Consider the following 57,671-nt stretch of genomic DNA (forward strand, 5'->3'; position numbering starts at 1 on the left):
CTACGTGCCGACGTTGCTGGGCCGCGTGACGATCCCTTCGGTGGATGTCACCACATCACACAATGAAGTGACGACGGTGGCCTATTCGGTCGCACGGGATAAAGCGGCGTTTAGTGAAGTCGCCCGCTTACCTGGATAAAAAGCCAGGATAAAAAGCCTGGATAATAAAAAGGCAGGGATAGTAAAAAAGAGAGGAGCAGGAAAGCAGGGAGAGCAGAACAGAAAGAAGATTGCCCCTGGAACAGGCCAGGGGCAGGGCGATTACAGCGCCATATCGTGTTGCGGGCTTTCGGCACGCTTCTCAGGCTGAGAAGGAGCGTCAGACGGCTTAGTATTGTTCATATCAATCACCGGTGGTTTCACCAGCTGCAGGGTCGCTGCGGTATCATCCCACACCTGCTGAGTCAGCGCGGTGTTGCCATTCAACTGCTGGCCATAGCTTGGAACGATAGTGCGGATCTTGCTCTGCCACTCGGGTGAGTTGAACTGCTCAGGGAACAGCTTTTTCATCACGTTCAGAGTGATAGGTGCTGCGGTGGAAGCACCCGGAGAAGCACCCAACAGGGCCGCCAGGGTTTTCTGCTGATCGGTCACAATTTCAGTACCGAGTTTCAGCACGCCGCCTTTATCTTCATCTTTCTTGATGATCTGCACGCGCTGACCGGCCTGAATCAGTTTCCAGTCTTCTTTACGCGCATTCGGGTAGTACTCTTTCAGCGCTTCAAAGCGGTCGTTGTCATCCAGCATCACCTGACCAATCAGGTATTTCACCAGGTCGAAGTTATCCATACCCACGTGCGTCATTGGCATAAAGTTGCTGGTGGTGGTGGTGCTTAACAGATCAAACAGCGAGCCATTTTTCAGGAACTTGGTAGAGAAGGTCGCGAACGGCCCAAACAGTACCACGCGCTTACCGTCAAGGTAGCGGGCATCCAGATGCGGTACAGACATCGGTGGTGCGCCTACTGACGCCTGGCCGTAGACTTTTTCAGTATGCTGTTTGGTAATCTCAGGGTTTTCGCTCACGAGGAACGAACCACCCACCGGGAAGCCTGCATAGTTATCCGCTTCCGGGATGCCGGTTTTCTGCAGCAGCTTCAACGCACCGCCGCCTGCACCGATAAAGACGTATTTCGCATCAACGCTGTGCTCTTCACCGCTTTTCACATCGGTGATGGTCACGTGCCAGGAGTTATCGGCATTACGTTTAAAATCGGTGGCTTCCGCTGAGGTTTCCAGCGTGAAGTTTTTATCTTTCTTCAGGCTGCCGATCAGCTGACGGGTGATTTCACCGTAGTTAACGTCAGTTCCGACCGGGGTCCAGGTGGCAGCGATTTTCTGATTAGGATCGCGGCCTTCAATGGTCAGGGGTGCCCACTGTTTAATTTGATTTGGATCGGTAGAGAATTTCATTCCCTGGAACAGCGTGGTCTGCTGTAACGCTTCATAGCGTTTGGTCAGGTAATTGACGTTGGTGTCACCCCAGACGAAACTCATATGTGGCGTGGAATTAATAAAGGAGTGCGGGTTATTTAAAATGCCGCGTTTCACCTGTGCGGTCCAGAACTGGCGGGAAATCATAAACTGTTCGTTAATTTCCAGCGCCTTGGACACATCAATGGAACCGTCTGGACGCTCTGGCGTATAGTTCAGCTCCATGTTTGCCGAGTGACCCGTACCGGCATTGTTCCAGCCGTTAGAGGATTCAAGGGCCACGCCGTCCAGCTTCTCTACCATCAGCTGTTTCCAGCCTGGCTGAAGTTCCTGTAACCAGGTGCCAAGGGAGGCGCTCATGATACCGCCACCGATCAGCAGTACGTCGGTTTTCTGCGTGGCAGGGGTTTCAGCCCAGGTACTGGTGCAAACCAGTAAAGCTGACAGAGAAAGCAGGGGAATCGTTTTTTTGGAGTTAGACATTTTAAATAACGCATCAATATAGGTTAACAAATTGAGGTGATATTTTAGCGCAATTTAACGAAAAGTTAATAACTATTTATTATGTTTAAATCAAATCGCGAAATTAATTTAATTACTTAACGTTTATTTTAATTACCTGTCAGGTTTATTTAGTTTTAAAAAAGGTTAATTTGCCGTTTTTTCCCCTCATTTTCCCCATTTGATGTGTTGTTCCGGGCGGTACAGCATGAAATGTTAACCGATGCGATTTAATGCATCCAGCACGTCGTGCGGCAATTCGAGCTGTGCGCTCGCCAGATTTTGCTCCAGGTGTTGGGTGAGCGTTGCAGCAGCCACGCCAGCGCCACCTGAAGCGGGGTGGCCTCACAGGCAACGGGATGCAGCGCTTCGGCGATCAGCTGGTTGGTGATGTGCGGGCCGTAAAAATCACTGGTATCGATATGATTAATCCCGCTTTCCACCACCGCCCGCAGCACGGCGATGGCGGCCTGGCGATCCCGCGGCGGCCCGAAAACATGGGGACCAGCCAGCTGCATCGCACCATAACCCATGCGGGTGACTACGCGGTCGCCAAGTACACAGGTTCATATGATGAACGACAACGCTAAGGGACTTGAAGTGCGCAAACAGCCGCGGCAGGCGCGATCGCAGGCCACCGTTGAGGTGATCCTCGAGGCGACTATTGAAACATATTGTCAGCGTGTTTATGCAGGTGAAAACCGAGAACCTGCACGAGTCGGCGGCGCTGTATGCTGTCGCCAGCGAACTGGATACGCGCAGCTATGTGCGCAGCGTGGAAGCGCGCAATCGCCTGGCGCTGGAAACGATGCTGGACAGTGCCAGCGACAGGCGGTTTGCCGATACGCCGGGGGTGACGTTTGTGTTTATGGGCGCACTGTTCGGGCCGATACGGCTGCTGCTGGAAGGCGACCCTGAGCAGCAGGATATTTTTGAGTGTATTCTGAAAGTATTATGGTTTTTTTCTTTGGTTTTCCAGGTTATCTTGCAATTTTACCTCATCCTTTTTTCATGTAGAATTTTTTAAGGCGACACCGAACCTGGTACGCTATGTGTCAAATGGAAAGCATATTAATTCGGTTCTACTTTCTTCATGTAAAGCAGGTGGCGAGCCGTTAGAATTTTTCAGAATAGCATTAAAGCAGGTCATGGTAACGGATGTAATATTAAACGGTGCATCAGAGCAGGATTTATTTATCGTTACCTATTGTTTTAGAGCGGCAGAAGTCAGTAACCATTATTTTGAGCAAACCCCGGAAGGTTCTCGCGGCGCTGAATTTTCTTCAGGTTGGAACATAAAAGAGAACAGAGAGATATAACTCTGCTCATCAGGTTTGCATCCGTCAGGATAAGCCTGCTGCTGGAAAGCGATTCCCAGCAGCAGGATATGGAGCGTCTTGCAGGCCAGCTCGAACTGTTATGCCTGAGCTATCTGGAGCACGTTTCGTTGCCACGCTGAGCGTGGCGCAGTTCCGGGCCTGTTGATACCGATATGATACTGGCGGCCTCTGATGAGGTGCATAATGGATTAACCGCCGCTATCCCGCCAGGCAGAATGGGTAAGCCGAAAGAGGTGGCAAACGCCGTGCTGTTTCTCGCCAGCGATTGAGAGCAGCTATATTGCCGGTGCCGAGACCTGCGTGGATGGCGGTTTGACACAGGTTTAACATGTAGCACCATTACTGTGCATGCAGTCCAACACAGAGAGGAAAGAAAAGGCCGAAATGTCGGGCTTCTTATTATTTTGAATTTATTATTTCCATCTCCCTGCACCATTATTGTGATAATCATCATATTAATCCCTCGCTAAGCACTATTTTTGTGCGTCACTTCAAAAGTCAGCATAAGAAAGTCATATATTCGCGTTGCTACGCATTTTTTTAATAAAACCCAACCTTTCTTCACAACGTGTCGTGCCGCACACCTTCCATTTTAGTTATTAAAAAACAGTATTTTATAAGTTTAACCCTGGGCGTGATTTCTGGTTAGTCTGTTTTTACCATAATTTAAAATATGAATATTCTGTTAAAAAAATGATTGTCATCGTATTTTTTAAAGTGATAAAAGATTCTCACTTGATACGGGTTTTTCATTTTAAAGGTTACCGATTATGTCGCTTGAAACTGCCGATGTGCGTATTTCTTCGTCCTGGGAACGCCCGGACAGAAAATGGCTTTCTGCCTTTGCCGCATTCCCTGTCGCCAATATTGGCGATGCGATGGAAAGACTGAGTATGTGTGATGCGGGCATCGTGCCTGTCAGCAGCAATACCGACTTCGTCGGCTTTGCTTTTCCTGTGCTGGTCACTGCCGGGGATAACGCCGCCGTCATTCTCTCTCTGGATCACATCCAGCCGGGTGACGTGATGATGATTAACGGACTGGGCCACACTGACCGTGCGCTGGTCGGGGAACAGCTTACCCAGCGCTTCCAGCATGCCGGGGCCGTTGCTCAGGTGATTGATGGTGCCGTCCGCGACCGCAAGGTGATTGAGTCAACGGGATTACCCACCTTCTGCCGTGGCACAACACCTGCCGGGCCGTATAAAAATGGCCCTGGCGTAATTGGTGAACCCGTAGCCATCGGCGGCGTGGTGTGCAGCGCTGGGGACATTGTGGTGGGTGATGCCGACGGCATTATCGTTATCCCTTTCTGGCGCGCCGAAGCGGTGCTGGTTGCCGTGCAGGAAGTGGCGCGCCGTGAAGCGGCCATGACGGCGGAAGTCACACAGAATTATCGGTAAATAAACGTCCCCGTTCAGGGGTAACAACCGGGTAAATACACAGACTGCCAGGGCAAAACAATGACGAAATCACATGCAATGACAATGGATTACGCTTTGCCAAAGGATGGGGAAACAAAAAACAATGTCGTGCGCCGCGCATCGCTTGCCGGTGGCGTTGGCTCCTTTGTGGAATGGTATGACTACGGCATCTATGGCCTGCTGGTCAGCTCGCTGGTGCTGGTTTTCTCCGCCAGTGATATGAACACTACGGATGCCGGACTGATGCTGACCTATGTCGGCTTTACGGTGAGTTTTATTGTTCGTCCCTTCGGTGGCGTGATCTGTGGCTATCTGGGCGACAGAATAGGGCGTCAGAAACTGCTGGCGATCCTGTTACTGATGATTTCCCTCGCGACAGCCGCCATTGGTTTACTGCCTGACTATAACAGCATCGGTTGGGCCGCTCCGGCGTTACTGATCCTGCTGCGTATTGTGCAGGGGTTCTCCGCCGGGGGAGAAGTCTCGGGTGCCGGTTCCTTTGTGGCGGAATATGCGGAAGACCATCGGCGTGCCGTGGTGATGTCACCGCTGGTGATGGGATCGTTTATTGCCTTGCTGTTTGGCAGCCTGCTGATCAGCGGACTGATCAATGTGTTTGGCATTGATGCGGTGAATAACGGACTGTGGCGCGTGCCGTTCCTGCTGGCTATCCCGATGGCCTTGATCGGTGTCTATATTCGTACCCGCATTGAAGATACACCTCACTTTCAGATGGTGAAGGCCAGCAAACGGGTGGTACGTAACCCGATCCGCGAGGTGCTGTCTTCTAAGCGCCATCTGAAAGCGATTGGGCTGGCGATCACGCTTCCGGCGGTGAACGGTCCCGGTTACTACATCCTGTTCGTCTATATGCCGACCTATCTCAACAAGGTGATGCATTTCACCCAGATCCAAAGCCTGATGGTCACCGCCTGCGGTCTGCTTACCATCGTTGGTGCCATTCCGTTAATGGCGTGGCTCTCTGACCGCCTCGGCCGTCGACCGCTGTTGATTGCTTCCGCCATTGCGATGGCTGTGCTGGCCTGGCCCTGTTTCTGGCTGTTGACGCTGGGGATGCTGCCGCTGGCCTGTATGGCGTCGATGTTGCTGGCGTTCGCCTTTGCCGGGCATGCCGGGGTGATTCAGGCCACGCTGGCTGAAATGTTCCCGACCAATGTGCGCTACAGCGCGTACAGCATCGGCTTCAACCTCTCCACCGTGATTTTTGGCGGGTCGGCACCGTTACTGATGACCTGGTTAATCGGCATGACCGGCATCGCCAGCATTCCGAGTTATATGGTGATCTTCACCGCCGCACTGACCCTGATCAGCGCACTCTATTTGAAAGAAACAGCAGGCCAGCCGCTCAGAGCTGAGTAAGCAGCACTAAGCCAACTCTCTGGATTTCGAGGTTAATAATGAAAAACGCATCCCCCTGGCGGATAGGGTTTGATATTGGTGGCACCTTCACCGATCTGGTGCTTCTGAATGATGTGACGGGTGATGCCCTGCGCCATAAAACCCTGACGACGCCGGAAGACCCTTCCGAAGGCGCTTACACCGGGCTGACTCAACTGGTGGAGATGGCGGGGTTACAGGCCGCTGATATACACGCCATCACCCACGGCACTACTCTGGCAATTAATGCGCTGCTGGAGCGCCGTGGCGCGAAAACCGCCCTGGTGGTGACGCGCGGCTTCCGCGATGTGCTGGTGCTGGGGCGGGAATACCGTTATGACATTTATGATCTCAATGGTGCACCGGCTCAGCCTCTGCTGCCGCGCTCTCAGGCGTATGAAATTACCGAGCGCGTTACGGCGCGGGGCGACGTCATCCTGCCGCTGAACGAAGCTGAAGTGGTGAGACTCGCGGGCGAACTGCGTGCGCAGCAGTACGAAGCAGTCGCGGTGCTCTGTATGCATGCCTATGCCTGGCCCGACCATGAAAACCGCATTGAGGCGATCCTCAGCCGTGAACTGCCGGGCGTCTCTATTTCGGTGTCACACAAAGTGTCCCGTGAAATCCGTGAATACGACCGTGGCGTTCTGACAGCAATGAATGCCTTTGTCCAGCCCAAAGCACGCCGCTATATGGCGCGGCTGGAAAACAAGCTGCGCGAAGGGGGCTTTATCTGCGACTGGCTGGTGATGGGATCGAATGGCGGTCTGATGGCGCCCCAGGTGGCAGCTGATTATCCGACGCGCATCATTGAGTCCGGCCCGGCCGGAGGCATTGTCGCCACGGCGGCGTTTGCCCGCAAGAATCAGGAAAACAGAGTGCTGGCCTTCGATATGGGTGGCACCACTGCCAAGGCCTGCGTGGTACGGCAGGGCGAACCCTCGATTACCACCGATTATGAAGTAGGCCGTGCCGACCGTTTGCTGAAAGGCAGCGGCTTGCCCGTCAAACTACCCGTGGTAGACATGATTGAGATCGGTGCCGGGGGCGGCAGCATTGCGCGTGTGGATTCACTCGGTTTGCTGGAGATCGGCCCGGAAAGCGCCAGTGCCTGGCCTGGCCCGGCCTGTTATGCACGCGGCGGCGAGCAGCCCACGGTGACGGATGCCAACCTGGTGCTGGGGCTGCTCGATCCTGATGCGTTTCTCGGGGGACGGATGCCTTTGAATGTTGAGGCGGCACGTCAGGCGATTCAGCGCATCGCCGATCCTCTGGGCCTGACGATTGAAGATGCGGCCTGGGGCATTCATGAAGTGGCGAACAGCAAAATGTCCGAAGCACTGCGCACGCACTGCGTGGAGAAGAACGTCAGCCCGTCACAGATGACGATGCTGGCCTTTGGCGGTGCCGGACCCAGCCATGCCTGGTCGCTGGCGAAGCAGCTGGATGTGAAACGGGTCTTTTTCCCCAACGGTGCAGGGGTTTATTCCGCCTTTGGCCTGCTGACCGCACCGCCGAGTGCCGACTTCGTTCGCAGTGACCGCTGTCGTCTGTTACCGGGCATGGATGTTGCCCGTATTCATGCAGTGTTTGCGGAAGGCTTCGATGAAGCCATGACCACGCTGGCCGCCGCCATCGCCGATCCGGCGAGTGCGCCCCTCCAGCGGAAAATGGCCGGGGTGCGTTATGTCGGCCAGGGATCTGAACTGACGGTAACGCTGCCCGATCGCTTCCTGCAACAGGGCGATGTCCAGGCGCTGATTGATGCGTTTGAAGCCGCACATCTGGCGCGTTTTGGCCGCACGCTGCCGGGACAGGGCGTCGAAGTGGTCAACTGGCGCGGTCATGTGCAGACCACGCCGCCAAAACTGAATACCAGCGATCGCGTCACCCATCCTGAACCGGATGCACGAGAAAAAAGCCTGCGGGTTTACCTTGGACGCAAACAGGGCTTCAGCGTTTGTCGCGTGATCCCCCGCAGCCTGCTGATCGCCGGAGTGAACATTGATGGGCCTGCGCTGCTGCAGGAAAAAGAGTGCGCCATTTATGTCGGGCCAGGGGCGTCTGCGCAGCTGGATGAACAAGGTAATATTTTGATGGAGCTGAACTGATGACGATAGCGACCCCCGATAACCTGCGTTTTCTCGATGATCCGATTAGCCTGAGGATCACCTGGGATCGTCTGGTCAGTATCTCTGAAGAGGCGGCGGCAACGCTGGTGAACATGGCGTTTTCCAGCATTATTCGTGAAGTCGGCGACTACTCCTGTCTGCTGATGGATGCCAGCGGCAGCTCTCTGGCACAACCGAAAACCAGCGTCCCGGTGTTTATCGGCACGCTGCCCGCCACAGTTCGCCATCTGCTGGCGAAATTCCCGGCGGAGACGTTAAAACCGGGTGACAGTCTGATCACCAACGATCCATGGCTGGGCACCGGGCACCTGAATGATGTCACTGTGGTAACCCCGGTGTTTCGTGGCGGCAGGCTGGTGGCCTTTACCGGCGCGGCCGCGCATATGTCCGATATTGGCGGCTCACTGAATATGGGGTCGTCGCGTGATATGTACGAAGAAGGATTCCTGATCCCACCGAGCAAACTGATGATCGAAGGTCAGGTCAACCAGCAGTTGCTGGACCTGTTCCTCGCCAATGTGCGCTCACCCGACCAGGTGGAAGGCGACCTGCACGCGATGCTGGCAGCGAACCAGATTGGGGCCAACGGGCTGCTTGGTCTGATGGACGACCTCCAGCTGGAGTCCGTCACCCCGCTGGCAGAGAAGATTCATGCCCTGACCGAAAATGCGATGCGCAAAGCGATTGAGGCGGTCCCCGACGGGCGCTATGAAGCCGCGGTCGACATCGGTGATTTCGAGGGTGATATTCACCTGAATGTGGCAGTGATCGTGGCGGGTAGCAATATCACCATTGATTATGCCGGCTCGTCGGCAGAATCGCTGTTCGGCAGCAACTGCCCGATGTCCTTTACTTACGCCTATAGCGTCTATCCTCTGAAATGTCTGCTTGAACCGCATCTGCCCAACAACGAGGGCTGCTTTAAGTCCATCACCGTTACCGCGCCGGAAGGCTCGATTGCCAATGCGCGTCCACCCTGTGCCGTTGAGATGCGCAACCGCGTCGGGCATATGGCACACGCGGCCATCTTTACGGCGCTCTCCGGGATTATGCCTGAGCGGGTGATGGGGCACTCCGGCAGCGCGCCGGTGACCTGTGACGTGTTCGCCGGGCAGTTTGACGATGGTCGTCGCTTTGTTGAAAGCCTGTGCGTCAATGGCGGCACCGGAGCGCGTCCCTCCGCCGACGGCATTGTCACCGGGTTCCCGGGCAACATGTCGTCCACGCCCGTTGAACTGATGGAGTCCACCACGCCGCTGCTGTTTATGCAAAAAGCCATTGTGCCGGATTCCGGCGGCGCCGGGCGCTATCGCGGCGGTGTGGCGCAGCGCATGGTGATCCGCAATACCAGCCAACATACGCTGACGCACAGCATGTTCTATTCGCGCCAGAAACACGCCGCAGAAGGGGTGCTGGGCGCCGCGGCAGGCGCATGCAATTACGTGGCGATTAACGGCGAATCGCTGGCAAAACCGGTGGGGCGGCATGACGTGTTACCGGGGGATGAAATTACTATTCAGATGCCCGGCGGCGGCGGAAAAATGCCGGTTCACCAGCGCGATAAACAGGCCATCCTGTGGGACTTGCAGGAAGGCTACATTACCCGGGCGGGCGCGATACGTGATTACGGCGTCAACCCTGATGAACTGAAGAGGGACTGAGCATGGATAATTTAGCAGGAAAAGTGGTGATCGTGACCGGTGCGGGCAGCGGTATCGGTGCAGCAACCGCCGCCGGATTTGCCCGGCGCGGTGCCCGCGTGGTGCTGGTCGGGCGCAGGCAGGCGGTGCTGGAGGAGGTGGCCGCCACGCTGCGCCAGCACGGCGGAGAGGTCTGGGTGCGGGCGACAGATATCACCAAAAAGAGCGAGGTCGAGGCCCTGGTTGCCTGGGCGCAGGCTGAAGTGGGGGTAGTTGAAATCCTGGTGAATAACGCCGGGAGCGCCAGCAAAACGCTGAATGCCCGCTGGATAGATGAAGCCGAGTGGAACGAGGTGCAGGACGTCAATATGAAAGCCGTTTTCCTGCTAACGCAGGCGCTGCTGCCCGGAATGCTGGCGCGTAACAACGGCACCATTATCACCGTTTCTTCGCTGGCTGCGCTGCGGCCTAATCTGCTGGGGGGCGCGGCATACGGCGCGGCAAAAGCGGCAGTGCGTAACTTTATGACCTATCTGCACAACACCTTCCGCAATGACGGCATTCGCGCCACCTGCATTCTCCCCGGTGAAGTGAACACGCCGATTATGGATAACCGCGCTAATCCACCGTCACAGAGCGTGCGTGACCATATGGTGCAGCCGGAAGACGTGGCAGAAGCCATCCTGCTGTGTGCTGCTCTGCCTGCACGCACGGTAATTGAAGAACTGATTGTTGCACCGACGTTGCTGCGTGATGTGTCCGGCGATATTGAGCTGAGCCGCTGGAAAAATGCGCCCGCAGACTGCCTGGCAGAACGTGAACAGTCCCGTTAACTTTGACGAATAGGTGAATGATGTCTTCTAAATTATTTACAGCGGCTGAAGCCGTGCTGCGTATCGAACGGACCTCTCTGCGTGTGCAGCAGCCTGCATCCAACAGCGATATGATTTCGCTGGCGATGGGGGAACCGGATTTTGACACTCCGCCACGCATTATCCAGGCCGCCGTTGAGGCGTTGCAAACGGGTTATACCCATTATGCGCCGCTGCTTGGCGATAAAGCACTATGCCAGGCGCTGGCTGACGACGTGTCCGCGCAGAGCGGCAACCCGGTGAAAGCGGGCGAAATCCTGGTCACGCACGGCGGCACCGCCGGGCTGGCCGCGGCGATTCTCTCGATTGTGAATCCGGGGGATCGTGTGGTGATCCCGGACCCCCCCTATTCGCTCTATGCCGACCTGGTGAATATGGCCGGAGGGATTTGCGTTCCGATGCCGTGCCGTGCCGATCTGCAGTAACCCTGGCAATCCGACTGGCATTGTTCACAGCGCCGAAGAGATTGCAGCGCTGGGCCGCCTGGTGAATCGCCATAATACGTTAGTGATTGCGGATGAAGCTTACAGCGATCTGGTCTTCACCAATCGTCCTTTCACCTCGGTATTACAGGTGCCTGCCTTTGCCGGGCGCACGTTATTCTGTCAGACTTTCTCTAAAAGCTATGCCATGACGGGATGGCGCGTCGGCTATCTTTCCGGCCCCGCAGAGATGATTTCCGCCGCCGCACGCGTGCACAATACGGTGAATGGTTCCGTAAACAGTGCGGTACAGCGGGCCGCGCTGGTGGCGCTGACCGAGTGTAAGGATGACGTAAAACGAATGTATAATGTCTACCGTGAACGCCGCGTGCTGATGATGGAAGGCCTGGCGACCATCCCTGAACTGACCCTGAATGAACCGGAAGGCGCTTTTTACTGTTTCCCTTCTTATTCGTTGCCGATCCCGGCGATTGATATGGTGGCGCTGCTGCGTGAACAGGGAATTGCCGTGCGGCCCGGCAGCGAGTTTGGCGCGGCGGGAGAAGGGCATCTGCGCCTTTCTTATGCGGCAGGCAGCGACGCCATTAGCGAAGGGATTCGTCGCCTTCGACGCGGCCTTGCAGGACTGAATTAACCCATGTACCGGGATGTAAAAGCCACAATGGATCCAGGCTGCGGCAAGGCTGTTCGAGCGATCTGAAACGCCGATCAGTATGACGGAGATTGCGACGGAAGCGGGCGTTTCTGTCGCCACGGCTTATCGCCAGTTCACATCGGTTGAAGAAGTGCTGAACACCTATCGCCAGGAAGTGGGGCAACTGCTGCTGGATTACAGTCAGAACCAGCAGTGCGCTGGTTTGCTGAAGCTGGAGAAGGTGAGCCGCTACTGGATCAAGCTGGTGCGCGAGCGCGGCGCGGCGATGGTGCCGATGCGTAACCGCCGTGGTTATCTGGAACGTTTATGGGAAGGGGCGGAATACCTGCTGGTTCAGGCGGATGCCCTGCGTCCGCCGCTGCGTGAAGCGATGGCGGAGATGGAACTGCCTGATATCGGCGATAAAGCGGTATTCCTGTGGAATATCCTGTTTGACCCGCGTGAAATCTTCGACCTGTTAAACACCGTGGGCCTGACGGAAAAGCAGGTTGGGACACAGCTGATGTCCGTGCTGGTCGGCGGGTTGCGGGGTTTTGCCTGCGCCAATGAGTTCACCGCCGAAGTGGCTAAAACGAAATCCTGAGAAGGGTAAGCCTGTTGTTAAAACAGGCTTCGTATTCTGACAGGCGTTGCTGCTGCACGATTTAACATCGTGCTATTGTTTTAATGAAATGAAATGGCTGTAACACGCTGAATCATAGTTTCCCATCCTGTCTTTTAACATGCACTCATTTAAAATCAATGAAGGGTAGTTGTTTTGTTGATTAAAGACGTGAAGCAGGGTGGCAGCCTGACTATATTCACCTTTTGACGATAACACGCTCGAATATATCCTGATCACGTTCACATTTTTTGGATTTTGTTCCGAAAGTAAACGCAAGCCTTCTAATGCCGATTTCTTATCAGCTTCATCATCAGTAATTGCATATTCCTTTACCAGTTCTGATGCTTTTTGCGTAGGTGTGTCGATATATGAATCAACAGCGTTGCTCTAATAACTTATTGATAATAAGAGAACTACGCTTAGTGTTTTTATTGCCATGTAACTTCACTCCCTGTGAACTTTGTTCATTTAACAATAACATGAAGAGCAGAACGGATCGCTACTCAGCGTGGCTGATAGTTTAGCTTCAAATCTGGTGTGTGCTGTGAGTCCTAAAACCCCGACGCATTGCTCTCTTTCGTAGGGGCCGATCATTTTTTCCGATCGGCCCGTGCTGAGGGTTTGCTAAACGGTCCAGGTCCAGGCGACTGGCTGACCGGAAAAGAAGGTCAGCCACTCCGTGCCCCCATTATTTTTCTGCATTACTGGCCCCAGAAACCGCACTGAAATAAAAATTTGTTTTTTTTCGAATAGAAACCCGCCCTGAGACGTTAACCGATCATCTTCCCCTGTGACAGGAAACCGATCGCCATGTCTCACACCTCTCTCCCGCTGCGTCAGCGCTATGACACCTTTGCCCTGACGCTGCACTGGATCACTGCCGCCAGCGTCATTTTCCTTTTTGCTTCTGCCCATATCTGGGAACTGCTGGCGCGTGGCACGCCGCTGCGTAAAGGGTTGCAGTCCGTACATATCTCCTGCGGCATTTTGTTGGCACTGGTGATGATTGTGCGGCCGTTATGGCGTCTCTACAGCCAGCGACAGGCGCGTTTTGCCATGCCACCCGTGGCCGGGTCGCGACCGACGCGCATCCTGGCGCATGCCATGCACGGAGCGCTGTATCTGCTGCTGTTTGCACAAATCTCTCTGGGATTTCTGTTCCGCTGGGCACAGCAGGAGCCGTTCAGCTTTTTTGGCCTGTTTGATATTCCGGCCTGGATCGCAGTCGATCCGTCACTGCGTCATCAGATCGGCGGCTGGCACGATAACGTGGCCTGGGCGCTGATTATCCTTGCCTGCGCTCACGCGCTGGCTGCTCTGTTCCACCACTATGTTCTGCGCGATAACGTGCTGCGCCGTATGCTGCCCGCACGTCGTTCCTCATCATCCCAATAAGGCTAACATCATGAAAAAATTAACGATAATCCTGCCTGCACTGTTACTGACGTTGTATGCGCCCCTGGCTCTGTCCATGGGCGACAGCAGCAGTGAAAGCAAAACCCCGGATTGCCCGAAAGGCCAGGTGTATGACAGCGGCAGCAAGCAGTGTGTACCCGAGAAAACCAGCCGTCTCAGCGATGATGATAAAACCCGTTATGCTTATCATCTGGCGAAAAAAGGGGAGTATCAGTCAGCACTTAACCTGCTGGATACCCTGAAAAATCCGGATACCCGTGAAGCCTGGAACTATCGCGGCTACGCCACACGCAAATTAGGGCGCACCGATGAAGGGATCGGCTATTATCAACGCTCGGTAGCGCTGGATCCGCGCTATGCCAAAGTGCGTGAATACCTGGGTGAAGCCTGGATGATCAAAGGACGTCCCGATCTGGCCCGTGAGCAGCTCGCTACCATCAAGACCTTGTGCGGTGTGAACTGTGAAGAGTATCGGGATTTGCAGGCAGCGATTAACGGTCACCCTGAATCCTGATGATGAATCCGTGTGGAGGGTAGAAAAATCACCCGTAGTGAAGTCCGAAACCATCTGGCTGCCCATCTTGAACGCTTATGGCGTTACGGGATGGTGCTGTCACGTAATCGTGATGTGGCCGAAGAACTGGTACAAACCACCTGTGTACGGGCGCTGGAACGCAGCGCCCAGTTTACGCCAGGAACACGCATCGACCGCTGGCTGTTCACCTTGTTGCACTCGGTGTGGGTCAACGATCTGCGCGCCCGGCGCGTGCGGCTTGGCCAGGGATTTGTCGACAGTGAGGATTTGCACGCAGCAGATACCTGGTCACACGAAGAGGACCGTATGCAGTATCAGCAAGTGATGCAGCGCGTGGAAAGGCTGCCGGAGGCTCAGCGTAATGCGGTGTTTCTGGTGTATGTAGAAGGGTTTACCTATCAGGAAGCTGCTGACACGCTGTCCGTGCCGATTGGCACCATCATGAGCCGTCTGGCAGCGGCAAGAGCCACGTTGTCCCGTGCGACAACCTCAGCGCCTGCACAGGAGAAACGCCGGTGAACAGAGAACGTTTTTGTCCCCCTTACAGCGATGAGGCGATAGTCGCGTGGCTGGACGCAGAAATGGATGCGGAAGAGGCTCAGGCCTTTGAGCAACAGTTAAAGCGCGATCAACCGCTGGCGGCCCGCACCGCCGAACTGATGAAAAGCAACCAGCCGTTTGCCGAGGCTTTCGACCCCCTGCTGGAGGCCGCACCCAGCGCACGCCTGCACGCAAACCTGGAGCGTCTGCTGGCGCAAACCCCGGCAACGCCGCCCGTGGTAAGCACTCAGGTCAGCCGCCGTGCGCTGATTGCTGCGTCACTGAGTTTCCTGGTGATCGGTTCCGGTTTCGGCTACTTCGTGCGCCCGGATAACCGCTCACGCCGTGAAAGCGAGAAAATCCGCGATCTTGAATCGCAGTATATGTCGCTCTACAGTCCGGAAACGTTGGTGGATGTGGACAGCACCGCAGCGGTGATCGACCGCTCACTGGCCAGAACGGCACAGACGATGGGCCTGCATCTCAACGCGCAACAGCTCATGCTGCAGGACGCTGAGTTAAAAAGCGTGCGCCTGCTGCGCTATGACGATACCCGCATTGTGCAGATTGCCTGGGAGCACAGTGCGTATGGCCCGATGGCGCTGTGTGTTTCCCGCGAGGATCATAACAGTGCCACCCCGGTGCTGGGCGAACAGCGCCAAGGCATGAATCTGGCCTGGTGGCACGCGGGAGGTTACCAGTACGTGTTGATTGGGCGAAGCCCGGCACCGTGGCTACAGCAGAGCGCCGGGTTGCTGCGTCAGGGACTGATGCCGACGTGATGACCACAGGCTTTGCCGACAGGGTGAAAATATCCTTGTTTTCACTCTGATGTTTATGACAGGGTGAACACCGGACATGTCACCCTTTCAGGAGCCACCGCATGACTTCACATCCTCTTCGCCAGATCATCGAAGCCTGCGACCGCGCGATCACCGCCCGTGATTTTGACCAGTTGATGACGTGGTATGCGCCCGATGCCGCACTGGTGATTAAGCCGGGCATGATTGCCCGCGGCCACGATGAGATCCGCCGGGCGTTTATCACCATCTCTGACCATTTTCAGGGGCAGCTGCGGGTTGAGCAGGGAACGATGCAGGTAATTGAAGGGGCGGGCGATGCGCTGGTGCTGATGGAAACGGTGCTGCATTACCCGGATGGCGCGGGCGAGACCCTAACCGTCACCCGGCGCGCCACCTATGTATTCAGGCAGGAGCCTGATGGCCGCTGGCTCTGCACCGTTGATAACTCCTACGGTACCGACCTGCTGGATGCCTGATATCGGCCCATTATTTGCGCGCAGCACGGCGATACAGCGTGCTGCGTGCCACGCCCAGCGCTTCTGCCGTTTTGCTCACATTGCCGTTGAAGCGTTGCAGAGTGGCGGCGATCAGTTGTTCATCATGCTGTTGCAGTGCAGGCAGCGGTTCACTCACCGCCAGCTGATACTCCGCAGGGAGGCTGTCGCAATCCAGCACGTCGTTATCATCGGCGAGCGCCAGCAGCACTTTCAGTACGCTGCGTAACTGACGCACGTTACCCGGCCACGGATGTTGCGCCAGGGTATCCCGCAGCAGCAGCGTCATCTCAATACCACGCTGCTCACCGCCCAGTTCCTGCCAGAGCTGGCGAATAAAAGCAGGCAGTTCTGCCCAGTCGCGCAACGGTGGCAGCGTCAGAGAGAACTCCTGCAAGCGATAAAGCAGATCCTCACGGAACGCACCCTCAGCCACTAACTGTGGCAGATTACGGTGGGTCGCGCAGATCACCGCAAAACTCACCGGCCAGCTGCGGCTGGAGCCGAGCGGGGCCACTTCTTTCTCCTGCAACACGCGCAGCAGACGGGTTTGCAGCGCCAGCGGCATATCGCCAATTTCATCAAGGAACAGCACGCCGCCGTCAGCTTCACGAATTTTCCCGATATAGCCATTCTTACTGGCCCCGGTAAAGGCACCGGGCTGATAGCCAAACAGCTCTGATTCTGATGCCAGCGGCTCTGCTGATGCAGCGCCCGGCTGACATATTCTTTACCGCTGCCGGTTTCTCCATGCAGGCACAGCGACACCCCCGCATTGATCAGCCGCACCATCTTCTCGCCGCCATCACGCAGCGAGAACGGCAGAGTGGAGGAGGTGATGGCGGTCGAGGCAAAGTGTGTGCGGGCCGGGGCACGCAGTCGGAAAAAATAGTGCTGCTGGCTGCGGGTGGTGAGCGGCTGTGGCACCTGATTTGCCTGCTGTTCGAGCTGTGGGAACAGCTGCTGGAAGGTCAGGCAACCCAACTGTTCCGCTCCCAGTTCCAGTTCACGCATCGCCACGCGGTTGGCGGCGTCAATGCCCTGAACCTGGCGGTGCAGACTCATCATCCACTGATCCGGGTGCAGGCTCTGCTTGATCCACAGATATTCAATGTGCTTCGCGGCGTCTTTGATCCAGGCCAGGGTATGCGGATGCGCAAAGTGTGCCGGGCCGGAGATATCCAGCACCCCGGCAATCTGTCCACCAGGGCTTTGCAGCGGGATCGCCGCGCAATACAGCCCCTGGTTGCTGGTGAGAAAATGCTGCTGACCGTCGATTTCACAACAGTCATCAATCGCCAGAGCGGTGCCGATGGCATTGGTGCCGCGCCCGCACTCACTCCAGAGATTGCCCGGTGCCAGCGCAAAGCGTTCCGCTTTTTGCAGCGCCTGCATATCACCAAAGGTGTTCAGCACCAGCCCGCTGGCATCCGACAGGATCACCACGGCCTGTTTCTCGGCAATTTTCTCGGCTAATGCCCGGATGGCAGGCTGGGCAAACTGTTGCAGCGTGGCGTGGTGGGCGAGAGCATCGGCCAGTTCTGCCTGGCGAATGCGGGGAAAGTCGTCGGACAGGCGATCCAGACCGTAAAGCTGGCTGCGAAACCAGGAGTCACTCAGCACTGGGTTTGGCGCAAACGGTGGGGTACTGACGGCTGACGAATTTCCCTGCATTGATAACCTCATGCCCTGGTGAAAGTGTTGCAATATTGTAGCCATCTGGTTTTTTCGGTGTTGCGATTTGCAACACAGATGCGAAAAGTTTCCGTTATGGCTTGCGATAGCAGCGGTCACTCGCTTCGTATTACTCTGATAATCATCATTATTTTTACAATTCCACTAAGGTGAAAAATTGGCATGGGGTGTGCAATGGGAAAGAGGCAATCGTAACAACGTCCGGGACAGGATCGCGCTGCGGTTGTTTATCTCTCAAAGACCTACCCTACAAGAGGATTTTGCGATGCGTTATTCCCATCCTGGTACACCCGGTGCTTTAGTGTCTTTCAAAGCGGCCTATGGCAACTTTATTGATGGCAAATTCGTCGAACCGCAAAGCGGTCAGTATTTTATGAACACCTCTCCGGTGAACGGCAGCGACATTGCGCAGTTCCCGCGTTCTGATGCCCGTGATATCAATGCGGCGTTAGATGCCGCCCACCGTGCGGCCGACGCCTGGGGAAAAACCAGCGTGCAGTATCGTTCTAATCTGCTGTTACAGCTGGCCGATCGTATAGAAGCCAATCTGGAATACCTTGCCGTGGCAGAAAGCTGGGATAACGGTAAACCAATCCGCGAAACGCTGAATGCCGACCTGCCGCTGGCGGTTGACCATTTTCGTTACTTTGCCGGGTGTCTGCGTGCCCAGGAAGGGAGCGCCAACGAAATCGATGAAAAAACCGTGGCCTACCATTTCCATGAACCGCTGGGCGTGGTCGGGCAGATTATCCCGTGGAACTTCCCGCTGCTGATGGCCGCCTGGAAACTGGCCCCGGCGCTGGCAGCCGGAAACTGTGTGGTGCTGAAACCCGCAGAGCAAACCCCACTGGGTATCACGCTGTTGCTGGAACTGGCAGGCGACCTCTTCCCGGCTGGCGTGCTCAACGTGGTGCAGGGCTTTGGCCGTGAAGCGGGCGAAGCCCTGGCAACCAGCAAGCGCATTGCCAAAATCGCCTTTACCGGCTCCACACCGGTTGGCCGTCATATCATGGCCTGCGCGGCAGAAAACATTATTCCCTGCACCGTCGAGCTGGGCGGCAAGTCACCGAATATCTACTTCGCCGATGTGATGAACGGCGAGCCGGAGTTTATCGACAAGGCGGTAGAGGGGCTGGTTCTGGGCTTCTTCAACCAGGGCGAGGTCTGCACCTGTCCGTCACGCGCACTGATCCACGAATCAATCTATGCGCCGTTTATGGAAAAAGTGATGGCGAAAGTGGCGACCATCCGTCGTGGCGATCCGCTGGACACCGACACCATGATTGGCGCACAGGCATCACGCCAGCAGTTCGACAAAATCCTCTCGTATATTGATATCGCGCGCCTGGAAGGCGGAAAAATCCTGACCGGCGGCGAACGTGCCAGCATCAGCAAAGAGCTGGATAACGGCTACTACATTCAGCCAACGCTCATCCAGGGCGACAATCAGATGCGCTGCTTCCAGGAAGAGATCTTTGGCCCGGTGATCGGGGTCACTACCTTTAAAGATGAAGCCGAAGCGCTGTCCATCGCCAATGAAACCCAGTTCGGGTTGGGCGCAGGTATCTGGACGCGTGACACCAATCTGGCGTATCGCATGGGCCGCAGCATCAAGGCCGGGCGCGTATGGACTAACTGCTATCACATCTACCCGGCACATGCGGCCTTTGGGGGATACAAACAGTCCGGCGTGGGCCGTGAAACGCACAAGATGGCGTTGAATGCCTATCAGCAAACCAAAAATCTGCTGGTCAGTTATGACACAGCACCGTTAGGGCTGTTTTAAGCCTGTTTTCTTTCGAGGATTGAATAATGAAAACGATGAAAGCCGCAGTAGTGAAAGCCTTTGGCGAACCGCTGGTGATTGAGCAGGTGCCGATCCCTGAAGTCGGGCCGGGCCAGCTGCTGGTGAAAGTGGTGGCTACCGGTGTCTGTCATACTGACTTGCATGCTGCCGAAGGTGACTGGCCGGTGAAACCTCAGCCGCCATTTATTCCGGGCCATGAAGGCGCAGGTTATGTCGTCGCGGTAGGTGAAGGCGTAAAGCATATAAAGGAAGGGGATCGCGTGGGCGTCCCCTGGCTGTACTCTGCCTGTGGCCACTGCGAACACTGTCTGGACAGCTGGGAAACCCTGTGCCATTCGCAGCAAAACGCCGGTTATTCGGTTAACGGTAGCTTTGCCGAATACTGTCTGGCCGACGCTAACTACGTTGGCATCCTGCCGGATAACGTTGATTACAATGAAATCGCGCCAATCCTCTGTGCTGGTGTTACCGTGTACAAAGGTCTGAAAATGACCGAAGCCAAAGCGGGTGACTGGGTGGTCATTTCCGGTATTGGTGGGTTGGGCCATATGGCGGTGCAGTACGCCGTAGCGATGGGCTTTAACGTGGCCGCCGTGGATGTCGACGACGAAAAACTGGCCTTCGCCAAACGTCTCGGCGCCACTGTCACAGCAAACGCCCGTAACGTTGACCCGGCAAAAGTGTTTAAAGACACGTTCGGCGGCGCACATGCGGTGCTGGTGACGGCAGTATCACCCAAAGCCTTTGAACAGGCGATTGGTACGATGCGTCGCGGCGGCACCATGGTACTGAACGGTCTGCCACCGGGTAAATTTGACCTGTCGATCTTCGATATGGTGCTGGACGGCATTACCGTGCGCGGTTCGATCGTGGGGACGCGTAAAGACCTGCAGGAAGCGCTCGACTTTGCGGGTCGCCACAAGGTAGCGGCGAATATTTCGGTTGAGCCGCTGGCCAATATCAATGATATCTTTGCCCGCATGCATGCCGGAAAATTGAAGGCCGCATCGTGGTCGATCTGGCCCTGTAATGTCTGTCTGACGACGGCAACACCGGATTAATCCGGGTTTCACAGCAGGCATAGCTTCAGCGCTATGCCTGTTCGCAAAATGTAAAGTATCAGTGATATCATCTGCCAGGTGTTCACTTATTAAAAGCCCGCATATGATCCTGACCCCGCAGAACATTGACTCTCTTAATACCATTTCACACTGGCTTGCCGTTAATGATGTCAACGGCGAACAGGAGCTGCACGCTGATGTGGCTATTCTGGCTGGCCATGCCGTGCTGCCGGGGCTGATCGGGGCCTTTACCCGGCTGGCTGACACCTCAATTCCTTTGTTGCTGAGCGGCGGCACGGGTCACTCCACTGAACTGCTGAAAACCGCATTGAACACAGTGCAGGTCAACAGCGATGCATCGAGCGAAGCACAGCTGCTGGCCGATGCAGCCGTGCAACTCTCCGGCATCAAGGCAGATCGGCTGATCATTGAAGATCAATCACGTCACTGCGGGGAGAATGCTGCCTTCAGCCGTCGAAATCTGCTGGCGCGAGAGATGCCGGCACAGCGTATCATTCTGATTCAGGACCCGCTGATGCAGCGCAGAACCACCGAAACCTTCCATCATGAGTGGCAGCGCCAGGGGCAACAGGTCGATTTCATCAGCTGGCCGGTGTTCGTGCCGCAGCTGGTGTTACAGGACGACCAGCCGGTCATCACCGGGGCGGCATCGCAACAGGGATTGTGGGCACTGGACCGCTATGTTTCGATGGTGCTGGGAGAAGTGCGGCGGCTGCGTGATGACAAAGAGGGCTATGGTCCCCTGGGCCTCGGGTTTATCGGCCATGTGGATGTGCCTCACGCAGTGGAACATGCCTGGCAGCGGCTGATGGCCGAACCTGAACTGGCGGCGCTGGTGCGCTGAAATGACGACGGAACCCGATCTCAACTTACTGATTGCACTGGATGTGCTGCTGAATGAGGCCAGCGTGGCGGCAGCGGCACGCCGTCTGGGCTTAAGCGCCTCGGCCATGAGCCGCACGCTCAGCCGCCTGCGCAGCGTTACGGGCGATCCGTTGCTGGTGCGTGCCGGGCGCAACATGGTGCTGACGCCCTGGGCCGAAGCGATCCGCGAACGCAGTCAGAACGCGGTCTTAGAAGCCCGTGCGGTGCTGCGTCCTGCGGTGGCCGAACAACATCCCGCCAGTCTGGACTGCACGTTTACGCTGCGCGCCAATGACGGATTTGTTGAAGCTTTTGGCCCGGCATTGATTGCGACAGCAGCGCTATCCGCGCCGTTGGTCCGTCTGGTTTTTGCCCCCAAACCGGAGAAAAGCGTCAAGCCGCTGCGCGAAGGACGCGTGGATCTGGAGATTGGTGTGCTGGGCGAGATGGGCCCGGAAATTCGTGTGCAGGCGCTGTTCCGCGATCGTTTCGTCGGTGTGGTGCGTCAGGGCCATCCGCTGTCGCAGTTACCTGATGTCAGCGTCAGTGACTATGTTGCCTGGGGACATGTGGTGGCCTCACGCAGCGGAAGGGCGGAAGGGCCGGTGGACCAGGCGCTGGCAGAGCAGGGCGTGCAACGCCGGGTCAGCGCCGTGGTGCCTGCTTTTCCGGCGGCGCTGTCCGTGGCGCGCGCCTCCGATCTGGTGGCGCTGGTGCCGGCATCCTTCCTGCTTAATCAGCCAGCCGGGCTGTTGTACCGTTTTGAACTGCCGGTCAAAACCGGTGCCATCACCGTGTCACAGATGTGGCACCCGCGCTCGGAAGTGGACCCGGCGCACCGCTGGCTGCGGCAACTCCTGTTGACAGTATGCCGTCAGCGGGTGCCGGATTGATCTTCCCCTCCCAGGTGGATCGTCACATGATGGTGCTGCCCCTCATCCCGTAGGGGAATGCAATCCTCCGTCAGATCCGCGCCATCCAGCGTGATGTGATAATCCCCCTCACTGCGCACCACCTGAATATGATATTCGCTGCTGCCATGCTGATACGTCAGGCTGACGGAAGGCCAGTGTGCAGGCAGTAATGGCCTGACGGCCAGCGCATCCGCATGGCGGGTAATCCCCAGCAGAGACTCCACCAGCAGGCGGTAAGCCCAGCCCGCCGATCCGGTGTACCAGCTCCATCCACCGCGTCCGGTGTGTGGTGCGACACTGTAGACATCCGCCGTCATCACCCAGGGTTCAACTTTATAGCGTGCCACCGCATCGGCATCCAGGCTGTGATTGATTGGATTGATCAACGACCACAGTTGCCAGGCTCTTTCACTGTTGCCCATTTGGGCAAAGGCCATCACCGCCCAGATAGCACCATGCGTATACTGCCCGCCGTTTTCACGCACGCCCGGGACGTAGCCCTGAATATAGCCGGGATTCGGCCCATCGCCATTAAACGGCGGCGTTAACAGTTTGATCATCCCTGCGTTGTCATCAACCAACCGTGCATCCAGTGATTGCATGGCTTTTGCGCACTGTTCCGGCGTTCCGGCACCGGAGAGGACAGCCCAGCTCTGCGCGATAGCATCAATCTGGCAGGCCTGCGACAGATGGGATCCCAGCGGTTCGCCGTTATCAAAATAACCGCGTCGATACCATTCACCGTCCCAGCCGGCGCTGTTAAGGTTATCGCGAAGCTGGTCTGCCTCTTTGCGGCATCGCAGGGCAATATCCGTATGCTGCCGTTGTTCTGCCAGCGCGCCAAAACGCCGTAAAATATCGTAGAGGAAGAAGCCAAGCCAGACGCTTTCCCCTTTCCCTTCACTCCCCACCCGATTCATCCCGTCATTCCAGTCACCCGTCCCCATCAGCGGCAGGCCGTGTTGCCCAAAACGCAGGCCGTGGAGCAGGGCTTTCAGACCATGCAGCCAGACGGTATCTTCGTGAGCACTGATGGTGGGCTGCTCGTACACGGACTCTTCACCGGGCTGCGGATGTTTGCCTTCCAGCCAGGGGACGGACTCCTCCAGCAGCGTTATATCGCCGGTCGTGGTGATGTAATGACAAATCGCCAGCGGCAACCAGAGGTAATCATCCGAACAGTGAGTACGCACGCCATTCCCGAGAGGAGGATGCCACCAGTGCTGGACATCGCCCTCAATAAACTGCCGGGAGGCACAAAGAACAATCTGTTCACGCAGGCGCTCAGGTGCGGTGTGACTCAGGGCAAGCGTATCCTGCAACTGGTCACGGAAACCGAAGGCGCCGCCCGACTGGTAGTAACCGCTGCGCGCCATAATGCGACAGGCCAGCGTCTGGTACAGCAACCAGCCGTTCACCAGCAGGTTGACCGTTGGATCGGGCGTGGTTACCACCACTTTATCCAGAATCCGGTGCCAGTACTGATGAACCTGCGCCAGCTCATGGCGAGCAGCATCCTCATCCAGATATTGGGCGATAAGCGCTTCCGCCTCCTGCTGATTTTGCCCCACGCCCAGTACAAAGATGAACGTGCGCTGGTCGCCATCAATAAGCGTGGTGGCTGACTGCACCGCCGCACAGGGATCAAGCCCTGCGCCCGTGGTATCCGGCAGTCGCTGCTGTTGCATCGCCGCTGGGGAACGGCGTGAACCGTGACGGCCGAGGAAGGCCCGCCTGTCACCTGTCAGTGAACAGTGTGCCCCGGTCACCGCGAAGAATGCCGTTCTTTCAGAGCCGTTGCTGTTGTAGTAGTTACTGGCCAGCACACCGCAGCCGGTGCGAACAGTGGAAGGGTGCGTGATGATATGCATGGCTGACTTGCTGCGCGATTCACCCAGCGTCCATTCAACATAACCCGTGACAGAGATTTTCCGAATGCGGCCTGAGTTGTTGGTAAGGGTTAAAATGGCCAGCTTCACCGGCGCATGCTCAGCGACCAGCACGGTCAGCTCGCTATCCAGCCCGGTTTCTCGGTGGCTGAAGACGCTGTAGCCAAACCCGTGACGGCTCAGATATGGGCCGCGCCCCTGTACGGGCAGAGTGGTGGGTGACCAGACGGCACCGGTTTCTTCATCACGCAGATAGAAGGCCTCCCCTGAACGGTCACTGACGGGATCGTTCTCCCAGGGCGTGAGACGGTATTCGTGCGCATTTTCATACCAGGTATAGGCTTGTCCGGCCTCCGAAATCACGGTGCCAAACTGCGCATTGGCCATTACGTTCGACCAGGGTGCAGGCGTGGATCCACGTTCATCCAGCAGGATTTGATATTCGCGCCCGTCGGGAGAAAAGCCCCCCCGGCCGTTGAAACAAAGCAGCGCAGCGGTATCCGGCTGCCAGTCAAGGTGCTGGTTCACCGGGAGTACGGCTGGCGTGACCAGGGCAAGCGACGAGGAGACGGCACCCTGAACACGCAAATTGAGTTGTTCTTCCAGCCCACCCGCGCGATCGTCAATCACAACCCGTGCCACACTCAGCAGCAGCGTGCGATCCTCTGCGGAGAGATGCTGACCATTCCGTAAGAAAATCCCTCCCGACTTATCCGTCATTCCTGGCGCAGACTTGGCGGCGATCAGGTCCATAATCTGGTTGTGCAGGGTCTGCTGATAGCCTCCCGGGCCATCATTGAGGATCACCAGGTCGACCGCCAGACCTTTCAGACGCCAGTAATGATGGGCCTGCATCAGCGTATTGATCAGCGGAATACTGTCCGAATGCGTAATATTCAGGATCACAATCGGCAGATCGCCGGAGATACTCCAGCCCCACAGACCGCTCTGCCCACGACGATTACGGGCAATAATCTGCGCCTCTGCACGCAGTTCAGGGCCAGGGAACAGCACGGCGCTGGCAAGGCGATTGAACAATGACGCATCGTCTTCATTGGCATTAATCTGTCGCAGCACAATCTGGCTGTGTGACCATGCCAGTTCAAAGACGCGATCGGCAATCGGGGAGTCGCGGTATTTATCCAGCAATGCCTGGCTCTGTTCTCGACTGCCCGTGACGCCGTAAACGATATCGAGGGTGACCGGTACGCCGGGGAGTAACACCAGCGGCTGGCGCAGGGCGATCACCGGGTCGAGTACTGCACCGACGTTATTGCTCAGCGGCCCGCTCCGGGTGGGAGCCAGGGCGTTAGCGGTATCATTCCCGCGCCCAAGAAAAGCGGCACGATCGGTTTCAAATGAGGCCGTTTTCTCCGTTCTGCCATGCACCACCATCATATGAAACAGCCACGGACTCTGTTCCTCCGGCGTGCGTGCCCGGCGGTGACAGAGAATCGCTTCCTGGGCAGAGATCCACTCGGTCTGAACAAACAGGTTGCTGAAGGCGGGGTGGGACAGATCGCTGTCGGCGGAAGCCAGCACCACTTCGGCGTAGCTGGTGAGTTCCACCGTCCGTGGCTGACGTCCCCTGTTGACCAGCGTGATACGACGCAGCTCGATGTCATCTTCGGGGGAAACGACAATCTGCGTTTTAATATGCAATGTTCCCTGCCTGCGCGTGAACTCTGCGCCGGCATCGGTGAAGGAGGCTTTGTAATCATCGGGCGTTGAGCCGGAAGGCTGCCAGGTGTTGCTCCACACTTCGCCGCTTTTCACATCGCTGATGTAGCAGCAGGAACCCCAGTTATCACAGGTGGTATCGCTGCGCCAGCGGGTGAGGGCCAGATCGTTCCAGCGGCTGTAGCCGCCACCTGCCTGTGTCACCATCAGATGATAACGCGCGTTCGACAACAGCTGAACTTCAGGCGCGGCGCTGTCCACATCCGTGAATTCCCGCGGATCATAGTGAACCGGTAACAGCGTTCCTTCCGGCGCATCGAAGTGCCTGCGCGGACTGTAGAGCTCGATGTTATTCGGCACCCGCTCTTGCAACAGCAGACGTGCTGACTGAAAAGCCGGGACAGCCATAAACCGGTCTGTCATTGGGGCATTGTGTAACAGGTGAGATAATGCCTGAAACGACATGCCCTGATGATGGGCCATCCAGGAGCGAACAACGGCAAACCGCTGGCCGCTGGCCTGACGGGAAGGGGTGTAATCCAGCGCTTCGTAGAAGCCATATTCGCCACGCGCACCGTTTTTTTCCAGTACGACAAGATTGTCACAGGCTTTGTGAGGCGCAACCAGCAGTGCCAGGAAAGTGGCATAAGGGGCCACCACCATATCGCCCGCCAGGCCGCGTTTTAGTCCAAGACCGGGAACACCAAAGGCGTGGTACTGATAATTTTGTAAGGGGTCAAACGCGTAATACCCTGACTCTGAAATGCCCCAGGGCACGCCACGCTGTTTTCCCCACTCAATCTGCCGATGCACCGCTGAAAGGCTCATCTGTTTCAGCAGGCTGCCCGGATAGGTGGGCATCACCAGATTGGGCATTAAATACTCGAACATCGAGCCACTCCAGGACATCAGCGCCGTATCGCGATCGATGCGGGTGAACAGGCGTCCCAGAGCAAACCAACTCTTGAGCGGTAGCTGATTGGTGGCAATGGTCAGGTAGGTGGTCAGACGGATCTCGGAGGGGAAGAGATCGTAATGACTGGTGTCCAGCCTGTTATTGTCACAGTCATAGCCGACGCTGAGCTGACTGGTCACCTCATTGTAGAGGAAGGTGAAATCCATGTGGGCATGTGCCGCCAGCCGCTGTTCCAGTTCGGCAATAATATCGATCTGCATGCGAGCCGCTGCCAGCGTTTCTACTGTGGGTGTACCTGCTCCTGCTGGCGTTGCGGTTGACAGCCACGTCAGCGAAGGCAGCGTGGCCTCCTGCCAGCCTGCAGTGACCCAACCCAGCAGTGAGGACCAGGCATGGCAGAATAATGTCAGCTGGCGCTGAAGATGACCAATCCAGTGACTGATGGGGCCGTTGTCTTCGGAGAGGGTGGGATGCAGGCGCAGGCTCAATGCCTGCATTTTTCTGAGCTCGCCGAGTAACTGTGCCGCAGGCAGTTCATGCGCGTTGCGACAGTGTTTATGCAGCTGGCGCAGAGTGGTCGGCGCATGTTGTCCCCAGCGGTTTTCCAGCAGCGTGATGGTGTCATCCAGGCCTGCCAGCATCCGATCAATATCGATGACGGGCTGGGTACGTAACTGCGATAAACCGGCACTCAGCGTCAGCAGATGCCCGGCCATATTTCCACTGTCCACGCTGGAGACATAGCGTGGATTCAGGGGCTTCAGCGTACGGGTGTCGTACCAGTTGTAGAGGTGCCCACGGTAATGCTCCATTTTATCCAGCGTGTCCAGGGTGAGCGATACACGCCTCAGCACTTCACCGGCGGGGATATAGCCGAAGTCACAGGCCGTCAGGTTCGCCATCAGCGACAAACCAATATTCGTGGGTGACGTGCGATGAGCAACGGTGGGCTGCGGAAACTCCTGATAATTATCCGGTGGCAGCCAGTTTTCTTCGGCCTGGGTGAAGTGGTCGAAGAATGCCCAAATTTCACGACTGTTGTGGCGTAAAAAACGTTTCTGTCCGGCATTCAGCGCTGCCGCGACAGGCGCAGGGGAACGGCTGAGCCAGCTCAGGATCAAGGGGGTCAGGCACCACAGCACGCCGATGGGAAGGGCAAAAACAAGCAGTAGCGGGGCATAACGGGCGGTTAACGCTGGCAGCAACACACCGCAAACCACGTTGAATGCCATGGCACGGTAAAACCGCAGCGGGGAGGTTTTGTTTCCCTCGTGACAGGGGTCAACACTGGCCCACTGATTGAGGTGACGGTGTGAAACACCCAAACGCCACAGCGTTTTCACAATCGCCAGCAACGAGAAGGCGGCCTCATGCGGCAGGGTGGCAAAGTTAAGAATAAGGTGTGTCAGGCGGCGCAGCGTTCCCGACGCGACAGCCGTCAGGCGCTGCCAGACAGGCCGATTGCTAAACAACAGATCCTGAACGATGGCCAGAGCAGCAGGCAACAGCAGGACCAGTGCCAGCATGACGAGCCAGTAGTGTGGGTTGGGGACCAGCAGCAGAGCGGAAAATATCAGCATCAGCAGCGACGGCGCAACCAGGCTCCGGCGAAGATTATCGAATAATTTCCAGCGTGATAAGGTACTTAACGGGTTTTTTTCACGTGAACCATCCGCTTTATTCACCCGGAACGTCAGCCAGTTGAGCAACTGCCAGTCGCCACGAATCCAGCGGGTGCGGCGTGCAACATCAGAGAGATAATTGGCCGGATACTTTTCATAAAGCAGCACTTCGCTCAGTAACCCGGAGCGGGCATAACAGCCTTCCAGCAGATCGTGGCTCAGTACCAGATTATCGGGACAGGTGTTCTGCATGGACTGCGTAAAGATATCGACATCATAGATGCCTTTGCCAACGAAGGCGCCTTCACCAAACAAATCTTGATAGATATCAGATGACATCATCGAATAAGGATTGTTACCCGGTACGCTGCTACAGATAGCGGCATAGCGCCCCTGTCCTGACAGGGGGATTTCTTCAGCCAGACCTGGCTGCAAAATCCCGTAACCTTTAATCACTCTACCTGTCGCGGCATCATAAACCGGATGATTCAGCGGGTGCGCCATGGTGGCCACCAGTTTGTGCGCCGTGTCACGGGGCAATACCGTATCGCTATCCAGTGTGATCACGTACCTGACGCGGGCAGGGAACGGTTTCTCATCCCCGACGCGGTGGGAAAATTGCGAGCCTGGCTGGCGCAACCAGCTGTTCAACGCCGCCAGTTTTCCCCGTTTGCGTTCATAGCCCATCCACACACCTTGCTGCGGGTTCCATTCGGGTGAGCGGTGCAGCAAAAGGAACAGCGGGCGATCCGCCGCATAGCGACGGTTCAGGGCGTCGACCTGTGAAAGCGCCCATGCCAGCAGCGCATCATTTTCAGGAGAGTGTTCTGTCTCCGCGTCACTGAAATCGGTCAGCAGCGCAAAATAGAGATGGGCACTGTTATTCCCCAGATAACAGACCTCCAGGCTATTCAGCAATGCATCGGTTGCCTGACGGCTGGTCAGCAGGCAGGGAATGGCAATCAGTGTACTGAATTCTGCCGGTACGCCGCTGGAAAAATCCATCCGCGGCAATGGCTCCGGTGTGCGAAACCGCGTTGTCGCCTCACTGAGCAGATGCAGAACCACCTGACCGATCGCCATCGACAGTGGAACCGCCAGCAGCAACAGCGGCCAGCGCAGCCCCTGTTCCGCAGTCGCATGCAACACCTCTGCAGTACAGGCAACGGTCAACAGACTCAGGCTGCCGAGCCAGGCGAGCAGGGGTTCCTGATTGAATCGATGACGCAGATGCGTTAGCCAGTTGGTGTTGGCGGCCAGGCGTTTTTCCAGCACATGACGGTCTTCGCCGATCAGATACTGGCCGATATGATGCTGCGGCAGGATGGCACTGGCCGCCTGTGACAATGCCAGCACGTGGCGGGTCACGTCCAGTTCACTGAAGCGGCTGGTGCGGGCCAGTTTCTCGATCACGTGCCGGTAATGGTCGCGGGTATCAAAGTGCATCAACGGGTAGATCCCGGCAGGATCCTGAAGCAGCATCTGCTCGACCAGGCTTTGAGCTTCACAAAAATCGGCCCAGTTGGTTTCACTTAACAGCCGCAATCCGGCAATGCTGTTACTGACAGAGAGCTGGCTGGCCGCGAGTTGCTGATTAAAACGGTGGATCAGCAGGTCGGTGGTGATGCCGGTTTTCACCAGTCGCTGTTCCATCCAGGTCAGGGGCAGGGCAAGCAGGTTGCCACGCCCCTGCAATCTGCGGACCAGTTCGGCAACAAACGCGCTGCTGAGTGGCGGGCGGGATCGCGCCATATCAGCGATGACCATCACCAGGTCGGCCGGGGTCGTTTCAGCACAGGTGATAATCTGGCTGACCCACTCATCGGCGAGGTTACGCTCCTTTTGCGCCTGAGCCACTTCGCTGCTCACGCGGCGCAGATTTTCGATAAGTGCAAGACGTAACATGCCGGGCAAGGCCCAGAGTTCTCCCAGCGTGAGTGGCGTTACCTGCTGATAGGCGTTGATATAGCCCGACAGACTGCTGACATCCCAGCGCCCGTCACCGTGAGCAATGGCTTCGGAAGCAATATCATAAATACGCGGGCAGGCATGAGGGGAGGCCAGTACTGGAAGGCCTTTGCCAAAGTTTTTTGGCAAATGATGACGCACCATGCGGATCTGTTCTTCAATCAGATAATAGTTGTCCAGCAACCATTCGCCCGCTGGGGCAATACTGATTTTATCGACTTTATTGAGCAGATAGCAGTTTTGGGCAATGACTGATTCATTGTCGTCCAGACGTTTCAGCAGATACCAGGGGATTTTATCAGGTGATAATCGATGCGAACGCGCCAGTTTCTGACCGAAATGCGCCATCTGGGCGGCTGAAAATAATTCTGCTTTAATCACACTATCCATCGCCCGGGCAGGTGCCCCCGTCCAGGCTGTTTTTATTGTGGCGATTTTTGCGCGTAACATCGTCATAAATGGAGATTTAATGCTTAATTTCATATTATTGCTCGTCAGGCGGGGAAACGCACAGGAGCAGTGAAATCATTTCAGAAACGATCTCTCTGAATGGTGTAAACAATCAAAATTCAGCAGCTGCGAGAAGGGTGGTCGGTGAAATAGGTGAAGTCGCGTTTACTGATGATTAACAATAAACAGTGATTTACAGGCAGGGCAAAGTAATGTCTGGTTTTGACGAATTTTGCTGGCTGCATGAGATGAACGGTGTCCACACAACGGGCACGTTACCGTCGATGTCGTTGCCGTGTTAATACGCTTCATAACATCACTAAGAAATGACATGGTACAGGCCTCACAAAACGAGAAATTAATTTCATTATGGCGATTTAGTTGTTTTTTTAAATTCTTTTATCCAGTTAGTGTAGAGATCTATCATTGCCACAATGTCTGTTCCTGGCGAAACATCACGGATAAATAATTTTGCTTTATTTTCATTGACATCAAAGGCATACAATGAAGTTTTGGCATTAAAGGTTCCATGATCGCCATCCTGAACAATGTTGGCATGATCGAATTTGATCAACGGCCACTTTTCCAGACGCGAGAAGAGATGATTTTTATCCATAACTCTCCGAATTAAAAGGAAAATAGACTTACCACAAAGAAAACAACACTAAAAATAATCACCCCTGCCGCGGCCTGATATGATGATTTTTAATGATTAAGTTTAGCCTCTATACCCAGGGGGGGGGCAATGTCGTGTTAAATCCTTAAAATATCGAATTACACCTCAATCTCTGTTTTAATGACGGCAGGCGGTTGTTAAGCGCCTTTCTACTGCGTCATTCAGGACATACCACTGCAATTTGGCTTTTTTCCTAATTTTCACAGCTCAAAATCCATAATAAAACCTGGAAAATAAAATTTCATCCTATCGTGGCAATATTCTATTTCAGCGCATTCCTTTTTTACTTTTTTCATCAGAATTTTCATTTAAAATTTATCTGTCGCAATGGTCATGAAAACAGCCAGTTGCTAAAGCCCCGCGCTTCGCCTGAATGCAATAATAACGTCATTTATTTACCGCTCCTCTTTTTTTATCGTTCTTTTATTGTGAAGTGCGCCAGGCTTGTTAGGTCAGCACTCTAATTATCCCTGCTACTTATTGGAAGAAAATATTATGACAATTAAAACGCTTGAAGATCTTTTTATTCATGAATTATCTGATGTTTATAGTGCAGAAAAACAGATATCCCGTGCATTGCCAAAAATGGCGCGGGCAGCAACAGACGAGCAGTTGGTCGCCGCTTTTAAGCTGCACCTGGAGGAAACGCGCGGACAAATTGAGCGCATCGATCAGCTGGTGGAGATAACGGATGGCGTAAAAATCAAGCGCATGAAGTGCCACGCTCTGGAAGGTCTGGTGGAAGAAGCGCAGGAGATTATCGACTCCGTTGAGGCAGGCCCGGTACGTGATGCGGGCTTAATCGGGGCCGCGCAGAAAGTGGAGCATTACGAGATAGCGACTTACGGCACGCGCGTGTCAGTATTTCACTCAGGGCCTGGGCGATAATGATCCCGGCCGTAAAGATATGCTGATGGATATTGCGACGGAGGAACTGAGTCACCTGGAAATTATTGGTTCGCTGGTGGTGATGCTAAATAAAGGCGCAAAGGGCGATCTGGCCGTCGCTGTTGTACGGCGGTGGGCCCGCGTTGACCAACTCTGCAGGCATCCCCTGGACGGCAGCCTATGTCGACTCGATTGGTGAAGTGACAGCCGATCTCCGATCAAATATTGCCGCAGAAGCGCGCGCGAAAATTTTATATGAACGCCTGACCCTCCTGGTAAGCTAGCGCCCATCCGCGACGGTGTATTACAACATGTCAGACAGTGATAATGTTCGCGGAAGCTGGAATGCCGATGAAAACTTTACCTACGTCAGCGATCCTCAACCGGCAGTGGATGGCGGTGATGGCTCTGCCAGCGTGACCCTTCCTGCTGACCAGCAGGCGAATAGCGACCAGCTATTACAACGCACGGCATCCGATCCTGACATCAATCCGGTAACGGGTACCGATCTCGGGGCAGTGCCGCCGATAGAAAATACCCTGGCAAAAAAGGAACCAGCAGGAGACAAAGGCACCGATTAGCCGTTTTTCACTGTCGGTAATAAAGCGCGCGGGCTCCTTCGGGGGCCTTTTTTATGCCTACAAACTAGAAAGCCGCGCCAGACAAGATTTCACGTTTTACTACAAGCAGTCAAAAGCCATAAAAAGCACCTAGGTTGTGGACGTGATGTGGACGCTCAGTCCACCACTTTCACCCGTCAATAGGTTGAGCAAAATCGCATCCTGCAGGTACTGCGGAGCGAAGTGCGCGTAGACCATGGTTTGTGCGTTCGTCGCTTTGAGTGCCCTCGATTCCGTAGACAGCTCCTGTCCTCACGATGAGGTCTTTTCGAAGGCCTCGGGCTGACGCCACCAAGATGACTGTGACGCCGGGTTCGATTGTAGAACACTTCAATGTAATCGAATATATCCGCACGAGCCGCCCCCAACACTATCCGGCCAGCAACAAATACACTGGCAGTGAGCAAAATAAAGCCCCGCAAATGCGGGGCTTACAATATTACATGAAGGAACTTTCAATTCAGTACTAAAATAAAAGCTAAGAAAACTATTCGTAATCATCTAAAGAGCCTGAGATATCTCCTTCCTCAATAGACCCGAGGCCGAATTTTCCAACCAGTACACTACTTTTCATCTGAACCAAAACTGACATGCTTCGGCCTGAAACGCCTTCTTCTTTGTAATGAGACCCGCTCGCATTTGCTGAAAGATCTGTATAAAAACCATTATCAAATTCAAATTGCTCGATGCTAATATCTTCGATTTCATCAAAAATTGTATCTGATTCGGCTATCGCACCAGGAAGATAGTTTCAAAATGATTAAAGATCATATCTGCGCTTAGGTCATCATTGTCAGAGTCCTCTTCTAACAAAATTTCCTCAAGACGCTTTGCTAATTAATCGTCATAATAAATAAATTCAACTTTATCTAAAACTTCATTGTTAAAGTTTTTATCTGCTAATAACTCATCAAAATTATCATATCCAAAAAGAACAGCGACAATATTACTTAATAAATTTAGTGATATTTGTATGTCATCATCTTTTAAGCTTTCTTCAATTTTAAGCATGAGAAAATATGCTGAAGGGAACCGATGAGAAGCTAGGGAAGCCCTAGCCTTTGCAGTGCTACTTTCAAATCGGATCCTTTCTAGCTCCATCTTGAGTTTTCAAAGATTGTTCTTTTGCTTTATCGCTCGCCTCAAGCGCTTTGGCAACTAAACGAGCCCCTCTTTGCCGTAGGTGCTCTTGTATTTCATTTCTTTTATCAATGCCCTGTTGCACCAGTTGTTCAAGAAACTGTTTATCTGGGTCTGATAGAAGCTTTTCTTTATTGAGCTCTTTTTGTTGATTTATTTTAGCTAGTTCAATGTTGACAGCTTGACCATGTAATTTTTCGCTAGCCCAACGCTGGATGAAATTAATGGCTACAGCGCCCCAAGGAAATACCAAAAGATAAAACAAGGTAATTATTAATAAAGGATCATTTATCCTTGTTTTGGCGTTTCCGGCTATTGAAGAAACGATATCGTCAAAAAATTTCATCTTTTTTATTCCAAATACAGTAGTTAAAATGTCACGTGCTGAGTACCGAAATCATGCTTCGTCTTTGCATAAGAGCCCGCATCAAATTGTTGAGTTGATGATAGCCTGCTTAGGAAGCATTATCACCATGTTAAACAAAGCTAAGCTTAAGAAAACTATGTAGAACTGAAATAATGCACCTCGACTACGCTGTAAGAAGAAGCGATTTTGTTGTTTGTGTATAAATATGAACACAAATCCCCGCATTTTCGGGGCTATAAGTATCAATGTGGTCAATATGTGGACGCTACCTAAAGTAAACCCTTTTATTTCATTATCTTGAACCGTTTCAAAAGCTCCTTCGGGGGCCTTTTTGCAATTCAACGACGCCGTCACCGTTCAGTATGCCAGGCTTAAAGAGTGGCCTGATGGCCAGATAGCATCAACATGAAATGAAAGGACGTGCGTGAATGAAGGCATTTGACTACCAGCAGGATTTTAAACAGATCGACTTTCGCCAGCATCCTGAGCAATGGGAAGAAATACGATGCCGATGGCAAGCTGCTGCCTTATGAAGTTAATGAGGAGAAAGCGGCTGCCGCCGCTGTATTTAAAACCTGCTGGGATAAGATCGCGCCGATAAAGACTATCTTGCGCGTAAGAAAAAACATCAGCAGGCGTTTGGCTAGCAGGGCAGAAGACATTCTCGTATTCCAGGTAAGTCTCTTTGGCTTCTACATTCAATGTACCCATGACAGAGGTTTACAGCCATCCAGAAATTGCCAGGAAAAATAAAACAGAAGCGAGCACAGCAAAATGGAATTAATGAAATGCTTAATAGCTTCAATTTTGTTGATTCTCCCTTTATCACTGCAGGCTGGTGTGGAAATCACTCATCTGGAGATAGTGGAAAGCGGTCATTCTGTGGAAGACACTAAAGACGATCCCAATAACTATCGGATGATTTGTAAAGGCTGGAATCCGACCAAAGATCATTTTTTTGCTAAAGCGCAGGTATCGGATCAAGGCTATAGATGGTTACACGACTATTACTCTCCTTGTATCGCGACGGGAACGGTCATTTTTAAGGATGGATCTTCTGGGGAGTGGGGTATTTACGATACTGGATATGGGTCTGTAGATTTCAAGGACGGAGCAAATAACATCGTAAAACAAAAGTATTTTCTTAATTTAAACAATCAGTGGTTGAAGGAATGATCCGCGCCGATAAAGATTATCTGGCGCGGAAGAAAAAACATCAGCAGGCGTTTGGCTAGCGCGCTGTGTTCCGTTGTAACCCGAGTGAAGCCGATAATCCTACGCGGGTGAGGTATTCTTCCAGCGCGGAAAGCTGCTCCGTGACGATAATCGCGCCGATATAACCATCCGGGCGCACCAGCAGCCAGTCACCAGCAGCCGGAGCGTAGGCATCGAGGAAGTGGTTTCCGTCATCAATCAGATCGCCACTCATGCCAATAATATGTTGGTTCAGGCCTGGCCGTGGCTGAACGATATGGCGAGCGGCCTGATAACCGATTAGCGTCCAGTGTGCTCCCTGATAAAGTTCAAATGCGCGTACCCGCTGGCCGTCAGCACGGAGAAGCGGCGCATCCGGCGCCCGATCCCCCGCATGGACGCCACCCGTGCGTGCGGGCATCTCCAGCGCCAGATCAGGATCGCAATACCCCAGATCGAGCTGATGCACCTCCCGCCCGCGCCGCAGGTCACCCTGTTGTGCCGCGCTCAGTAGTTGGGTAGAAAGATCCAGCATGGCAGCGGCAACGGGACGGCGCTCCTGCTCATAACTGTCCAGCAGGGACGCAGATGCTCCCCCGATGACGGCGTGCAGTTTCCATCCCAGGTTATAGGCATCCTGCACGCTGGTGTTGAGACCCTGACCGCCAGTTGGCGGATGAATATGAGCCGCATCGCCGATCAGGAAAACCCGGCCCGCCTGGTAGCGTGCGGCGAGCCGCGCATTCATGCTGTATGCGGATGCCCATGACACCGCATGAAGATGAATATCTTTGCGCCCGGTGCGCGCAGTGATCAGGGATTGCAGCCCTTCAGCGGAAAGGTCAACCTCGCCCTCCAGCGGGAGAGGCCCCTGGATTTGAAACAGATCTGTCGCGGCCAGCGGACAGAAAGCAATTTGTCGCTCCCTGTCGCCGTCACCGAAGCGGTGCCAGACATCACGCTCAAGCCCCGTCATCAAGACATCGGCAACCAGGGCACGCACGCCAAGGGTCTTGCCAGGGAAACTGATGTTCAGCGCATGGCGGACATCACTTTTACCGCCATCCGCCCCCGTCAGCCATTGCACCCGCAGCGTCTCTTCACCGGCCGGGCCCTGGATACGCGCGGTTACCCCCTCTGGATCCTGTTCAAACCCAAGCAGCTCACAACCGAATTCAACCTGATGCCCCAGCTCTGCCAGCCGTTCCCGCATCACCTGTTCCGTTAAGTATTGCGGTAGCATCAGCGGATGTGGCCAGGGTTCCGCAGGGGATGGCGTACGTTGTTCGACAATATGTGCTTCCGTCTGACTGCCATCAGGATGATAGCGTCGTTCAGGCGGATAGAGACTGGCCAGCCGGTTAATGCCCTCGATAATACCCAGATCCTCGAAAATCTCGAGGGTACGTGGCTGGATGCCCTTGCCACGGGACCCGTGGAAGGGGATGGTTTTCTTTTCAATCAGACGAAAGTCGACGCCCCTGCGTGCAAGGTCGATTGCCAGCGTCAGGCCAGCAGCGCCGGCACCACAAATCAGCACCTCTGTTGCATGTTGCTCTTTCATACGCCACCTCATTATGTGTAATATGCACATATTTAGAGGAAGGGATAATTGATGTCAACAAAAAGCATGCAAAATACACATATTAACGATCAGCTTCGCGAACTCCATGGTGCATTACTTGAAATCGTCGGGGTGATGAATCGCCCTCAGCGCGATGAGGCGCTGGTTCGGGCGGCAGGTATTTCACTCGATCGCGCGCTGTTTCCGTTGCTGGTTCTGATAGAGCGCTTAGGTCCGACAGGTATTGTCGAACTCGCGGATCGGGTAGGGCGCGACTACACCACCGTGAGCCGACAGGTGGCGAAAATGGAAAGTCTGGGGCTGGTCAACCGTCAGCACAGTGCCGCCGATCGCCGCATCCGCGAAGCGGTGATCACGGAAAGTGGCAAAGCCATGACCCATCGCCTTGATGAGGCACGTAAAAAAATCGGGCAGGCTATTTTTGATCAATGGGATGAGCAGGATATCAGCGATCTGGTGAGGCTGATGCGCCGCTTTGCCGACGATATTAAGGACGACCGTCATTTTGAGCACATCTCCCCACCCGGGCAGAAACCGGTTTAAGCCACGGGACGGGTCGACGGGTTACCCATAGCCCTCGACGCGTTCCCGCTACGTAAGGCGTTTAGTCAGATAATGACGCTGCTTTCCCGGGTCGGGAAAATCGGGCAATGTCATTTGCAGCACAAATCCCTGCTTTTCATAAAAGGGCAGTGCCTGAAAGCTGAAGGTATCAACGAGAACATGCTGTGCACCTTTTGATTTCGCTTCTTCTTCGGCTATCTGAATCAGTTGAGCGCCAACGCCCGCGCCTCTGATATTTTCGCTGACCCATAAATAGTCAATCGACAGCCAGATCCCCACCAGAGACGCCATCACTCCCCCGATGATAATGCCCTGTTGATCGCGGCAAAAAACGCCGACAGGTCCCCAGCCGCTTTTATCAATAAACTGGCGGTTATATCCTCTCAGCCCTTCTAGCAGCGCTTCTCTGTCTGCCTCAGGGATATCGCCAACCCGGGTAAATTCCATTCATCAGTCCCTCTGAAATTGTGACCATTACGTGATAATTAAGTAACTAAATAAACTGTTTATTTAACAAATCCTGCCGATAACTGAGCGATTTTCTTAAACAATTGTTGTTCAACAACGGAAGGTTATCCAATGAAAAAGTTGTTTGTTTACTTTGAAAATATGAGCGTTGGGAAAAAATTGATGACAGGTTTCGGCATTGTGCTGATCCTCAGCATCGCTGTCGCACTCTGTGGCATTAAGAATCTTAATGATATCGCTGTCCGGGCAGAAAAAGTTCGTATGCTGAAACTCGTCACCGATCAGTTTGCGCTGGCGAAGGATACGCGTATGCAATTTATTAAAACCCATGACGAGCAGTTTATCATCGCTAATGATAAACACTTGCAGCAAATCGAAACCGAGATCGGCCTGCTGAAACAGCTGCCCTGGCACCCTGAGCAGTTGACCTTGCTCAACAGCCTGACCGGACTGATCGCGGAGTATCGTGATAAACGAGCCCAAACGGTGCTTGAAACCCAAAAACGCGTTCAGATAGCCGCAGCACTTTCTATCAGTAACGAGAAAAATGCGATCGCGCAGATTTCTTCAGGCTTTGCAGGCCGGGCTGATGCGGCAGCGCTGGAAGCAGCACTGTCTGAGGTGAACAAGCATCTTGATGGCGTCTCAACCCGCTTAACGCTGCTGGAATTGCAAAATACGGAAGCCGCGCAGAATGCGTTAACCGGTTTCCTGGCAGAGTCCGTGCAGTTAATACAAAATCTGGTGCCGCAAATGACGCCTGACAACAGCGAACGTTTACAGAACATCGCCAGTGTACTGAATCAGAAAAAAGAGAGCGTGGCGGGCTATCGCACCTCGTTCCTGGCAGAACAGGAGGCGACAGGCACGTTGGCGAAGGCGGGTTCCAGCCTCACGACTATTAGCGGTCAGCTGTTTGAAGACGAGATCGGTGCCACGCAAACCTATATCGACGACGCCATCTTCTGGATGACGATCATTCTGCTGGCGGCGGTGATCATGGGCGTAGCCACCACCCTGATTATCACCCGTCAAATCACCACGCCGTTATCCGCCATTCTGGCCTTTACTCAGCGTATTTCTGGTGGGGACCTCAGTACCAGCCTGACCACCTCCGCCGGAGAGATGGGACACTACTAATGCCATCGGCGGTATGAATGAAGATCTGCGCCGCATCATCGGTGATATTCGCAACGGTGTTGCACAGGTGAACATGGCTTCTGCCGAGATTGCCGATGGCAATAATGATTTGTCTTCGAGGACGGAAGAGCAGGCTGCCGCACTGGAGCAGACCGCTGCCAGCATGGAGCAGTTAACCGCGTAAGCAAACGTTGAGAATATCCACATCCACCAGCCTTGCCCAGACCACGGCGGAAATGGCCAATAAAGGCGGGAATTGTACCAGGTGACGAAACCATGCGGGCGATTACGGCCAGTTCGACAAAAATCAGTGATATCACGTCAGTCATTAACAGTATTGCGTTCCAGACCAACATTCTGGCACTGAATGCCGCAGTTGAAGCTGCGCGTGCCGGGGAGCAGGGGCGCGGTTTTGCTGTGGTGGCCAGTGAAGTCAGAAATCTGGCGCAGCGCAGCGCCGAGGCAGCGAAAGAAATTGGCGGGCTGATTGAGGCATCGGTCAGGCAGATCGATATGGGGGCCGGGCTGGTGGAGCAGGCAGGTGGCACCATGCGTGACATTGTCACTTCTGCGGAGAGCGTGACCGGCATTCTACAGGAGATTGCTCAGGCTTCGGACGAACAGAACCGGGGTATTTCGCAGGTGGGCGTGGCGATTAACGAGATGGATCTGGTTGAGCAGTCGTCATCAGCGGCAAATTCCCTGCGCGATCAGGCCGAGGGTCTGCTGCATTCCGTTTCGCGCTTTACCACCGCGGCATAAGGCGGTAACACTCTTAACCTAACCCCGGCACGGAAGAGAGCAGCGCCGGGGTTAGGCCGCATCAGGCTTTGTGCGGCCAGGCCACGGCAGGTATTCCATTAAGCAGCGGCCGGGCAAAAAGGTAACCCTGGAAATGGCGGATACCTGCGGCTTCCAGCCAACGCCACTCGGCAGCGGTTTCCACGCCTTCTGCCACCACGGTGATCTCCAGTGAGGCGCAGCAGTTCACGATAGCCTGAACAATTGCCTGCTTAGGGCCATTGGTATGAATCGCTTCGATCAGACAGCGGTCGATTTTCAGCTTTTCTGGCTGAAGGCGGGCCAGCAGTGATAACCCGGCAAATCCCGCACCAAAATCGTCAATCGCCAGGCTGATCCCGGCATGACGTAGCTGATGGATGGCTTTTTCAAACTCATCGAAACGGGAAATAAACTCATCTTCGGTCACTTCAACTACCACCTGTTCCGGCACCAGACCATTACGGGCGATTTGTTCCAGCAATATATTCACCGCATCAGGCAGCATCACCAGCGACATTGGTCGCAGGTTCACCGCGATTTGCGCGCTGCCAATATCCATTTGCCTGGCCAGCGCAAAGCGACATCTTTGGCATGGAGATCGGCTTCGTAGAGTTTATCGGCCGGAATGGTGGCGAAATAATCCGCGGGGGAGCCGCCGGAAGCACTGCGGATCAGGGCTTCCAGATAGCTTATTTTCCCTGTGGCCGGTTCAACAACAGGCTGTAGTGCAAACTGGCAGGCTGCCTGTTCAGATGCCACCGGCACGACCTGGACTGACGGTGCCCGGCATTGAAAATCCCACTGCGCGCTGTCATCAGGCAGGGCCAGATCGTTTTTACGCGGGCCTTTAACAAAGGTTCGGATGAATTTAAACACCCGATCACCGTAAGTGAGCAGGTATCTGGCGGTGCCCTGGTTCAGGACCTGCTCAATGATTGCCTCAGCGCTGGCATTGCGCATATCAATCACCGCCATGCCCAGCTTGCCGAAACGGCGATCCGGCGCATAATCACGCATCAGTTGCACAATCTGGGTGTGCCGGGAGTCAGCACAGACGCGGTGGAACACCTGATCAATCGACTCAGAAGGACCTTCCAGTATCTGAAAGAAATAGTCGCCGTCGAAAAGTAAAATTCCGGTGACATTGACCGTTTCATTAAAACGTTGCGCTTTAGCCGCAAGGCGTTCCAGAAAATGCGGACTGACGCTTTTGCACAGGCGACTACGATAAATAAGCGTCGTTAACATACATTCCGGACCTGATAGAGAGGTGAGCCATTTTGTCTTAGAAAACGAATCTATCGCAGACTTCGCCTCTGCCGCAAGCAAGCGTTGATACAGATGGACGTAAAAAAACCGGCCCGAAAGCCGGTTGAGGGAGCGTGCCAGTCTATCAAGTGATAACAGCCTGTCCGGCAAGGGGGGTAACACACCGGATCAGGAGAGGTGCAAACTCACCTCCAGATTACCCCTGGTGGGCATCGAATTTTTTCCAGGTTTCCGTTAAATCAATGACCTGACGTATTTTTCTCGCTTCATCAATCTTAATCGCAGTCAAACCGGCTTCCAGTGCATCTACCACGGAGACTTTCAGCGGCGTTCCCTGAGTGATGTGTTTGACGATCTCTTCCGCCATCAGTGCATCGGCACCGTAATGACCGTCGTACGCATTGCCACCGTAAGAGGTATCCACTTCTTTTTCGCCCGTACGCGCGTTGTGAACGCGGAAGTAGTTACGCACAAAGTCCCCTTCGGCCATACCGTCGGTGCCCATCACGCAGAAACGGCGGAACTCGTCAGGCACATTCAGATTGGCATGGAAGGACAGGGTGGCACCGTTGGCGTATTCAATGATCGCTGTCTGGTAGTCAACAATATCTGCGTCGCTGTCAAAGACAGCATCCGTGCTGGACCAGCCGCTCGGTTTCTCGTGATAAATCTCGGATGCTGCGGTGATCGCGCCCTGCGGGGCATGTTGGGGAGTGAACGACTTACGGCCGCCAAAGCTGGCCACCCGCACCGGGCGTTCAGCCATCAAACCCTGATAGAGGTCGATATCATGGCAGCATTTTTCCAGAATGTAGGGACCGGCATACTTCTCAGCGGCGCCAGTCACGCTGGAAGAAGGCACCGTGGTAAGGCTTGATGTGCTCGGTGGGCGGCCAGCAGATCGTGGTAGAGCGGGGAGTAACGCAGTACCAGCCGACCAGAATACGGTCCTTGTCGTACTGGCGCACCAGCTTCGCCATCTCCATCGTCTGTTCTTCGTTAATCACTACCGGCTTTTCAGTGAACACGCGGTAACCCGCCGCCAGCGCCTGGCGGATATGTTCCAAATGCATAAAGTTAGGGGAACCCACCAGAATCAGATCGAGTTCGCCCGCTTGCAATAACGCCTCGATGGAATCAAAGGCCGTACCGTGTGCAATACCGAAACTGGCCAGATTAGGCAGACCCGCCGGGGCGGGATCGAAATAGCCGGCAATTTCAAACGATGGGTCGGCTTTGCTGAACTCGTGAACCACATGGGACAGGCGAAAACCCAGACCGATAATGCCTACTTTCATGTTAAAACCCCTGACGGAAATGCATGAGCGTGAGGTGAAGGCCAGTTAACCGTATGCAGACAGGTTCGCTGGAGATTATCTGACCACCAACTTATTACGGCAAGAAAACTAATGTCAACACACGCACTGAGACATTTCACCAGGTTATGAGTTAATGCATTGTTATAAAACATTTTTAATCAAGGTGATTTTCGTCATATTTATTTGTTATTGCGATTTAAGTTTTTTTCACCTATCGTTCGGTCAATAATGAAACAACGATTCACAGCGATTAACGTGGGAGCAGCCCGTGCATTCTGACTATCTCCTTGGTATTGACGGCGGTGGCACACATTGCCGTGCAAGGCTGACCGATAAACAGGGCGTTCTACTGGCCGAAGTGACGGGGGGAGCGGCCAATGTCTGGTCAGACTTCGCACAGGCCATCGACAGCGTTGAGCAGTTGATCGCCCGGGCGATGGCCACGGCGGGCCTTCCGCCTGATGCATTGAAGAAAACCGCGCTGGTGGCGGGTCTGGCAGGGGCCAATGTCGCTTCCGTTGCTGCGCAGCTGGCAGACTGGCAGCCCGCCTGTGCCTCTTTGCAGGTGCTGAGTGATGTTGAGATCGCCTGTGCAGGCGCTCACGCAGGCAGCGCGGGTGCGGTGTTGATTGTCGGCACCGGCAGTCAGGGTGCCGCCTGGGACGGTGAACGCTTTACGCTGCTGGGCGGTTGGGGGTTTGCACTTTCCGATCAGGGTTCGGGAGCCGAACTGGGCCGTCGGGCGTTGCGGCAGGCGCTGCTGGCTCATGAAGATCTCATTGTCAAAACCGACTTTACCCAGACCGTGATGGCGCGTTTTCAGCACAGCGCGGAAACCATGCTGTTGTGGACACGTACGGCAACGCCGGGCGACTGGGCACGTGTGGTGCCTGAGGTGTTTAGCGCTGCCGCAGCGCAAGATCCTCATGCGGTAAAATTAATCCGGCAGACTGCCGAGGATATTGCGATGATAGTCCGCCGCCTGCGCCTGCTGAGCAGCGGTCATATTGCACTGATGGGCGGGCTTGCTGCGCCGATCGAACGCTGGCTGGATGATAATATCCGGGCGCTGCTGGTACCGCCGCAACAGGATGCACTGGCAGGCGCATTGCTGCTGGCCCACTATCACGCTTCATTTGCTGAATAAGGGAACGATGACAGCGCCAAATGTAACCGCGCGCATTCTGCGCCTGATTGTTGAAAATGCCCCGATCAGCCAGTCCGACCTGAGGCTGAGCATGTCGACGGTCTCACAGGCCACTAACCGGCTACTGGCTCAGGAAATTATTCAGGAGCTGGGGCTGCGGCGGGTGTCGATGGGACGGCCGAAAACGCTGCTGGGACTGAATCCTGAACGCGCCAGCGTGGTCGGTATTCAGCTTGTGCCATCGGGCTGGCGCTGTCCGGGCTGGTCGACGCGGAGCAGGGCATCTGTATCCGCTCTAATGTGCTGGACTGGGATAACGTGCCAATTGCGCAGCTGCTTTCCGAGCGTTTCTCGTTGCCGGTGTTTATCGAGAATGATGCGAATGTATCTGGCGATGGAGCCGCAGATGGCCTCACGCATCCTGCTCGACCATATTACCCTCAACTTCCAGGCTTACCGCCTGAAGCTGACGCCGCAAACCACGCCCCTGCAATTTTTGACTGAATCCAGCCGTATGTGGGCGCTGGGGGCGGCCGGTTTTGCGATCAATAAGCTGTTGGATTTGCTGGCGGCGCAGGCGAATGATGAGGCAGAGAATCCCGTTAGTTAGTGCTGACGTTGTCAGGGGCAAGGTCTTAAGGTCCAGGTCAAAGGCGTTTCGCTTTCCCGCTGCGCGGGCGAAGCGACAAGGGGCGGCCAGTCGCCGCCGCCCCTTGCCCCCGGGCTTGCGGCAGGCGCTGCGCCCGCTTTCAGCGGGTGCCTTCGCAAGCGTTACTCACCGACGGACCGCTCGTGACGGCACCTCCCTGTGCCGACACGAGCTTTCACCGCCGTCCTGGCGGTTCATCCTGGTTCACATCGCTTCCTCAGCGCAGCTTAATTGCCGCCTCAACATCAAAACAAAAATCTAAGAAATTAAAACACCAACAAAAACCAAAATGACCAAAAGACCAGAAAGGCCTTTTGTCTTTGTCTATATCTTTGATTTATATTTTTATTTTGACCTTTTGAGCGGCAATTAAGCCTCGCCGAAGGAGGGGGGATTTCCAGGACGAGCCAACAGGACGTTGGCGAGCGGGCGTGCCGGGACAGGGATGTCCCGTCACAACCAGTCCGGCAGGAAAACCAACCGACTGAGGGAACCCACGAAGTGGGCGATGCGCCTGCCGCAAGTCCGGGTCCCCAGGGCGGCGGCGACTGGCCGCCCTGGGTCGCTCAGCCCAAGCAGTGGGAAAGCGAAACGCCTTTGACCTGGCCCTTAACCTGCCGTTGACCTGGCCTTTCGGGTCGCCCCCTACGTTAGGCCACTTCAGCGCACTCGCTGCCCCTGCTCATCGAACACCAGACAATGCGTTGGCGGGATCACCCATTCCACCCGTGTACCGATCTCCCGCTGATGCACTTCGCGCTCCTCCACCACCAGCATCTGCTCATCCCCGGTATTCAGATAGAGATAGTTAGTGTGCCCCAGCAGCTCACAGTAGGTCAGCTCCGCACTGAACTGCGAGGGGCTGGCGCTGTCTTTCACCGGCTGGAAGTGCTCAGGGCGAATACCCAGACGCATTTTCTGCCCTTCGTGGCAGGGGGTATCCAGCGCCAGCGTCAGATTATCAATGCCCAGCGACGGCAGACGCAGTTGCACCTGGCCTTCGCGGGTCGCAACCACCTGGGCATCAATGAAGTTCATTTTTGGCGAACCGATAAACCCGGCGACGAACAGATTGTCCGGGTTGTGATAGAGATCCAGCGGCGTACCCACCTGTTCAATGCGCCCCTGACGCAGCACCACAATGCGATCTGCCAGCGTCATCGCTTCCAGCTGATCGTGGGTCACGTAAATCATCGTATTCCCGAGGGAGGCATGCAGGCGGGCAATCTCAATACGCATTTGAAGGCGCAGTTCCGCATCCAGATTCGACAGAGGTTCATCGAACAGGAAAATACGCGGTTGGCGAATAATGGCACGCCCGATGGCCACACGCTGACGCTGGCCGCCTGAAAGGGCACGTGGATGCCGATCCAGCAGTTCGGTCAGATGCAGTTTTGCCGCGGTTTCGGCAATGGCGCTGGCGATCTCGGCTTTAGGCCGTTTGGCCACCTCAAGTGGATAGGCCAGATTGCCACGCACTGTCATATTCGGGTACAGCGCATAGGACTGAAAGACCATCGCCACACCACGTTCGGTCGCGTGACGCTGGGTCATATCCTCTTCATCAATCAGCAACTGACCACCGCTGATCTCCTCCAGCCCGGCAATCATTCTCAGCAACGTGGACTTACCGCAGCCAGAGGGGCCGACAAACACCACAAACTCACCGCTGTTAATCGTCAGGTCGATACCTTTGATGACACTGATGTGATCGTAAGACTTTTGAACGTTCTGCAATCGCAAACTGGTCATGAACTGCCTCACTCAAAGTAACTGGCCCATATAAATGGCATTGCTGCGCAGCAGAGGCTGGAAGCCCAGGCGCTGATAGAACGCGCACACCTGTTCATTTTGCAGGCTGACGCCAAGATGCACACCACCGACACCCGCTGCACGCAGGGCATTCAGCTGATGTTCAATCAGTTTGCGTCCCCAGCCCCCTTTCTGCTGCGCAGGTAACAGATTGATATGGAGATGGGCAGGATAGAGCGTGACCAGTTCCCCGGCGGCAGCATCAGGATGGCGAATACTGTTGAGCACGTTGGCATCCAGCGCAGCCTCAGGCTCACGGTGGCGATATTTTTCCTGTAATTCAGGCCACCACACCTTGTTTAGCATGGCTTCAAAGGCACGCGTATCAGGGGTGGCAACCACATAGCCCATCACCTCACCGTCCACATCCAGCACGAACGCGAAGTCGGGCGCAAAGCGCGCATAGGGAACAGCAAAACGTTGCCCGGGGTACTCCGGGTCGGAATAGAGCGCACTGGCATCAACCCCCGCATTCGCCGTTTGCAGGCAAATTTGGTAGAGCGCCGGATAGTCGTCCGGGGTGGCTGCACGGATCACAGGGTCATTATTCATCATCAATTCTCGTTGGTCAGCAGATGAGCAATTTCAACGTTAATGAATGCCGACTTAGTTTTCAAGATGAAATAATTGCGTGACATCACAAAGCAGACGTAATAGTGCATCATTCTGCTCACCGATAACCACGGTCATCCGCCGGGTACGCCTTTAGCGCTGCGGCCTGCGCCTTTCTGGTGTAGTGGAACCCGCAACGCGACCGGAAAATATATGATTTTCGTATGGTAAAACAGGAGGTTAGTTTTCCCCAATTTTTATCAGCTTAAGATGCTGGCAACAGGGAGATAAGCGGAGTGAATCACAGGCTATCGACCGCGTCTGCGCGATGGCATGCTGAATCGGTGCACAATATGTTGCTTTTATGCACGCGCTCACAGTGAAAGTAAGTATGAGGGGGTGCATAAATAATCGTAGCTTCAATCTGCGGGATTGGCAGATGTCGACATGAAAGGATGCCCATTCAGTGATGGAGAAACCGAGCACTATGTCTAGTTCATCCGTTCGTTCGTCCCAGTTTCGTACTTCAGTGCGCCTGCTCTCACGTTTGATAGCGGCCGGCGCGCTGGTCGGGTGTATGGCGCAAAGCGCCCATGCCGTCACGCTTAATGAATGGGATATCTATAACTATCCTCAGCAGACCGCCGCAGTAGATGAAGGGATAAAAGAGCTGGCGCTACCGCTGGCGATGGCCGCAGATTGCCCAGGTAATCAGGGCGGCGGCGATATGGGGTCATTGGTGAAAGACAAGCTGCTGGTGCCGCTGGACGGTTATGCCAGCATCTATGGCTGGACCAAACGCTTCCCGGATTCCATCCTGAAACGTAACCGCTGGTCCACACGCAGGACTTCGGCAGCGGTAAGCTGTATGGCGTGGCAAGCCTGGGGGAGATGGTCGGGCTGTATTACAACAAAGCGCTGCTGGATAAAGCCGGCATTGCCGTGCCGAAAACGCTTCCGAACTGGAAAGCGCAATGGCAAACTGAAAGAGCAGGGCGTGGCCCCGATGATGCTGGGCTGCTGATGGCAATATGGGCAGCAGATGCCAGGCCAGATCGACAGTAAGGATCGTAAAAAGCTGGATGACCTTATCTATGATGTTGGCGGCACCTTTAAAGATGACAAGCTGAGCCGGGCGGCAACGATGATGAAGGACTGGAACGAGAAAGGGTACTTCTTCCCGGGCTTCCAGGGCATCGGTAACGATGATGCCGCAACACTGTTCCAGAACGGGCAGTCGGCCTTCCTGATCAGCGGGACCTGGTATCTCGGCCAGTTTAAAGATAATAAAGATCTCCACTTTGCCGCGATGCCTGCAGGCGAGGGCGTACAGCATGCGCTGATGGTCGGGGGCACCGATTTAGCGTTCTCCGTGACCAGCACGGCGAAGGATAAAGCGCAGCAGGATGCCTCGGCGAAATTTATCGATTATATGGTGTCAGATGCCATGGCCGACCGCTGGTTAAAAGCCGGTTTCCTGCCGGCCAGCTCCAGTAAGAATGCCCAGGTTCCTGCGGATAACGTGCTGCTGAAAGAAGCCTGGCAGGTGTGGTTAACCCTGAATGAGAATGACGGCCTGGGCCATTATGTGGACTGGGCGACGCCGACCATGAACGCGGAGCTGAATCAGAATGTTCAGCTGCTGCTGGGAGGGCGTCAGACGGTCGATAAGATGGTGACCAATTTCGATAATAACTATCAACGCTACCTCAAAAGCATGAAACATTAAGCCGCATTGCCCGGCAATCCTGCCGGGCAGTCAGACGTTCTGGCCTGTGAGTCCGTTTATGTTGAATCTAAGCCCCTGGCGTAATTTTCTTTATCTTCTTCCTGCGGTGCTGGTGTATGGCGTCTTTTTGCTGCTGCCACTGTTGGCATCGCTGGGTATCAGCTTTACCGAATGGGACGGTACCTCGTCCCCGGTATTTGCCGGTATCAGTAACTATATGCGGATGTTCAGCGATCCGGTGTTCTGGATTGCGCTGGGGAACAACGCCCTGCTGATGCTGTTTTATACGCTGCTGCCTATCGGCATTGGGCTGCTGCTGTGCAGTTTCCTGAATGATATGCGCAGCAATACAGAACGCAGTCTGCTGCGCATCCTGTTCTTCCTGCCGTACATTATGCCGATGGCGGTACTGGGCGTTGTATGGCGCTGGCTGTATAACCCGGCCTTTGGCCCCATCGATCAGCTGTTGCGCGCCATCGGCCTGCCACATCTGGCGCTCTCCTGGCTGGGCGATTTTACCTGGGCGCTGCCCGCCGTTGGTATGGTCGCGACCTGGTATTTCTTCGGCTTTTGTCTGGTGCTGTTTATGGCGGGCCTGCAACGTATGGATCCGTCACTGTTGGAAGCGGCCGATCTTGATGGCTCGTCAAGACGACAAAAATTTATGCGCATCACGCTGCCGGGGTTAAGACCTGAGGTGCGTATCGCACTGCTGCTGACGGTGATCGCCAGCCTGAAAACGTTCGACCTCGTGTATGTGATGACGCAGGGCGGCCCCGGCACCTCGACCATGGTCACCAATATCTTTATGTATAAGCAGGGCTTCGACCTGCACTATTTCGGCTATGCCTCTTCGGTTGCGGTCTTCAGTATGGTGATCGTCTTGCTGATTAACTGGCTGATTCATCTGGCGTTAAAGGAGCGTTAATCATGCACAAAACGCCGGTAAGTTCCCGTGCGCTGATCTGGGTGGTGGCGCTGCTCACCGTGCTGCCGTTTATGCTGGCGCTGCTGACTTCATTTAAAACGCAGATGGAGCTGTTTCAGGGTGTGTTTACGCTGCCTGGCTCTTTCAATGTGAAAAATTACATCACGGCCTGGCAGCAGGGGCATTTTAATGTCTATTTCCTGAACTCTGTGCTGGTGGTGATCCCGGTGGTGGTGTGCAGTATTTTTCTCGGCATTCTGGCGGGGTTTGGGTTCGCCTGGTTGAAGATCCCCGGTAAGAAAATGATTGCCGCGATGTTTGCCCTCGGCATGGTGCTACCGAGCGAGGCGTTTATCATTCCGCTTTACCATGAGTTGCGCTGGATGGGGCTGACCAATACCTATCTGGCGTTGATCATTCCGCAGATCGCGCTGTCGCTGCCGTTTACCACGCTGATGATTGCCAGTGCGTTTCAGCAGGTGCCGAAAGAGCTGGTGGAAGCGGCGGTGATGGACGGCGCATCACGGGTGAAAATTCTCTGGGGGTTGCTGGTGCCCGCCATCGGGCAGACGCTATCAACGCTGGCGCTGCTGCTGTTTATCTGGACGTGGAATGAGTTTTTGATGCCGCTGATTCTGGTGAATAAAGATGAGCTGCGCACGCTACCCATCGGCATGATGTTATTCCAGAACCGCAACACCATTGATATTCCGGTGCTGATGGCCGGCGCGATGATCGTTATCCTGCCGTTGATGGCGGTGTTTTTAATCTTCCAGCGCAAGTTTATCAGCGGCGTGACCGAGGGCGCGGTGAAATAGGGGGCTGATATCCCCCATCCTGTTAACGACCTTTTTCTTTTCTGACTAATGCCGGGTAACTGTATTCCGCCGCGTTCCCGGTGCGGATGTCTAAGACCGTGTAACGGGCATCCGGGAAACGGCCTGCTTTGCCGGTTACCAGCAGGGCGCGGCCGCGCTGATCGTTAAACATCTTTCCCGCAGGGAACCTGGGGGCGTCCGGGGTTTTTACAGGGGCAGTCAGAGCGGCATGTCATGATGGTGCCTCGCGATGGCAGAGGGATAACAGGAATAGGTCCGGGTGATATTGTGCCACAGCGGCGGCCAAAACGTCGTGGTGGAACGAGGTTTTTTGGCGCCTATCGGTAAATTTTGCCTGTGGTTAAAACGTGTTAGCCGGATATACTGCGCGCAAACTTATTCAATGACTCTGCGGGTAATGCAAAAAAAATACACTTTCCCTTTGATTGCGCTGCACTGGCTGACGGTGTTTCTGCTGCTTCTGGCTTATGGTTCCATTTTGATCAGCGACTATGCACAGCCGGGAACCTGGCACGGTTATGCTATTGCAGTGACCCACGTGACCGCCGGGGCAACAGTGCTGATTACCATGATCATGCGTTTGATGATCCGTCTGCGCAAACGATCGCCCGCGATTATTCCCGCGCCGAAACGCTGGCATACCGCGCTGAGCCATTTAACCCATACCTGCATTTACGCACTGTTTATTTCCCTGCCCGCGCTGGCACTGACCTCCCATTACTTCTGGGGCGGGGAGTGGAGCCTGTACGGACTGCCGATGCCCGTGGCCGCCGTGCCCGATACTGAACTGTCGGAAACGTGATCCACTGGCACCCGTACTGGCGCCCCTCGGCTACTGGCTGATTGGTTTACATGCGCTGGCGGCACTGGTGCATCACTATATTTTTCGTGATAACACCCTGATCAGGATGATGCCATCACGGCAAAAAGGCTGACCGGGTGGCCCGGCCGCCAGAAGACCTGAGCTTATTCCACGGCAGGTTTCACCGCGACATCCCGCTGCGCCCACTCCTCGCTGCTCAGGGTTTTGATATCGAACTGGTCGCGCGTGCGGGTATAGGTGTGCCCGCCCATGCGGCCAACGGCATCCATCAACTGCTGGTCGATGTGCAGGTTTTCCAGGTTAACCGCATCGCTGCGGACATAAACGCCCAACACTTCACCGAGGATAATCTCGCGCGCCGGGCCCACCTGTAAAGTGGTATGGCGACGGCACTCCAGCGCGGCCGGGGCGGCCAGAATCCGCGGACTGCGCACCATTTTACCGGGTGTAGTTTCCAGCCCGGCTAACGCTAGTTCGTCCACCTCAGGACCGAATTTAATCGCGCAGATCTCCATCTGTTCAACCAGTGCATCATCCACGATATGCACTGTAAATTCCCCGGTTTCACGGATATTACGCGCCGTATCTTTAAAACGCATATCCGCATAGTTTTCCACGCCGATGGCGACAACCGTCCTTGCTCAGGGTGGTGACCAGCGCGATGGGACGCGGGATGACCGTCCCGATGAGCAGCTTATAGCGATCGCGTTCGCCCAACTGGGCAAAGTCAAACCAGGTATGTCCCGGCATATTTTTCATTTCAGACTCCGGCAGTTATGCGGTGAGTGTCCAGCGGGGTATGGCGGCTGAGATTTTCAAACCCCTCTTTCGTGACAACGTAACAATCCCCGATGTTGCAGCCCGCTGACAGCGGCTCCAGCCACTGTGTGTGCATCACAAAAATCATGCCTTCTTCCAGACGATCGTAGTTATGAGAGGAGATGTTGAAACTGTTCTGACCGCCCGCCATGCCGACCGAATGGCCCAGGTTTGGGTTATGCGACCCTGGGCTTCATAATCGGCATCAGGCACATACTGCTGTGGGATCAGACGCGCTGTTCCGTCGGGCATCGGTGACCAGTTATAGGGCATGGTGCGCGCCTCCGGGGAGGTCAGCAGCCCGGCATCAATCATCGGTGCAAACGCCGCGTTGTTTATATCGCGCATCAGCGCCCCCGGTTTAATCAGTTTTTCGGCCAGCTTCACGCCAGCGGTACAGGCGGCCAGCACCCGCTCCTGACGTTCAGTTATCTCACCCACCGCAATCATCCGCGCGGTCTGAGCGGTATAGCCGCGCCAGGTCACGTTGGAAATGTACAGATTGATCAGATCGCCCGGCCGCACAACGTGACCATAAGGTTTGCCGCAGTGGGTGCCGAACTCGTTAATGCCGATCTGATAGCCATCACCCGTTTCACCGCCGAACGCCAGCTGCGCACAGCTGAAGGCCGCATAGATTTCATGATCGGTGACGCCCGGTTTCGTTACATGGTAGGCCGCCTGGGTGCCAATGCTGATGAGCTGTGCGGCTGCGCGGAACATCTCAACTTCACGCGGCGAGCGGACCTTCTGCAAACGCTCAAGGATGGCACTATCCTCAACATATTTCGCGGCGGGTGTCAGCGATGCCAGCGCCGCCCAGAACGTTAACGAGGTCCGATCACCGATTTTACCGATCTGCGCTTTTGACAGCCCGAAACGGGCCAGCACCTCAGCACATTTTTCTGCCGTTTTGACCACCGAATCGCCGGGGCGGTCGGCATATTCGCGGCCAATCGGGCCAATTTGCCAGATTTCATCAACCAGAAGCGGCTCACCACCGGGGGGAAGCAATACCGACTGCGTGAAAAAGGAGAGCAGTACCAGCGGTTTGTCACTGTCGGTCGGGACGATCAGCACGCCTTCACGCATCCAGTCACAGAGATAGCGCAGCCAGGGGTTAGAGGCATGGAACCAGCCAACGCTCCCGGCATGGACGATAATCGCATCATGTCCCGCTTCCACCGCCTGACGACGCACTTTACGCAGACGTTCTTCGAACTCTTCTAACGGTAACGGCAGCGGCGCTGAAAATTCAAAATCCGGCTGGAAATCGGCCAGCAGCGCGCCAATGCGATAGCCAGCGGCCTGAGTCGCACGAGTATTCATAGTCTTTCCTTGTCGTCAAAAAATCAGGGTTGCTGTGGTCGCGGTGCCAGCACGCGCCGGGCGACCAGCAGACCAAGCAGGGTGATCGCGATTAAAATCCCGGAGATGGCCGCAACACGAACGTCGAGCGACTCCTCGATCAGTGCGAACATACGCAGCGGCAAGACGGTGGTGCGGGCATCGGCAAGGAACAGCGAAACCGAGACATTATCCAGAGACTGAATAAACACCAGAAACGCCCCTGCCATAATGCCCGGCATCAGCAGCGGTAAGGTGACGCGGCGCAGCGTCATAAACCAGCTGGCCCCCATCGTGGCCGAGGCTTCCGCCAGCGAAGGGTTCATCCCCTGCGCCACCACCGACACGGCGCGATACATCAGGGGGCCAAACACCACCACATGGCCAAGAATGGTCAGCCACAATGACGGCGGGAAGCCGATAAAATTGGCAACAATCAGCGCAGCCAGCCCGTAGACCAGACTTGGCAGCACCAGCGGTGCCAGCAGCAACGGTTCTATGGTGCTGACATTTCTGCGCTTCATCCGCGTCATACCGATGGTGGCAGGCACGGCGAAGATCAGCGCACCCAGTACGGCCAGGGCGGCGATTTTTAACGAGTTTCCGGCGGCAACGTGCTCCGTGGCTGACCGGACCGGATCTAACAAGGCCTCGTACCAGCGCAGAGAGAAACCCTGCGGCGGGTATTTCAGGGTCTGCCCGGAGGTGAATGACATCATCAGTGCAATCACTATCGGGGCCACCAGATAGATCACGCAAAGCGAGCCAAATCCGTAGACAAAGAGCTTATACATCAGGCCGGGAACAGGGTTTTCGCGTCGATTAAGCATGACCGTTCAGTCTCCGGTGGCGTGAAATCATCGTGAGTGCGACCAGCAGGCACCCGGTGGACACCAGGAGCACCACAGCAATAGCGGAAGCCAGCGGCCAGTCGAACAGCGTACCCACTTCGCGGTAAATCAGCTGAGGGACATACACATTACGCGCGCCGCCAATCACCGCCTGGGTAACAAATGAACTGCTGGTGCTGGCAAACACCAGTATCCAGCCTGCCAGCAGGCCGGGCAGCATCAACGGCAGCAGCACGGTGACCAAAATTCGCCATGCGCCCGCCCCGGACACCTGAGCCGCTTCGGTCAGTTGATAAGGTGTGCGTGAGAGAATGGCGATCAGCGGCAGAATGATCAGCGGGAGATCAATCTGGCACATCGCCATCACCAGTCCGGTTTCGGTGAACATCAGGCTGGTCGGCATTCCCGTTATCCCCATGGCCATCAGCGCCTCGCTGATCGGCCCCTGGCGGCCAAGGATGACAATCCAGGCAAAGGTGCGTACCACGTTACTGGTCAGCATCGGAATCAGCGTCAGGAAGATCAGCACCTGACGTAAGTGACGCCCGCTGTGCCAGTAAAGCAGGGCAATCGGCACGCCCAGCAGTGTCGTTCCTATGACCGTTTCAATCCCCAGCCTGGCGGTGTTCATCAGCACACGGAAGTTAAAGCTATCACCAAAGAAACGCGCGTAATGGCTTAACGTGACACCGTCACCGGACGTGAAGCTGAAACCAACCAGAACCGCCAGCGGTGTGGCAAAAAAAACCAGTGAAAGCAATAACATGGGGACAACATAAGGAAAGCCGCTCTGTTTCATCACATCACCTTAACCGGCAACCAGGGAATCAAACTGGCGTATCCAGTTATCACGGTTTTTGTTAATCGCAGCCCAGTCCGGGTAGACCAACGATTTCAGCTGCTCACGCGTGACATAGGCAGCTCCATATAGGCATAGGCCGCATCGAGATTTTTACTGCCTTTTGTGAGATGAATATTCACCGGGGCGGCCGGTGAGCCACTCTCCGGGTGTACGAACTCCGCGTTTAACCCCAGGCTTTTCAGTCGCGCCACATTCCCGGTACTGCACATAAACACGGCAATTTCACCCTGCTGGAACAGCGTCATCTGATGGTTGGTACTGTCAACGATGCTGGTGAGCTGCTCCGGGTGTTCCTTAAACAGTTTAAAGACCGCGGCCATGTCATCCGGGCCTGTCCCGTAAATTTTTGCCAGCTCGGTATACGCCATTACGGCGGTGTTCGAGGCAAATCCGGTCCAGGACACCAGGCCTTTGTATGCCGGATTCTCGAACAGGTCGCGGTAGCCTTTGGGGCGCGGCACCAGGTCGGGATTGTAGGCAATGCCATTGACCTCAACGGTGACCGTCGGTCCATATTCGCCCTGGAATGCCGGATCAAGCAGGTTCCAGTTTTTCAGGCGTGACGGATCAATTTTCTGGATCAGATCCTTTTCAATAGCGACTGTCATCTGTCCAGGCGACATCAACAGCGTGTCGTAAGGCGGGTTTCCGGGGCTGGCCAGCACTTTTGCCAGCTGGTCCTGGGCCATCGCAGGGGACACCGTCAGGTCATAACCCTCTTTTTTCAATATCGGCGTCAGGATAGTGCGATACGCATCTTCCCAGTTCCCCGGGAACGTCGCGGCGACGGCGGTTCCACTGCCTGCGGCGGCAAGCGCACGCAGTGAAAACGGCAGCATGGCGGAAGCGGCGACACCCGCCATTAACTGACCAAACCGACGACGACTGATTTCTACATTTTTCATAGTGTTCACCTGGGTTATTGATTCATGGGAAGCGGTTCAGCCGGGAAGGCGTGACAGCGGGCAGTGTCAATCTCAGCAAAAAGTTGGGATCCGGGTTGGGGGATAAACGTTGACGGCCCGCGTACCTCTGACGCTTTCAGACGGGTACCGTCTTCCAGTGCCAGGTCATGCAGCAGCGTTGGCCCGAGCGGCACCGATACTGTCATGCGTACGGGCTGGGTGTTTTCCCCTGGCTGCAAACAAAGCCGCACCTCTTCAGGACGGAAAGTCAGCGTCACTTTTGAACCGGTAGTGAAGTTCAGACGGCGCGGCAGGCGCACGGTGCTCTGGTCGGGCAGGCCGATCAATGTGGTGTCGTTATCGAAACGCAGCACGGTCCCTTGCAGCTGATTGGTCTGACCGATAAACGTATTCACGAACAGCGTTTTCGGCTGGTCATAGACCGCCATTGGCGTATCGATCTGTTCGACGTTCCCTTTGTTCATCAGGACCAGACGGCTGGCGAGACTCTGCGCTTCTTCCTGGTCGTGAGTGACAATCAGCGTGGTAATGCCCAGGGTTTTTTGCAGGTGCAGCAACTCAACCTGCAGATCGAAACGCAGTGCCCGATCCAGCGCGCCGAAAGGCTCATCAAGCAGCAGCAGTGAAGGGCGGCCAGCAATGGCGCGGGCCACGGCAACACGCTGCTGCTGGCCACCGGATAGCTCACGCGGCAGGCGATGACCAAACTCGTTCAGTCTCACGAGGGAGAGCATCTCCGCCACGCGTTGCTTACGTTCCGCGCGGGATATCTGCTGACAGGCCAGCGGATAGGCAATGTTCTCTGCCACGGTGAGATGGGGGAACAACGCATAGTTCTGGAATACCATGCCGATGCCGCGAGCCCTGGCTGACACGTTCGCGAGCTCCTGGTCCCCCAGAACAATTTTGCCTGTCTTTGGCTGGATCAGTCCGGCGATGGCTCGCAGCACGGTGGATTTACCGCATCCGCTTGGCCCGAGCAGCGCCACAATTTCACCCGGTTCAATGGTAAATGACACATCACTCACCGCGTTGTTGCCACCGTAACTGTGGGTCAGTCCCTGCACGCTCAGGCGCTTACGTTCAAGGGTATGTTGCTTATCTTGCATAGGGCTTCCCTGGTGATGAGTCGCTGTCATAAGACGAATGGGTTGATGACAAGGAAACTGCAAGCCGTATGCCAGATTGTTGGGGGAAGGGGCGGAAAACCAAATAACGCATTGAAATAAAACAATTATTAATTTAAATCAAAGTTT

At 55.1% G+C, this 57,671-nt stretch carries 47 protein-coding genes and 13 pseudogenes (1 of these 60 cut by a window edge); 35 read left to right on the forward strand and 25 right to left on the reverse strand.

Annotated features, from left to right (window positions below; translation table 11 throughout):
- Window positions 1–139, forward strand: partial view of a hypothetical protein gene (locus WH277_RS17740; protein WP_133846507.1) — the 3' portion only. The gene continues 251 nt to the left of window position 1, outside the view; 139 of the gene's 390 nt are visible here — the last part of the coding sequence; the start codon falls outside the window, past its left edge; its stop codon occupies window positions 137–139.
- A gap of 122 nt (window positions 140–261) precedes the next feature.
- On the opposite strand, the gene mqo is transcribed toward WH277_RS17740, so the two are convergent.
- Together mqo and WH277_RS17750 are read right to left on the reverse strand one after the other, a co-directional pair.
- Complete coding sequence (gene mqo, locus WH277_RS17745; protein ID WP_133846508.1) at window positions 262–1,917, reverse strand: malate dehydrogenase (quinone); 1,656 nt, start codon at window positions 1,915–1,917, stop codon at window positions 262–264.
- A 374-nt stretch (window positions 1,918–2,291) separates the two neighbouring features.
- Window positions 2,292–2,468: pseudogene (locus tag WH277_RS17750) on the reverse strand (aldo/keto reductase); the annotation flags it as partial.
- Between the two features lie 131 nt (window positions 2,469–2,599).
- On the opposite strand from WH277_RS17750, the gene WH277_RS17755 reads away from it, so the two are divergent.
- The 16 genes from WH277_RS17755 (at window position 2,600) to WH277_RS17830 (ending at window position 16,213) form a co-directional block, all read left to right on the forward strand.
- On the forward strand, window positions 2,600–2,962 hold the full coding sequence (locus WH277_RS17755; protein WP_339506100.1) for a hypothetical protein: 363 nt from the start codon (window positions 2,600–2,602) through the stop codon (window positions 2,960–2,962).
- Window positions 2,963–2,987: 25 nt separating this feature from the next.
- Window positions 2,988–3,254 (forward strand): type VI secretion system tube protein Hcp, encoded by a 267-nt coding sequence (locus WH277_RS17760; RefSeq protein WP_339506102.1) that lies wholly within the window; start codon window positions 2,988–2,990, stop codon window positions 3,252–3,254.
- 173 nt (window positions 3,255–3,427) lie between these two features.
- Complete coding sequence (locus WH277_RS17765; RefSeq protein ID WP_244290504.1) at window positions 3,428–3,544, forward strand: hypothetical protein; 117 nt, start codon at window positions 3,428–3,430, stop codon at window positions 3,542–3,544.
- Between the two features lie 501 nt (window positions 3,545–4,045).
- Window positions 4,046–4,678: an RraA family protein gene (locus tag WH277_RS17770; protein WP_133846513.1), complete on the forward strand. Its 633-nt coding sequence runs from the start codon at window positions 4,046–4,048 to the stop codon at window positions 4,676–4,678.
- 60 nt (window positions 4,679–4,738) lie between these two features.
- A complete protein-coding gene (locus WH277_RS17775; protein ID WP_133846514.1) occupies window positions 4,739–6,079 on the forward strand; it encodes an MFS transporter in 1,341 nt (446 codons plus the stop codon).
- Window positions 6,080–6,117: 38 nt separating this feature from the next.
- Window positions 6,118–8,208, forward strand: coding sequence for a hydantoinase/oxoprolinase family protein (locus WH277_RS17780; protein WP_133846515.1), 2,091 nt, complete (start codon window positions 6,118–6,120; stop codon window positions 8,206–8,208).
- On the forward strand, window positions 8,208–9,890 hold the full coding sequence (locus tag WH277_RS17785) for a hydantoinase B/oxoprolinase family protein (protein ID WP_133846516.1): 1,683 nt from the start codon (window positions 8,208–8,210) through the stop codon (window positions 9,888–9,890). The genes WH277_RS17780 and WH277_RS17785 overlap by 1 nt, the downstream gene beginning before the upstream one ends.
- A 2-nt stretch (window positions 9,891–9,892) precedes the next feature.
- On the forward strand, window positions 9,893–10,702 hold the full coding sequence (locus WH277_RS17790) for an SDR family oxidoreductase (protein ID WP_133846517.1): 810 nt from the start codon (window positions 9,893–9,895) through the stop codon (window positions 10,700–10,702).
- Between the two features lie 17 nt (window positions 10,703–10,719).
- Window positions 10,720–11,166, forward strand: a complete 447-nt coding sequence (locus tag WH277_RS17795) for an aminotransferase class I/II-fold pyridoxal phosphate-dependent enzyme (protein WP_339506108.1) — start codon at window positions 10,720–10,722, stop codon at window positions 11,164–11,166.
- A complete protein-coding gene (locus tag WH277_RS17800; RefSeq protein WP_339506110.1) occupies window positions 11,150–11,818 on the forward strand; it encodes a pyridoxal phosphate-dependent aminotransferase in 669 nt (222 codons plus the stop codon). Before WH277_RS17795 ends, WH277_RS17800 begins: the two co-directional genes overlap by 17 nt.
- Window positions 11,819–11,849: 31 nt before the next feature.
- Window positions 11,850–12,422, forward strand: a complete 573-nt coding sequence (locus WH277_RS17805) for a TetR/AcrR family transcriptional regulator (RefSeq protein WP_339506403.1) — start codon at window positions 11,850–11,852, stop codon at window positions 12,420–12,422.
- Window positions 12,423–13,253: 831 nt separating this feature from the next.
- Window positions 13,254–13,838: a cytochrome b gene (locus WH277_RS17810; RefSeq protein ID WP_259150036.1), complete on the forward strand. Its 585-nt coding sequence runs from the start codon at window positions 13,254–13,256 to the stop codon at window positions 13,836–13,838.
- Window positions 13,839–13,848: 10 nt separating this feature from the next.
- Complete coding sequence (locus WH277_RS17815) at window positions 13,849–14,373, forward strand: tetratricopeptide repeat protein (RefSeq protein WP_133846521.1); 525 nt, start codon at window positions 13,849–13,851, stop codon at window positions 14,371–14,373.
- A 12-nt stretch (window positions 14,374–14,385) separates the two neighbouring features.
- Window positions 14,386–14,913, forward strand: a complete 528-nt coding sequence (locus tag WH277_RS17820; RefSeq protein WP_133846522.1) for a sigma-70 family RNA polymerase sigma factor — start codon at window positions 14,386–14,388, stop codon at window positions 14,911–14,913.
- Entirely contained in the window at window positions 14,910–15,716 is an 807-nt protein-coding gene (locus tag WH277_RS17825; protein ID WP_339506114.1) for an anti-sigma factor family protein, read from the forward strand. The genes WH277_RS17820 and WH277_RS17825 overlap by 4 nt, the downstream gene beginning before the upstream one ends.
- A 101-nt stretch (window positions 15,717–15,817) precedes the next feature.
- On the forward strand, window positions 15,818–16,213 hold the full coding sequence (locus tag WH277_RS17830; RefSeq protein ID WP_339506116.1) for a YybH family protein: 396 nt from the start codon (window positions 15,818–15,820) through the stop codon (window positions 16,211–16,213).
- A 10-nt stretch (window positions 16,214–16,223) separates the two neighbouring features.
- Here the strand turns inward: WH277_RS17830 and WH277_RS17835 are convergent.
- Window positions 16,224–17,905, reverse strand: a pseudogene (locus WH277_RS17835) (sigma-54-dependent Fis family transcriptional regulator).
- Window positions 17,906–18,191: 286 nt separating this feature from the next.
- Between WH277_RS17835 and exaC the strand changes: the two are divergent.
- From exaC to WH277_RS17855, 4 genes and pseudogenes are all read left to right on the forward strand, one after another.
- Entirely contained in the window at window positions 18,192–19,712 is a 1,521-nt protein-coding gene (gene exaC, locus WH277_RS17840) for an acetaldehyde dehydrogenase ExaC (protein WP_339506117.1), read from the forward strand.
- Window positions 19,713–19,738: 26 nt separating this feature from the next.
- A pseudogene (adhP, locus tag WH277_RS17845) lies at window positions 19,739–20,763 on the forward strand (alcohol dehydrogenase AdhP).
- Between the two features lie 134 nt (window positions 20,764–20,897).
- Window positions 20,898–21,659, forward strand: a complete 762-nt coding sequence (locus WH277_RS17850; protein ID WP_171148532.1) for a YdcF family protein — start codon at window positions 20,898–20,900, stop codon at window positions 21,657–21,659.
- Window position 21,660: 1 nt separating this feature from the next.
- Window positions 21,661–22,572: a LysR family transcriptional regulator gene (locus WH277_RS17855; RefSeq protein WP_171148531.1), complete on the forward strand. Its 912-nt coding sequence runs from the start codon at window positions 21,661–21,663 to the stop codon at window positions 22,570–22,572.
- On the opposite strand, the gene WH277_RS17860 is transcribed toward WH277_RS17855, so the two are convergent.
- From WH277_RS17860 to WH277_RS17865, 3 genes are all read right to left on the reverse strand, one after another.
- A complete protein-coding gene (locus tag WH277_RS17860) occupies window positions 22,554–31,118 on the reverse strand; it encodes a GH36-type glycosyl hydrolase domain-containing protein (protein WP_445235338.1) in 8,565 nt (2,854 codons plus the stop codon). The genes WH277_RS17855 and WH277_RS17860 overlap by 19 nt on opposite strands.
- A 165-nt stretch (window positions 31,119–31,283) precedes the next feature.
- Window positions 31,284–31,451, reverse strand: coding sequence for a YnfU family zinc-binding protein (locus WH277_RS28770; protein WP_213202360.1), 168 nt, complete (start codon window positions 31,449–31,451; stop codon window positions 31,284–31,286).
- A gap of 34 nt (window positions 31,452–31,485) precedes the next feature.
- A complete protein-coding gene (locus tag WH277_RS17865; protein ID WP_133846531.1) occupies window positions 31,486–31,734 on the reverse strand; it encodes a hypothetical protein in 249 nt (82 codons plus the stop codon).
- Window positions 31,735–32,289: 555 nt separating this feature from the next.
- Here WH277_RS17865 and WH277_RS17870 point away from each other — a divergent pair.
- Window positions 32,290–32,646, forward strand: a pseudogene (locus WH277_RS17870) (YciE/YciF ferroxidase family protein); the annotation flags it as partial.
- A gap of 25 nt (window positions 32,647–32,671) precedes the next feature.
- Window positions 32,672–33,263, forward strand: a pseudogene (locus WH277_RS17875) (manganese catalase family protein).
- 129 nt (window positions 33,264–33,392) lie between these two features.
- Here WH277_RS17875 and WH277_RS17880 read toward each other — a convergent pair.
- The 4 genes and pseudogenes from WH277_RS17880 to WH277_RS17895 form a co-directional block, all read right to left on the reverse strand.
- A pseudogene (locus WH277_RS17880) lies at window positions 33,393–33,518 on the reverse strand (phage integrase); the annotation flags it as partial.
- Window positions 33,519–33,554: 36 nt separating this feature from the next.
- Window positions 33,555–33,661 (reverse strand): annotated as a pseudogene (locus WH277_RS17885) (IS3 family transposase); the annotation flags it as partial.
- 478 nt (window positions 33,662–34,139) lie between these two features.
- Window positions 34,140–34,313, reverse strand: a complete 174-nt coding sequence (locus WH277_RS17890; RefSeq protein ID WP_339506120.1) for a hypothetical protein — start codon at window positions 34,311–34,313, stop codon at window positions 34,140–34,142.
- A gap of 64 nt (window positions 34,314–34,377) precedes the next feature.
- Window positions 34,378–34,788 carry a hypothetical protein gene (locus WH277_RS17895; protein WP_339506122.1) on the reverse strand — a complete coding sequence of 137 codons (411 nt, stop codon included), beginning with the start codon at window positions 34,786–34,788 and terminating at the stop codon, window positions 34,378–34,380.
- 513 nt (window positions 34,789–35,301) lie between these two features.
- On the opposite strand from WH277_RS17895, the pseudogene WH277_RS17900 reads away from it, so the two are divergent.
- Both WH277_RS17900 and WH277_RS17905 read left to right on the forward strand, forming a co-directional pair.
- Window positions 35,302–35,456: pseudogene (locus WH277_RS17900) on the forward strand (DUF4385 family protein); the annotation flags it as partial.
- 127 nt (window positions 35,457–35,583) lie between these two features.
- On the forward strand, window positions 35,584–35,985 hold the full coding sequence (locus WH277_RS17905) for a hypothetical protein (protein WP_339506124.1): 402 nt from the start codon (window positions 35,584–35,586) through the stop codon (window positions 35,983–35,985).
- A gap of 55 nt (window positions 35,986–36,040) precedes the next feature.
- Here WH277_RS17905 and WH277_RS17910 read toward each other — a convergent pair whose 3' ends face one another.
- Window positions 36,041–37,567 (reverse strand): FAD-dependent oxidoreductase, encoded by a 1,527-nt coding sequence (locus WH277_RS17910; protein ID WP_339506125.1) that lies wholly within the window; start codon window positions 37,565–37,567, stop codon window positions 36,041–36,043.
- A gap of 48 nt (window positions 37,568–37,615) precedes the next feature.
- Between WH277_RS17910 and WH277_RS17915 the strand changes: the two genes are divergently transcribed.
- Window positions 37,616–38,131, forward strand: a complete 516-nt coding sequence (locus WH277_RS17915; protein WP_197931276.1) for a MarR family winged helix-turn-helix transcriptional regulator — start codon at window positions 37,616–37,618, stop codon at window positions 38,129–38,131.
- A gap of 48 nt (window positions 38,132–38,179) precedes the next feature.
- Here WH277_RS17915 and WH277_RS17920 read toward each other — a convergent pair whose 3' ends face one another.
- The gene (locus WH277_RS17920; protein ID WP_167863947.1) at window positions 38,180–38,599 is read right to left on the reverse strand and encodes a GNAT family N-acetyltransferase; all 420 of its coding nucleotides are present in this window, start codon (window positions 38,597–38,599) and stop codon (window positions 38,180–38,182) included.
- 132 nt (window positions 38,600–38,731) lie between these two features.
- Between WH277_RS17920 and WH277_RS17925 the strand changes: the two genes are divergently transcribed.
- The 3 genes from WH277_RS17925 (at window position 38,732) to WH277_RS17935 (ending at window position 40,522) form a co-directional block, all read left to right on the forward strand.
- Complete coding sequence (locus tag WH277_RS17925) at window positions 38,732–39,760, forward strand: methyl-accepting chemotaxis protein (RefSeq protein ID WP_339506129.1); 1,029 nt, start codon at window positions 38,732–38,734, stop codon at window positions 39,758–39,760.
- Window positions 39,761–39,773: 13 nt separating this feature from the next.
- Window positions 39,774–39,944, forward strand: coding sequence for a hypothetical protein (locus tag WH277_RS17930; RefSeq protein WP_339506131.1), 171 nt, complete (start codon window positions 39,774–39,776; stop codon window positions 39,942–39,944).
- 92 nt (window positions 39,945–40,036) lie between these two features.
- Complete coding sequence (locus WH277_RS17935; protein ID WP_339506133.1) at window positions 40,037–40,522, forward strand: methyl-accepting chemotaxis protein; 486 nt, start codon at window positions 40,037–40,039, stop codon at window positions 40,520–40,522.
- A gap of 61 nt (window positions 40,523–40,583) precedes the next feature.
- On the opposite strand, the pseudogene WH277_RS17940 reads toward WH277_RS17935, so the two are convergent.
- Window positions 40,584–41,791: pseudogene (locus WH277_RS17940) on the reverse strand (diguanylate phosphodiesterase).
- Window positions 41,792–42,008: 217 nt separating this feature from the next.
- Window positions 42,009–43,110 (reverse strand): annotated as a pseudogene (locus tag WH277_RS17945) (Gfo/Idh/MocA family protein).
- Window positions 43,111–43,399: 289 nt separating this feature from the next.
- On the opposite strand from WH277_RS17945, the gene WH277_RS17950 reads away from it, so the two are divergent.
- Window positions 43,400–44,278 (forward strand): BadF/BadG/BcrA/BcrD ATPase family protein, encoded by an 879-nt coding sequence (locus tag WH277_RS17950; protein WP_339506135.1) that lies wholly within the window; start codon window positions 43,400–43,402, stop codon window positions 44,276–44,278.
- 7 nt (window positions 44,279–44,285) lie between these two features.
- A pseudogene (locus tag WH277_RS17955) lies at window positions 44,286–44,888 on the forward strand (ROK family protein).
- Between the two features lie 699 nt (window positions 44,889–45,587).
- Here the strand turns inward: WH277_RS17955 and WH277_RS17960 are convergent.
- Together WH277_RS17960 and WH277_RS17965 are read right to left on the reverse strand one after the other, a co-directional pair.
- Window positions 45,588–46,679 carry an ABC transporter ATP-binding protein gene (locus WH277_RS17960; protein ID WP_171148524.1) on the reverse strand — a complete coding sequence of 364 codons (1,092 nt, stop codon included), beginning with the start codon at window positions 46,677–46,679 and terminating at the stop codon, window positions 45,588–45,590.
- Between the two features lie 12 nt (window positions 46,680–46,691).
- A complete protein-coding gene (locus WH277_RS17965; RefSeq protein ID WP_133846603.1) occupies window positions 46,692–47,291 on the reverse strand; it encodes a GNAT family N-acetyltransferase in 600 nt (199 codons plus the stop codon).
- 469 nt (window positions 47,292–47,760) lie between these two features.
- Here WH277_RS17965 and WH277_RS17970 point away from each other — a divergent pair.
- The 3 genes and pseudogenes from WH277_RS17970 (at window position 47,761) to WH277_RS17980 (ending at window position 50,766) form a co-directional block, all read left to right on the forward strand.
- Window positions 47,761–49,020, forward strand: a pseudogene (locus WH277_RS17970) (ABC transporter substrate-binding protein).
- A 58-nt stretch (window positions 49,021–49,078) separates the two neighbouring features.
- The gene (locus WH277_RS17975) at window positions 49,079–49,948 is read left to right on the forward strand and encodes a carbohydrate ABC transporter permease (protein WP_133846545.1); all 870 of its coding nucleotides are present in this window, start codon (window positions 49,079–49,081) and stop codon (window positions 49,946–49,948) included.
- Window positions 49,949–49,950: 2 nt separating this feature from the next.
- A complete protein-coding gene (locus tag WH277_RS17980; protein WP_171148521.1) occupies window positions 49,951–50,766 on the forward strand; it encodes a carbohydrate ABC transporter permease in 816 nt (271 codons plus the stop codon).
- A gap of 22 nt (window positions 50,767–50,788) precedes the next feature.
- Here the strand turns inward: WH277_RS17980 and WH277_RS17985 are convergent, their stop codons facing one another.
- Window positions 50,789–50,938, reverse strand: a complete 150-nt coding sequence (locus WH277_RS17985) for a hypothetical protein (RefSeq protein WP_159338149.1) — start codon at window positions 50,936–50,938, stop codon at window positions 50,789–50,791.
- Between the two features lie 246 nt (window positions 50,939–51,184).
- On the opposite strand from WH277_RS17985, the pseudogene WH277_RS17990 reads away from it, so the two are divergent.
- Window positions 51,185–51,722 (forward strand): annotated as a pseudogene (locus WH277_RS17990) (cytochrome b/b6 domain-containing protein).
- A gap of 31 nt (window positions 51,723–51,753) precedes the next feature.
- Here WH277_RS17990 and WH277_RS17995 read toward each other — a convergent pair.
- The 8 genes from WH277_RS17995 to WH277_RS18030 all read right to left on the reverse strand — a co-directional run bounded on the left by WH277_RS17995 (window position 51,754) and on the right by WH277_RS18030 (window position 57,524).
- On the reverse strand, window positions 51,754–52,209 hold the full coding sequence (locus WH277_RS17995) for a flavin reductase family protein (protein ID WP_339506141.1): 456 nt from the start codon (window positions 52,207–52,209) through the stop codon (window positions 51,754–51,756).
- Complete coding sequence (locus tag WH277_RS18000) at window positions 52,199–52,369, reverse strand: hypothetical protein (protein WP_339506143.1); 171 nt, start codon at window positions 52,367–52,369, stop codon at window positions 52,199–52,201. The genes WH277_RS17995 and WH277_RS18000 overlap by 11 nt, the downstream gene beginning before the upstream one ends.
- Window position 52,370: 1 nt before the next feature.
- Window positions 52,371–52,580, reverse strand: coding sequence for a hypothetical protein (locus tag WH277_RS18005; protein ID WP_339506145.1), 210 nt, complete (start codon window positions 52,578–52,580; stop codon window positions 52,371–52,373).
- A complete protein-coding gene (locus WH277_RS18010; protein WP_339506147.1) occupies window positions 52,514–53,758 on the reverse strand; it encodes a M24 family metallopeptidase in 1,245 nt (414 codons plus the stop codon). Before WH277_RS18010 ends, WH277_RS18005 begins: the two co-directional genes overlap by 67 nt.
- A 23-nt stretch (window positions 53,759–53,781) precedes the next feature.
- A complete protein-coding gene (locus WH277_RS18015) occupies window positions 53,782–54,606 on the reverse strand; it encodes an ABC transporter permease (protein WP_339506149.1) in 825 nt (274 codons plus the stop codon).
- Window positions 54,599–55,426 carry an ABC transporter permease gene (locus WH277_RS18020; protein ID WP_159338147.1) on the reverse strand — a complete coding sequence of 276 codons (828 nt, stop codon included), beginning with the start codon at window positions 55,424–55,426 and terminating at the stop codon, window positions 54,599–54,601. Before WH277_RS18020 ends, WH277_RS18015 begins: the two co-directional genes overlap by 8 nt.
- A gap of 95 nt (window positions 55,427–55,521) precedes the next feature.
- Window positions 55,522–56,394 carry an ABC transporter substrate-binding protein gene (locus tag WH277_RS18025; RefSeq protein ID WP_339506151.1) on the reverse strand — a complete coding sequence of 291 codons (873 nt, stop codon included), beginning with the start codon at window positions 56,392–56,394 and terminating at the stop codon, window positions 55,522–55,524.
- 14 nt (window positions 56,395–56,408) lie between these two features.
- Window positions 56,409–57,524: an ABC transporter ATP-binding protein gene (locus WH277_RS18030; RefSeq protein ID WP_197931278.1), complete on the reverse strand. Its 1,116-nt coding sequence runs from the start codon at window positions 57,522–57,524 to the stop codon at window positions 56,409–56,411.
- Between the last annotated feature and the right edge of the window lie 147 nt (window positions 57,525–57,671).

The organism is Erwinia sp. MYb416 (assembly GCF_037479575.1).
In the GTDB taxonomy this organism is placed as follows: domain Bacteria; phylum Pseudomonadota; class Gammaproteobacteria; order Enterobacterales; family Enterobacteriaceae; genus Erwinia; species Erwinia rhapontici.

Excerpts from the sequence above, each read along its gene's own strand:
- WH277_RS17895 (WP_339506122.1), bottom strand. The coding sequence starts at position 34,788 with ATGAAATTTTTTGACGATATCGTTTCTTCAATAGCCGGAAACGCCAAA.
- WH277_RS18020 (WP_159338147.1), bottom strand. The coding sequence starts at position 55,426 with ATGAAACAGAGCGGCTTTCCTTATGTTGTCCCCATGTTATTGCTTTCA.
- WH277_RS17790 (WP_133846517.1), top strand. The coding sequence starts at position 9,893 with ATGGATAATTTAGCAGGAAAAGTGGTGATCGTGACCGGTGCGGGCAGC.
- WH277_RS18000 (WP_339506143.1), bottom strand. The coding sequence starts at position 52,369 with ATGAAAAATATGCCGGGACATACCTGGTTTGACTTTGCCCAGTTGGGC.
- WH277_RS17910 (WP_339506125.1), bottom strand. The coding sequence starts at position 37,567 with ATGAAAGAGCAACATGCAACAGAGGTGCTGATTTGTGGTGCCGGCGCT.
- WH277_RS17855 (WP_171148531.1), top strand. The coding sequence starts at position 21,661 with ATGACGACGGAACCCGATCTCAACTTACTGATTGCACTGGATGTGCTG.
- WH277_RS17865 (WP_133846531.1), bottom strand. The coding sequence starts at position 31,734 with ATGGATAAAAATCATCTCTTCTCGCGTCTGGAAAAGTGGCCGTTGATC.
- WH277_RS17985 (WP_159338149.1), bottom strand. The coding sequence starts at position 50,938 with ATGTTTAACGATCAGCGCGGCCGCGCCCTGCTGGTAACCGGCAAAGCA.
- WH277_RS17935 (WP_339506133.1), top strand. The coding sequence starts at position 40,037 with ATGCGGGCGATTACGGCCAGTTCGACAAAAATCAGTGATATCACGTCA.
- exaC (WP_339506117.1), top strand. The coding sequence starts at position 18,192 with ATGCGTTATTCCCATCCTGGTACACCCGGTGCTTTAGTGTCTTTCAAA.
- WH277_RS17930 (WP_339506131.1), top strand. The coding sequence starts at position 39,774 with ATGAATGAAGATCTGCGCCGCATCATCGGTGATATTCGCAACGGTGTT.
- WH277_RS17980 (WP_171148521.1), top strand. The coding sequence starts at position 49,951 with ATGCACAAAACGCCGGTAAGTTCCCGTGCGCTGATCTGGGTGGTGGCG.
- WH277_RS28770 (WP_213202360.1), bottom strand. The coding sequence starts at position 31,451 with ATGTCATTTCTTAGTGATGTTATGAAGCGTATTAACACGGCAACGACA.
- WH277_RS17850 (WP_171148532.1), top strand. The coding sequence starts at position 20,898 with ATGATCCTGACCCCGCAGAACATTGACTCTCTTAATACCATTTCACAC.
- WH277_RS17830 (WP_339506116.1), top strand. The coding sequence starts at position 15,818 with ATGACTTCACATCCTCTTCGCCAGATCATCGAAGCCTGCGACCGCGCG.
- WH277_RS18010 (WP_339506147.1), bottom strand. The coding sequence starts at position 53,758 with ATGAATACTCGTGCGACTCAGGCCGCTGGCTATCGCATTGGCGCGCTG.
- WH277_RS17785 (WP_133846516.1), top strand. The coding sequence starts at position 8,208 with ATGACGATAGCGACCCCCGATAACCTGCGTTTTCTCGATGATCCGATT.
- WH277_RS17995 (WP_339506141.1), bottom strand. The coding sequence starts at position 52,209 with ATGCGTTTTAAAGATACGGCGCGTAATATCCGTGAAACCGGGGAATTT.
- mqo (WP_133846508.1), bottom strand. The coding sequence starts at position 1,917 with ATGTCTAACTCCAAAAAAACGATTCCCCTGCTTTCTCTGTCAGCTTTA.
- WH277_RS17960 (WP_171148524.1), bottom strand. The coding sequence starts at position 46,679 with ATGACCAGTTTGCGATTGCAGAACGTTCAAAAGTCTTACGATCACATC.
- WH277_RS18030 (WP_197931278.1), bottom strand. The coding sequence starts at position 57,524 with ATGCAAGATAAGCAACATACCCTTGAACGTAAGCGCCTGAGCGTGCAG.
- WH277_RS18015 (WP_339506149.1), bottom strand. The coding sequence starts at position 54,606 with ATGCTTAATCGACGCGAAAACCCTGTTCCCGGCCTGATGTATAAGCTC.
- WH277_RS17905 (WP_339506124.1), top strand. The coding sequence starts at position 35,584 with ATGGAATTAATGAAATGCTTAATAGCTTCAATTTTGTTGATTCTCCCT.
- WH277_RS17795 (WP_339506108.1), top strand. The coding sequence starts at position 10,720 with ATGATGTCTTCTAAATTATTTACAGCGGCTGAAGCCGTGCTGCGTATC.
- WH277_RS17765 (WP_244290504.1), top strand. The coding sequence starts at position 3,428 with ATGATACTGGCGGCCTCTGATGAGGTGCATAATGGATTAACCGCCGCT.
- WH277_RS17890 (WP_339506120.1), bottom strand. The coding sequence starts at position 34,313 with ATGCTTAAAATTGAAGAAAGCTTAAAAGATGATGACATACAAATATCA.
- WH277_RS17920 (WP_167863947.1), bottom strand. The coding sequence starts at position 38,599 with ATGGAATTTACCCGGGTTGGCGATATCCCTGAGGCAGACAGAGAAGCG.
- WH277_RS17965 (WP_133846603.1), bottom strand. The coding sequence starts at position 47,291 with ATGAATAATGACCCTGTGATCCGTGCAGCCACCCCGGACGACTATCCG.
- WH277_RS17770 (WP_133846513.1), top strand. The coding sequence starts at position 4,046 with ATGTCGCTTGAAACTGCCGATGTGCGTATTTCTTCGTCCTGGGAACGC.
- WH277_RS17775 (WP_133846514.1), top strand. The coding sequence starts at position 4,739 with ATGACGAAATCACATGCAATGACAATGGATTACGCTTTGCCAAAGGAT.
- WH277_RS17975 (WP_133846545.1), top strand. The coding sequence starts at position 49,079 with ATGTTGAATCTAAGCCCCTGGCGTAATTTTCTTTATCTTCTTCCTGCG.
- WH277_RS17815 (WP_133846521.1), top strand. The coding sequence starts at position 13,849 with ATGAAAAAATTAACGATAATCCTGCCTGCACTGTTACTGACGTTGTAT.
- WH277_RS17860 (WP_445235338.1), bottom strand. The coding sequence starts at position 31,118 with ATGTTACGCGCAAAAATCGCCACAATAAAAACAGCCTGGACGGGGGCA.
- WH277_RS18025 (WP_339506151.1), bottom strand. The coding sequence starts at position 56,394 with ATGAAAAATGTAGAAATCAGTCGTCGTCGGTTTGGTCAGTTAATGGCG.
- WH277_RS17810 (WP_259150036.1), top strand. The coding sequence starts at position 13,254 with ATGTCTCACACCTCTCTCCCGCTGCGTCAGCGCTATGACACCTTTGCC.
- WH277_RS17780 (WP_133846515.1), top strand. The coding sequence starts at position 6,118 with ATGAAAAACGCATCCCCCTGGCGGATAGGGTTTGATATTGGTGGCACC.
- WH277_RS17925 (WP_339506129.1), top strand. The coding sequence starts at position 38,732 with ATGAAAAAGTTGTTTGTTTACTTTGAAAATATGAGCGTTGGGAAAAAA.
- WH277_RS18005 (WP_339506145.1), bottom strand. The coding sequence starts at position 52,580 with ATGGCGGGCGGTCAGAACAGTTTCAACATCTCCTCTCATAACTACGAT.